The sequence below is a fragment of the Bacillus niameyensis genome (genome assembly GCF_001375535.1).
Lineage (GTDB): Bacteria > Bacillota > Bacilli > Bacillales > Bacillaceae_C > Lederbergia > Lederbergia niameyensis.
This window is the reverse complement of the sequence record NZ_LN831197.1, coordinates 2,447,582-2,505,252: the sequence shown is the minus strand read 5'-3', so window position 1 is coordinate 2,505,252 and position 57,671 is coordinate 2,447,582. Positions and strand designations below refer to the sequence as shown.

The 57,671-nt window shown below is 39.7% G+C and carries 50 protein-coding genes and 2 other annotated features (2 of these 52 running past the window's edge); of the genes, 32 read left to right on the top strand and 18 right to left on the bottom strand.

Translation table 11 applies throughout. The features are described 5' to 3' along the window. The 6 genes from BN1243_RS11770 to BN1243_RS11745 form a co-directional block, all read right to left on the bottom strand. Positions 1–174 carry the beginning of a Ger(x)C family spore germination protein gene (locus BN1243_RS11770; protein ID WP_062107033.1) on the bottom strand. Its footprint begins 1,059 nt before the window's first position, so 174 of the gene's 1,233 nt are visible here — the first part of the coding sequence; the start codon lies at positions 172–174; the stop codon falls past the left edge of the window. After that, entirely contained in the window at positions 161–1,258 is a 1,098-nt protein-coding gene (locus BN1243_RS11765) for a GerAB/ArcD/ProY family transporter (RefSeq protein WP_062107031.1), read from the bottom strand. The genes BN1243_RS11770 and BN1243_RS11765 overlap by 14 nt, the downstream gene beginning before the upstream one ends. Beyond that, positions 1,255–2,808 carry a spore germination protein gene (locus tag BN1243_RS11760; protein WP_062107029.1) on the bottom strand — a complete coding sequence of 518 codons (1,554 nt, stop codon included), beginning with the start codon at positions 2,806–2,808 and terminating at the stop codon, positions 1,255–1,257. The genes BN1243_RS11765 and BN1243_RS11760 overlap by 4 nt, the downstream gene beginning before the upstream one ends. Positions 2,809–2,922: 114 nt before the next feature. Beyond that, positions 2,923–4,464, bottom strand: a complete 1,542-nt coding sequence (locus BN1243_RS11755; protein ID WP_062107027.1) for a glycine betaine uptake BCCT transporter — start codon at positions 4,462–4,464, stop codon at positions 2,923–2,925. A 107-nt stretch (positions 4,465–4,571) separates the two neighbouring features. Then, positions 4,572–5,180 (bottom strand): nucleotidyltransferase family protein, encoded by a 609-nt coding sequence (locus BN1243_RS11750; protein WP_062107025.1) that lies wholly within the window; start codon positions 5,178–5,180, stop codon positions 4,572–4,574. After that, a complete protein-coding gene (locus tag BN1243_RS11745) occupies positions 5,177–6,163 on the bottom strand; it encodes an XdhC family protein (protein ID WP_062107023.1) in 987 nt (328 codons plus the stop codon). The genes BN1243_RS11750 and BN1243_RS11745 overlap by 4 nt, the downstream gene beginning before the upstream one ends. Before the next feature lie 124 nt (positions 6,164–6,287). Here BN1243_RS11745 and BN1243_RS11740 point away from each other — a divergent pair, with 124 nt between their 5' ends. Genes BN1243_RS11740 through BN1243_RS11730 form a run of 3 tightly spaced genes read left to right on the top strand, consistent with a single transcriptional unit; the run spans position 6,288 to position 9,947 of the window. Continuing rightward, a complete protein-coding gene (locus BN1243_RS11740) occupies positions 6,288–8,642 on the top strand; it encodes a xanthine dehydrogenase family protein molybdopterin-binding subunit (protein WP_062107021.1) in 2,355 nt (784 codons plus the stop codon). Beyond that, positions 8,629–9,462: an FAD binding domain-containing protein gene (locus BN1243_RS11735; protein ID WP_062107018.1), complete on the top strand. Its 834-nt coding sequence runs from the start codon at positions 8,629–8,631 to the stop codon at positions 9,460–9,462. Before BN1243_RS11740 ends, BN1243_RS11735 begins: the two co-directional genes overlap by 14 nt. Beyond that, a complete protein-coding gene (locus BN1243_RS11730) occupies positions 9,459–9,947 on the top strand; it encodes a (2Fe-2S)-binding protein (RefSeq protein WP_230200183.1) in 489 nt (162 codons plus the stop codon). Before BN1243_RS11735 ends, BN1243_RS11730 begins: the two co-directional genes overlap by 4 nt. A 38-nt stretch (positions 9,948–9,985) precedes the next feature. Here the strand turns inward: BN1243_RS11730 and BN1243_RS11725 are convergent, their stop codons facing one another. Then, positions 9,986–10,360: a hypothetical protein gene (locus BN1243_RS11725; RefSeq protein ID WP_062107016.1), complete on the bottom strand. Its 375-nt coding sequence runs from the start codon at positions 10,358–10,360 to the stop codon at positions 9,986–9,988. 186 nt (positions 10,361–10,546) lie between these two features. Here BN1243_RS11725 and BN1243_RS11720 point away from each other — a divergent pair, with 186 nt between their 5' ends. The 17 genes from BN1243_RS11720 to BN1243_RS11640 all read left to right on the top strand — a co-directional run bounded on the left by BN1243_RS11720 (position 10,547) and on the right by BN1243_RS11640 (position 31,590). Beyond that, positions 10,547–11,428, top strand: coding sequence for a YIEGIA family protein (locus BN1243_RS11720; RefSeq protein ID WP_062107014.1), 882 nt, complete (start codon positions 10,547–10,549; stop codon positions 11,426–11,428). Between the two features lie 23 nt (positions 11,429–11,451). Beyond that, complete coding sequence (locus BN1243_RS11715; RefSeq protein WP_062107012.1) at positions 11,452–11,646, top strand: capping complex subunit for YIEGIA; 195 nt, start codon at positions 11,452–11,454, stop codon at positions 11,644–11,646. Between the two features lie 357 nt (positions 11,647–12,003). Next, entirely contained in the window at positions 12,004–13,659 is a 1,656-nt protein-coding gene (locus BN1243_RS11710) for a glycerol-3-phosphate dehydrogenase/oxidase (RefSeq protein WP_062107011.1), read from the top strand. 38 nt (positions 13,660–13,697) lie between these two features. Next, complete coding sequence (glpK, locus tag BN1243_RS11705; protein WP_062107009.1) at positions 13,698–15,188, top strand: glycerol kinase GlpK; 1,491 nt, start codon at positions 13,698–13,700, stop codon at positions 15,186–15,188. Positions 15,189–16,047: 859 nt separating this feature from the next. Beyond that, a complete protein-coding gene (locus BN1243_RS11700) occupies positions 16,048–16,998 on the top strand; it encodes an ABC transporter permease (RefSeq protein WP_062107008.1) in 951 nt (316 codons plus the stop codon). Further along, a complete protein-coding gene (locus BN1243_RS11695; protein WP_062107007.1) occupies positions 16,991–17,947 on the top strand; it encodes an iron chelate uptake ABC transporter family permease subunit in 957 nt (318 codons plus the stop codon). The genes BN1243_RS11700 and BN1243_RS11695 overlap by 8 nt, the downstream gene beginning before the upstream one ends. Continuing rightward, complete coding sequence (locus tag BN1243_RS11690) at positions 17,944–18,705, top strand: iron ABC transporter ATP-binding protein (RefSeq protein ID WP_062107005.1); 762 nt, start codon at positions 17,944–17,946, stop codon at positions 18,703–18,705. Before BN1243_RS11695 ends, BN1243_RS11690 begins: the two co-directional genes overlap by 4 nt. A 230-nt stretch (positions 18,706–18,935) precedes the next feature. After that, positions 18,936–20,429, top strand: a complete 1,494-nt coding sequence (locus BN1243_RS11685; RefSeq protein ID WP_062107003.1) for a nitrate/nitrite transporter — start codon at positions 18,936–18,938, stop codon at positions 20,427–20,429. 109 nt (positions 20,430–20,538) lie between these two features. Continuing rightward, complete coding sequence (locus tag BN1243_RS11680) at positions 20,539–24,219, top strand: nitrate reductase subunit alpha (RefSeq protein ID WP_407638889.1); 3,681 nt, start codon at positions 20,539–20,541, stop codon at positions 24,217–24,219. Next, positions 24,209–25,771: a nitrate reductase subunit beta gene (gene narH, locus BN1243_RS11675; protein ID WP_062107000.1), complete on the top strand. Its 1,563-nt coding sequence runs from the start codon at positions 24,209–24,211 to the stop codon at positions 25,769–25,771. Before BN1243_RS11680 ends, narH begins: the two co-directional genes overlap by 11 nt. Further along, positions 25,746–26,276, top strand: coding sequence for a nitrate reductase molybdenum cofactor assembly chaperone (narJ, locus tag BN1243_RS11670; protein ID WP_062106998.1), 531 nt, complete (start codon positions 25,746–25,748; stop codon positions 26,274–26,276). The genes narH and narJ overlap by 26 nt, the downstream gene beginning before the upstream one ends. Positions 26,277–26,297: 21 nt before the next feature. Further along, the gene (narI, locus tag BN1243_RS11665) at positions 26,298–27,005 is read left to right on the top strand and encodes a respiratory nitrate reductase subunit gamma (protein WP_062106997.1); all 708 of its coding nucleotides are present in this window, start codon (positions 26,298–26,300) and stop codon (positions 27,003–27,005) included. A gap of 38 nt (positions 27,006–27,043) precedes the next feature. Further along, entirely contained in the window at positions 27,044–27,475 is a 432-nt protein-coding gene (locus tag BN1243_RS11660) for a hemerythrin domain-containing protein (protein ID WP_062106996.1), read from the top strand. Between the two features lie 145 nt (positions 27,476–27,620). Continuing rightward, positions 27,621–28,082 (top strand): flavodoxin, encoded by a 462-nt coding sequence (locus BN1243_RS11655; RefSeq protein ID WP_062106994.1) that lies wholly within the window; start codon positions 27,621–27,623, stop codon positions 28,080–28,082. A 411-nt stretch (positions 28,083–28,493) separates the two neighbouring features. Next, the gene (locus tag BN1243_RS11650; protein ID WP_062106992.1) at positions 28,494–29,510 is read left to right on the top strand and encodes an NAD-dependent epimerase/dehydratase family protein; all 1,017 of its coding nucleotides are present in this window, start codon (positions 28,494–28,496) and stop codon (positions 29,508–29,510) included. Between the two features lie 3 nt (positions 29,511–29,513). Further along, positions 29,514–30,566: a dihydrodipicolinate synthase family protein gene (locus BN1243_RS11645; RefSeq protein WP_062106990.1), complete on the top strand. Its 1,053-nt coding sequence runs from the start codon at positions 29,514–29,516 to the stop codon at positions 30,564–30,566. Positions 30,567–30,870: 304 nt separating this feature from the next. Then, positions 30,871–31,590: a glycerophosphodiester phosphodiesterase gene (locus BN1243_RS11640; RefSeq protein WP_062106988.1), complete on the top strand. Its 720-nt coding sequence runs from the start codon at positions 30,871–30,873 to the stop codon at positions 31,588–31,590. A gap of 65 nt (positions 31,591–31,655) precedes the next feature. Here the strand turns inward: BN1243_RS11640 and BN1243_RS11635 are convergent, their stop codons facing one another. Then, on the bottom strand, positions 31,656–33,653 hold the full coding sequence (locus tag BN1243_RS11635) for a penicillin-binding transpeptidase domain-containing protein (RefSeq protein ID WP_062106986.1): 1,998 nt from the start codon (positions 33,651–33,653) through the stop codon (positions 31,656–31,658). 130 nt (positions 33,654–33,783) lie between these two features. Between BN1243_RS11635 and BN1243_RS11630 the strand changes: the two genes are divergently transcribed. From BN1243_RS11630 to BN1243_RS11620, 3 genes are all read left to right on the top strand, one after another. After that, the gene (locus BN1243_RS11630; RefSeq protein WP_062106985.1) at positions 33,784–34,710 is read left to right on the top strand and encodes a manganese-dependent inorganic pyrophosphatase; all 927 of its coding nucleotides are present in this window, start codon (positions 33,784–33,786) and stop codon (positions 34,708–34,710) included. A gap of 323 nt (positions 34,711–35,033) precedes the next feature. Next, positions 35,034–35,858: a prephenate dehydratase gene (gene pheA, locus BN1243_RS11625; RefSeq protein ID WP_062106983.1), complete on the top strand. Its 825-nt coding sequence runs from the start codon at positions 35,034–35,036 to the stop codon at positions 35,856–35,858. 15 nt (positions 35,859–35,873) lie between these two features. Further along, positions 35,874–36,599, top strand: a complete 726-nt coding sequence (locus tag BN1243_RS11620; RefSeq protein ID WP_062106981.1) for a DsbA family oxidoreductase — start codon at positions 35,874–35,876, stop codon at positions 36,597–36,599. A gap of 421 nt (positions 36,600–37,020) precedes the next feature. On the opposite strand, the gene BN1243_RS22660 is transcribed toward BN1243_RS11620, so the two are convergent. The 3 genes from BN1243_RS22660 to BN1243_RS11610 form a co-directional block, all read right to left on the bottom strand. Next, a complete protein-coding gene (locus BN1243_RS22660) occupies positions 37,021–37,233 on the bottom strand; it encodes a hypothetical protein (protein WP_230200182.1) in 213 nt (70 codons plus the stop codon). 96 nt (positions 37,234–37,329) lie between these two features. Further along, complete coding sequence (locus BN1243_RS11615) at positions 37,330–38,463, bottom strand: 5-methyltetrahydropteroyltriglutamate--homocysteine S-methyltransferase (RefSeq protein WP_062106980.1); 1,134 nt, start codon at positions 38,461–38,463, stop codon at positions 37,330–37,332. A gap of 96 nt (positions 38,464–38,559) precedes the next feature. Then, positions 38,560–39,477, bottom strand: a complete 918-nt coding sequence (locus tag BN1243_RS11610; protein ID WP_062106978.1) for a LysR family transcriptional regulator — start codon at positions 39,475–39,477, stop codon at positions 38,560–38,562. A 192-nt stretch (positions 39,478–39,669) separates the two neighbouring features. On the opposite strand from BN1243_RS11610, the gene BN1243_RS11605 reads away from it, so the two are divergent. From BN1243_RS11605 to BN1243_RS11595, 3 genes are read left to right on the top strand one after another with little or no spacing between them, the layout of a single operon-like run. Continuing rightward, a complete protein-coding gene (locus BN1243_RS11605) occupies positions 39,670–40,830 on the top strand; it encodes a DUF418 domain-containing protein (protein ID WP_062106977.1) in 1,161 nt (386 codons plus the stop codon). Next, complete coding sequence (locus tag BN1243_RS11600) at positions 40,820–41,932, top strand: sensor histidine kinase (RefSeq protein WP_062106975.1); 1,113 nt, start codon at positions 40,820–40,822, stop codon at positions 41,930–41,932. The genes BN1243_RS11605 and BN1243_RS11600 overlap by 11 nt, the downstream gene beginning before the upstream one ends. Positions 41,933–41,938: 6 nt before the next feature. Beyond that, the gene (locus tag BN1243_RS11595) at positions 41,939–42,544 is read left to right on the top strand and encodes a response regulator transcription factor (RefSeq protein ID WP_062106974.1); all 606 of its coding nucleotides are present in this window, start codon (positions 41,939–41,941) and stop codon (positions 42,542–42,544) included. A 10-nt stretch (positions 42,545–42,554) separates the two neighbouring features. On the opposite strand, the gene corA is transcribed toward BN1243_RS11595, so the two are convergent. Continuing rightward, positions 42,555–43,511 carry a magnesium/cobalt transporter CorA gene (gene corA / locus BN1243_RS11590; RefSeq protein WP_062106972.1) on the bottom strand — a complete coding sequence of 319 codons (957 nt, stop codon included), beginning with the start codon at positions 43,509–43,511 and terminating at the stop codon, positions 42,555–42,557. Between the two features lie 175 nt (positions 43,512–43,686). Here corA and BN1243_RS11585 point away from each other — a divergent pair, with 175 nt between their 5' ends. Continuing rightward, positions 43,687–43,830 (top strand): hypothetical protein, encoded by a 144-nt coding sequence (locus BN1243_RS11585; protein WP_230200181.1) that lies wholly within the window; start codon positions 43,687–43,689, stop codon positions 43,828–43,830. Positions 43,831–44,564: 734 nt separating this feature from the next. Here BN1243_RS11585 and BN1243_RS11580 read toward each other — a convergent pair. From BN1243_RS11580 to BN1243_RS11560, 5 genes are read right to left on the bottom strand one after another with little or no spacing between them, the layout of a single operon-like run. Further along, on the bottom strand, positions 44,565–45,527 hold the full coding sequence (locus tag BN1243_RS11580) for a nuclease-related domain-containing protein (protein ID WP_062106969.1): 963 nt from the start codon (positions 45,525–45,527) through the stop codon (positions 44,565–44,567). Positions 45,528–45,575: 48 nt separating this feature from the next. Next, on the bottom strand, positions 45,576–46,028 hold the full coding sequence (locus BN1243_RS11575) for a threonine/serine exporter family protein (RefSeq protein WP_062106968.1): 453 nt from the start codon (positions 46,026–46,028) through the stop codon (positions 45,576–45,578). A 13-nt stretch (positions 46,029–46,041) separates the two neighbouring features. Further along, entirely contained in the window at positions 46,042–46,809 is a 768-nt protein-coding gene (locus BN1243_RS11570) for a threonine/serine exporter family protein (protein WP_062106966.1), read from the bottom strand. A 3-nt stretch (positions 46,810–46,812) separates the two neighbouring features. Continuing rightward, complete coding sequence (locus BN1243_RS11565) at positions 46,813–47,736, bottom strand: sensor histidine kinase (protein ID WP_062106964.1); 924 nt, start codon at positions 47,734–47,736, stop codon at positions 46,813–46,815. Positions 47,737–47,745: 9 nt separating this feature from the next. After that, on the bottom strand, positions 47,746–48,444 hold the full coding sequence (locus BN1243_RS11560) for a LytR/AlgR family response regulator transcription factor (protein ID WP_062106963.1): 699 nt from the start codon (positions 48,442–48,444) through the stop codon (positions 47,746–47,748). A 214-nt stretch (positions 48,445–48,658) separates the two neighbouring features. Between BN1243_RS11560 and BN1243_RS11555 the strand changes: the two genes are divergently transcribed. From BN1243_RS11555 to trpE, 3 genes are all read left to right on the top strand, one after another. Further along, a complete protein-coding gene (locus BN1243_RS11555) occupies positions 48,659–49,405 on the top strand; it encodes an ATP-binding cassette domain-containing protein (RefSeq protein WP_062106961.1) in 747 nt (248 codons plus the stop codon). Beyond that, on the top strand, positions 49,398–50,561 hold the full coding sequence (locus BN1243_RS11550) for an ABC transporter permease (RefSeq protein WP_062106959.1): 1,164 nt from the start codon (positions 49,398–49,400) through the stop codon (positions 50,559–50,561). The genes BN1243_RS11555 and BN1243_RS11550 overlap by 8 nt, the downstream gene beginning before the upstream one ends. A 51-nt stretch (positions 50,562–50,612) precedes the next feature. Then, positions 50,613–50,854 (top strand) — a binding site (T-box leader). A gap of 133 nt (positions 50,855–50,987) precedes the next feature. Then, positions 50,988–51,223: a binding site (T-box leader), on the top strand. Positions 51,224–51,286: 63 nt separating this feature from the next. Continuing rightward, the gene (trpE, locus tag BN1243_RS11540) at positions 51,287–52,678 is read left to right on the top strand and encodes an anthranilate synthase component I (protein WP_062106956.1); all 1,392 of its coding nucleotides are present in this window, start codon (positions 51,287–51,289) and stop codon (positions 52,676–52,678) included. Positions 52,679–52,833: 155 nt separating this feature from the next. On the opposite strand, the gene BN1243_RS11535 is transcribed toward trpE, so the two are convergent. Then, the gene (locus tag BN1243_RS11535) at positions 52,834–54,327 is read right to left on the bottom strand and encodes a peptide MFS transporter (RefSeq protein WP_062106947.1); all 1,494 of its coding nucleotides are present in this window, start codon (positions 54,325–54,327) and stop codon (positions 52,834–52,836) included. A gap of 466 nt (positions 54,328–54,793) precedes the next feature. On the opposite strand from BN1243_RS11535, the gene BN1243_RS11530 reads away from it, so the two are divergent. Continuing rightward, positions 54,794–56,554 carry an ABC transporter ATP-binding protein gene (locus tag BN1243_RS11530; protein ID WP_062106945.1) on the top strand — a complete coding sequence of 587 codons (1,761 nt, stop codon included), beginning with the start codon at positions 54,794–54,796 and terminating at the stop codon, positions 56,552–56,554. Further along, a protein-coding gene (locus BN1243_RS11525) for an ABC transporter ATP-binding protein (RefSeq protein WP_326569834.1) crosses the window boundary here: on the top strand, positions 56,551–57,671 show its 5' portion. It continues 901 nt past the right edge of the window; only the first 1,121 of its 2,022 coding nucleotides appear in the window; the start codon lies at positions 56,551–56,553; its stop codon lies beyond the right edge, outside the window. Before BN1243_RS11530 ends, BN1243_RS11525 begins: the two co-directional genes overlap by 4 nt.

The following is a 57,671-nucleotide window of genomic DNA, read 5'->3' as shown; positions in this document are numbered from 1 at the left end:
AGTAGCTCTTTGCGGATTGGCAATTTGAAAAGTAACATCAATTAAATTATCTTCGCTTTTATCGAGTCCGAGAACAACAACATAGGCACGCTCCTCGATTTCCTCTTGATCCCAACAGCCAGAAAGAATAAAAAGAGGGAAGATACAATAAAAGACGAACTTAAGAGTTTTCACGACTACCACGCTCCTTCAACCAATCCACCAACCAAATTAAGATGGGTATGAAAACAACTAAGCTAGATTCAAGTGTTAGAAGGAATTCGCGAAATGAGCCGCTTTGATAAGCATTCTCGGGTAATAGGCCAAAAAAGAAGGCAAAACCTGAAAGTGGTAAAATAAGCGGTTCAAATTCCTTTAATTGCAAAACACCTGCGAGCAGATAAGCAGATAAATATAAATAAATCGAAAAATGAATGATTGAGCCAAGTAACCAAAGTGCTAAGAAAATTGCTTCCATATGGGTGAAAACTTGACCAACTGAGGCAATTCTCTGTAGCTGTTGATGGAGATATGCTAAATTTTCAACAGAAGGCATATCAAATACTACGACATAGAATATAAGATACACTGTCATTGTTACACAAGTTACCGTGATCCCTATTAGGGATGCTGTACGAAATTCTTTGTAAGAGCGAATGAAAGAAAAGAAAGAGGCGAGTATTAGGACTTCTCCAAAAATGGAAGTATGTGTAAGACTCTCTTTCAAAATTATTTTAAGTCCAGGTCCTCCAATTGGGAATAGATGCTCCCAAAATAAGCGATCATACGTTAACACGAGAAGGAGAACGGCCGCAAACCCAATAGCAGGCAAAAGAAACCAAGCAGTGCGTCCAATTGTTTCTAAACCGCGATTAGCAATGAGAAAACTCGCTGCTAATAGTAAAAATAAAACAACAGGAACAGGAGTATTCGGATAAAACATTGTATCGACAATATCCGCATAACTTCGACCATTGATTACGGTACCTAAAAACATGTATAGAAAGAAACAAAGTATGATAATACCTCCGATGTATTTCCCAGTGACATGATTCACGAGCTCTACAAGGCCAACTTGGTGTTTCTTTATTAAAGATAAAATTAGTAATAGACATGCACATACTATTACGAAAGAGAATAATGGGATCATCCAAGCTGCATTTTTCCCTGCTTTAAACAAAAAACTTGGTGTAGTATCTGTATACTTTGTTCCAATCGTAAGAAATATTATAGATGCATACTCCCGCATTCCTATTTTTCCATCGGAAATTTTAATCATTTGCGTCTGTCCCCTTTTGGCTGTTCAGCCCGCGCTTTATCCTCTGGAGAAGTAGAAAAAGGGCGTAACCACTGTCTCCAAAAAACTGGACGTGAATACAAATCTTTTGATGATGGAAGATGGGGTGAATATGGTGCAAAGAATGGGACACCAAAGGATTTGACTGATAAAAGATAGGCGATTATGAAAGTGGTGCATAAGGCAAGTCCGAAAAAGCCCATAAAGTTAGCGGCTAAAATAAAAATAAAGCTAATTAATCTGACTGCCACATTTAAACTTACATCTGGAATCGCAAAAGAGGCTAGGCCTGTAATCGCTACAATGACAACTAGAATAGGACTGACTAAATTCGCTTGAACAGCCGCTTGGCCAAGAATAAGGGCACCAACAATTCCGATTGTAGGGCCAATTTGCGTCGGAATACGAGTCCCTGCTTCTCGTAAAATTTCAAATGTAATTTGCATAAATAACAATTCAACGATTACAGGAACAGGAACCCTTTCTCTCGTTCCAGCAATAGCCAACATTAAGTCTGTAGGAAGCATTTCTGGGTGATAGGAACTGATTGCAATATAAAGAGCTGGTATGAACAAAGCGAGCAAGAGAGAGATTAAACGAATATGACGAGTTAAGTTTCCGTATGCCCAACGGAAATATTGATCCTCTGCTGTCTGAAATAAAGACCAAAATGTAATAGGAGCTATGAGAGCAAGGGGGGATCCTTCCAATAATAGGACAACATGGCCTTCCTGTAAGAAAAAGCAAGCACGATCTGGGCGCTCTGTTGTCATCGTCGACGGAATTAAAGAGTATGGTCTTTCCTCAATACATTGTTCTAAAAGCGTAAGTTCAAGAATGCCGTCTCGCTCGATATCAGACAGACGTTTTTTCATAGCTTCAATTAAATCCTTATCAGCAATTCCTTCTAAATACATGACAGAGACTTGTTGTGGTGTTCGCTCCCCGACCGTAATGAGTTCACAGATTAATTGAGGATCTTTAATATACTTCCGGATTAGGGAACGATTAACTGCCGCTGATTCGTTAAAGGCAACTTTTGGCCCTTTAATAACGGGCTCAGTCGTAGGATCAGACAAAGAGCGATTTTCGAATCCAGCCGTATCAACTGATACTGCTTGTTCTTCCTTATCGATCAAAATGATTGTATTCCCGTTGATCATATCTTTTATAGCATCTTCAAAAGAGTTAATTGTCTTTGCATTCGAGGTAGTTAAAATACTATTTACAACCTCCGAAGTAAAATTATCATTTGGAATAGGAGGCTTGGACTCATGTAACAGTGGTGTGATAATATGTTCATCAATCATATTCGTATCTACTGTACCTTCGATATATAAAACAGTTGCCTTTTTATGATCTAAAGAAGGAAGTTGCAGTTCACGAATAATTAATGCGCTATTTCTTGGATATTGAAAAGCTAGCTTCAATCGGTAAACATTGTAAATGATATCGGCTTTCAAGTATTCCGGTTGTTGCTTTTTTGGCTCTGGCATAGAATCTTTTGAGTTCCTCTTTTTAAAGAAGTCCATATGGAAAAACCTCCAAAAAACGGATTCTAGGTTAGTATTGGCGGTCGTAACAGAAATATTCGTTTGAAGTAAGGCAATGGGTAGGGACTACTAAAAAAAACGGAATCTAAAAGATTAGATTTCCGTTTTTTTATGATGGTGCTTTGTTTTTGGCTCTCTTGGCCGATGCCCCAAACCTAGTTCCTTTTTATCCCGAGCCAATGCTTTATATAACGATAACATCATTAAAATCATAATAAACGAAAAAGGGAAGGCTGCAATAATTAATGCGTTTTGTAATGCTTGCAAACCACCGCTATACAAAAGAATAGCTGCTATCGCTGCTAGCATTACTCCCCATGTAAGTTTCACCTTATTATCTGGATTTAAGGAACCGTATGTTGTTTGCATTCCGAGCACAAAAGTCGCAGAATCAGCGGATGTGATAAAAAAGATTCCGATTAAAATAATGGAAAGAATGGATGTAATCCATGATAAAGGTAATTCACTAAGTACAGCAAACAAAATTTCTTCCGTTGCAAACTGAGTGAGGTCAATATTTCCGATATGCTGAACATTAATGGCTGTTGATCCAAAAACAGCAAACCAGATAAAGCTGACAATTGTTGGCGCGAGTAAGACACCGATGATAAATTCTCGAATCGTTCTTCCACGTGATATTCTCGCTATAAAGATTCCAACAAAAGGTGACCAGGAGATCCACCATGCCCAATAAAAAATCGTCCAATCGTTAATCCAATCTCGGTGCTCAGATTTTAAAGGGGCAATTCTAAAACTCATTTGAATGATATTTTGAAAGTAAGTACCTAACGTATCTGTAAATAAATTTAAAGTAAATAAACTTGGGCCAACAATAAATACAACGATCATTAAGAGAGCTGCTAAAATCATATTTGTATTACTTAAGTATTTTATACCTTTACTTAGACCAGACCAAGCAGACATGATGAATAATATTGTTACAATTACAATGATGATCACTTGGACTGTGAAGTTATTAGGAGTATTGAACAGATAAGCAAGTCCGCCGTTAATTTGAGCTGCACCAAATCCTAATGTTGTTGCAACCCCAATAACTGTTGCGACGACAGCAATAATATCGATTATTGTCCCAAAGCGCCCTTTTGAATACTTTCCTAAAATCGGGCTAAGAGTAGCACTTACTAATCCAGGTTGATCTTTGCGAAAATTAAAGTAGGCAAGGCATAAGGCAACAAGCGCATAAATTGCCCACGCATGAATTCCCCAATGGAAAAAGGTATATCTCATCGATTCTTTAACGGCTGCATCTGTGCCTGGATCGGCTAGTGGAGGTTGCACAGCGTAGTGGTTCAGTGGTTCGGCAGCCCCCCAAAAGACGAGGCCAATTCCCATTCCAGCACTGAAAAGCATGGCAAACCAAGATAGATTTGAATATTCTGGTCTTTCATCTTGCTTTCCGAGTCTAATCGCACCGACAGGGCTAAAAATGAGGAATAAACAAAAAATAACAATAATTGTTACTAAAATTAAATAATACCACCCAAAACTGGTAGTGATGAAACTTTCGATATTGGCGGTAACTCTTTCCAAACTATTTGGTGAGATGACCCCAAAAATGACAGCGACAAATAAAAAAGCTGCCGAGATCCAAAAAACTTTAGATATTTTCTTCATTTGTATTCCATTCCTTTGTGGGATTAAGATAGTTGTCAATATGTACATATTGACAAGTCACATTTTTTAACCATAACAATGATTTAGCCTTTTTTCAAATGAAGGGGTTATGGAACATTACGAAGTACTCTTTGATAATCTGCCTCCTTATCGATATCCAAGAAAGTTTGCTTATTAGGGAAGGCTAAAAATTTCCCTGTATTCGCGTATTCCTTATTCAAAAGGGCTTTTGCACCTTTATCTCCTTTTAATGTCAAAAGAGCAGGAAACATGGGTGAAGAGAATAAGACTGGTGGTGTTACTTGGTCATGGCAAATACTAGCGACAAATAAATAGTGAGGATTCTCTTCCATAGTATTTATTAATTTTCCAATCACTGTATCTGTTATAAACGGTTGATCAGCAAGTAACACCATTACGGAATCTATATTTTCTACTTGTGCGGAGCGAATACCGCACTTTAGCGATTCAGCTTGTCCGAGGTGAGCGGAATGGCAAGGTACAATGGAACATTTAGAATGAGTTTTCAGACTAGAGGAGATCCAATATGGGTCGACACCCGCCCTAGTAACGACAAATACTTTCTCAAGTTTCGACTTTAATGCTGCCCGTAGCCCCTTTTCACCGAGTGTTGTCGACTGAAAGGGAAGAGCTAGTTTATTTTTACCCATTCGTGAGCTATTACCTGCTGCTAAATAAATACCAGCTGTCTTCATGTTAATTTCCCCCGTCGAGCAGCGATTAATTCCCCCATTATGCTAATAGCAATTTCCTTTGGCCCTTCTGCCCCAATCCCTAGGCCAATCGGCGAATGAAGCCAGTTCGGGATTGAACTGTTTAATAAGCGTTCCGTTCTTTTTCTAGAACCTAATATGCCAACGTATAATAATGTTTTCTCTTGCAATATTTGTAATACCCGACGATCCCGCTGGAAATCATGGGTCATAATAATAACGGAATCAAAAGAGCTAAGGGGAATCGTTTCTATCAGTTCATCAGGTTCACCAACTATGAAGAAAGAGGCCTCGGGAAAACGTTCATTGCAACAAAAGGTTGAACGCCAGTCAATCATATGCACAACATAATCAGTATCTGAAGCAAACTGAACGAGCGGTTTCGCGTCCAATCCTGCGCCGATAATATATAAATGGGGTTTTGGCCAGATCAGTTGATAATAATAGCAACCATCATTTTTGTGTAAAAACCCGACTTTATGAGAAAAGGCACAAGATTTGGCTAAAATAGTTGCAAAATAATAGGATGGATCATCTTCTTTATGGTAAAAGGCAAACTTATCATAGTGGGTTAGTGATTGAATGTATAAAACAGGTTTCCCATTTGTTAGATGTAATTGTGCTTCAGCAAGTGCTTTGCGCAATGCTACATCAACATCGCGTAATAAAACTGTGATTTTACCATTGCAACCAGCTCCTTGCCCCCAACCTAAATCATCTTCAGAGCTTAAATCATATTCAAGCTTCCTCATTTTTTGGGTGGAAAAGATTGTTTTCGCATGTTCTGCAACATCTTGTTCAAGACACCCACCACTTAATAAACCAATCGGAGATCGTTCTTTCCGTGAAAGCATCCAAGCTCCTTGTTTTCTGTAGGAGGACCCTTCAACATTTATAATCATAGCTAATGCAGCTGGAGTGTTGTTACTCGTAATTTGATTGATAATCTCATGGATAAATTCCATATCCTTTCCTCCGTATATAATCTTTCTTTACTTTTCCCCATTACCAATATTTCATCCTGATTACATATTTTTCATAGAGCTGGTTACGATACCTTTCATATATAGATCAGGAGGCGGTGTTGAAGTGGAACATCTTCCTTGGTATACAGTAGGAAAAGCAGAACAAAGGATTGATACCGTTGAAAAAGCAGCGGGGACTGTTCGCTATGTAGGTGACTTTTCGACCCCGGGTATGTTACATGCCAAGCTTGTCACAAGTTCTTATGCTCATGCAAAAATCAAAGCGATCAATACGAAGGAAGCTTGGAATGTTCCAGGAGTTCGAGCTATCGTAACCGGGGATTCCTTTCCCTTTCATATTGGTCCGATTTTAGCTGATCGACCACCGCTTGCTTTTGAAAAAGTACGTTATTTTGGGGAACCTATGGCGATTATCGTGGCAGATTTAGAATATCAAGCAAAACAAGCGGCTTTAAAGGTAAAAGTAGAATACGAACCATTGCCTGTCGTAAATTCTGTTAAACAAGCATTTGAAAAAAATGCTCCATTAGTTCACGAGAATTCAGGCCAATATAAGAAAATCATTAGCAATGTCTATCCTAAGCAAGGAACAAATATTGGCAGCCATATAAAGATTCGAAAAGGCGATTTCATAACAGCATGGGAATACTGCGAGGAAAAAATTTCTGCAAATTATTCATTTAATCTGTCAGACCATGCGGCAATCGAAACTAGAAGTGCGCGAGTAGAGATTAATCCAGTTGGAAAAGTTGTTGTCCATTCATGTACCCAATCACCTTTTACAATTAAAAAGGTACTGAATCAATTTTTCAATATAGAAGTCGGTAATGTTATTGTTCATGCTCCAATGGTAGGAGGAGCTTTTGGCGGTAAAGGCACGGTTCAATTGGAGCCGCTCGCCTATTTAGCGTCAAAAGCTGTCGGTGGAAAACTCGTAAAACTCGATTATGAGCGGGAGGAAGATATGATTACAGCTCCCGGACATATTGGTTTTGACGCTACTGTGAAGTTAGGGGCAACGAAAGAGGGCAAACTTGTCTGCGGCCAATATACATATTTAATTGACTCCGGCGCTTATACAGATCAAGCAACAGGGATAACTCGCGCAGCCGCACTTGACTGTACAGGACCTTACCATATTGAACATGTATGGTGCGATTCGTATTGTATGTATACGAATCATCCGTATGGAACTTCCTTTAGAGGCTATGGGCATCCAGAGCTTACTTTTGCTGTTGAACGTACGATCGATCAATTAGCGAAGAAGCTAAAGATCGACCCTATTGAGTTCAGGTTGAAAAATATTATTAAACCTGGTCATACTTCGCCAACCCAAGCGGTATTAACAGCTAGTAATATTGGAGATGCAGAAAAATGCTTGCTACGTGCTAAGGATTTAATTAGTTGGAATGAAGGAGAGCGGATTGAAGAAGGCGGGAAAATTCGCTCAAAAGGATTATCGCTTTTCTGGAAAACATCAACTACAGCAACGAACGCCCAATCTGGAGCGATTTTAACGTTTGAAGCTGACGGTACTGTCAATCTTAACTGTGCAGCGATTGAGCTTGGGCAAGGTACGAAAACAGTGCTCGCCCAAATTTTAGCGGAAAAACTAAAAATAGGCCTTGATAAAATCCATGTCACGATGGAATTGAACACCCAGTATGATCCTCATCAATGGCGAACTGTTGCAAGTAGTTCAACATTCTTGGCTGGGCGGGCGGTTATGAATGCAGCGGATAATGCCATTACCCAATTGAAAAAAACGGCATCGATTGTTTTGCAATGTTCTATAGATGATTTAGAGGTAGGGGGAGGAAGAGTATATTTAATCGAAAACCCAGAATATGGAGTGGAGATTAAGGATATCGCCCTCGGTTATAAATACCCGAATGGTCATGCGATTGAAGGGCAAGTGATTGGTGCTGGAAAGCATATTCAAAGACATCTCACACCAATGGACAAGGAAACGGGATTTGGAAAACCTGGTCCGTGGTGGTCACTTGGGGTGCAGGCAGTCGAAGTGGAGTGGAATCCTAAGGATTATAGTTATCAAGTATTAAAAGCTGTTACAGTATTGGATGGCGGAACGATTATTAATCGAGGGACTGCTATTCAACAAATGCGAGGCGGGATGTATTTGGGACTTAGCTTTGCCAGCAGTGAAGGTTTCATTTTTAATAATGAAGGAATCGTCCAAAATCCACAGCTTCGAACATATCAAATGTTACGTTTTGGAGAGCAACCTCTGAATTATTTAGTTGACTTTATCGAAACGCCATCAAAGGACGGGCCATATGGTGCTCGTGGAATTGGTGAGTATGGGGTAATTGGCATGCCTGCTGCACTTGCAAATAGTCTTTCTTCGGCAACTGGTGTTGACCTAAATAAGTTGCCGCTTATTCCGGAATATATCTGGAGGGTAAAGGAGGGGATTCAGGACGATGATACCTTTTGATTTTGAATATTATCAGCCTGATTCCATCGAGGAAGCACTGGACGTCTTCCAAAAGTCGACGGAAAGTGGAGAGAAGGCATTATTTATCTCAGGTGGAACAGAATTTATTACCTTTGCCAGAATCAATCAGCTACAAGCAGATGCAATCATTGATGTGAAAGGAATCCCTGAATGTCATTCTCTTCTAAAAGATGGGGAGCGGATTAGAATAGGAGCCGCGGTTAGTTTAAATCTAATTACGGATTCTTGTATTTTCCCTTTAATGGGTGAAAAGGTAAGGAGAATTGCAGACCGTACTTCTCGTAACAAAATTACAATTGGTGGGAACGTGAATAGCCAGTTGATTTACCGAGAAGGAGTACTTCCGCTTTTACTTGCGGATGCAAAGGTTAGCATTGCTGGGCATGAACAAAAGATTGCTTCAATCGAAAGTGTTTTTGAACAAAAGTTTCGATTAGAGCCAGGTCAATTTTTAGTCGACTTTCAACTAGATGCATCCTTTACGGAATGTCCTTTTTTCAGTCTGAAAAAAACGAAGCAGTCACGGGTCGGTTATCCGATCGTATCATTAGCCGCTCTCGTTAAAGATGGTTCACTTCGGGTCGCATTAAGCGGTGTGTGTGAATATCCTTTTCGCTCTAAAGAGCTAGAAGCTGTTTTAAATGATTTGACTCTATCTGCTGGTGAAAGAGTAGTAAAAGCAAGTACGCTTCTTCCAGCTCCTATCATAGATGATCTTCAAGCATCGAAAGATTATCGGCATTTTTTATTAAAACAATGTTTGGAAGAAACGATCGAAGCATTGGAGTTGGTCATATGAAGATTGCAAACGGAAAATCCAAAATGGTGCTGCCCCTTCATGTCAATGGAGAAACGAAGGAGGCGGTGATTCGGTCTGCAGACACTTTATTGTACACTTTACGAGAAGGATTCGGTTTGACTGGAGCTAAGCGGGCCTGTTCAAATGGAGATTGCGGGGCTTGTACAGTGCTAATTGATGGGGAACCGAATCACTCATGCTTATACTTAACAATTGAAAATAAAGATAAAATGATTACAACAATTGAAGGTCTGAAAAATTCACTTGTGCAAAAAGCATTTATTGAAAAATGGGCGATTCAATGTGGTTATTGCACGCCTGGTTTCATTTTAAACTGTCAAGCATTGGTCGAAAGCAAACCTAATGCTGACGATTCAACTATTCAGGAATGGCTAGAGTCCAATCTATGTAGATGCACAGGGTATGCTGAAATCGAAGAAGCAGTTAAAGCTGTTTTACAAGAGGTAAGATCAATAGAAAAATAACCGGGCACATGATCGCCCGGTTTTGAAATAGTGGAGATCTACCCTTTTTTAAAGCTTTGATTTCCACTATTTAAAGATTGAATCAATTGAAGAGTTTGGGATGCTTGCTCAATTTGTTGTTGAACTTGTTCTAACTGTTGTTGTTTTGCAGTTGTCGCTTGTTGTGCGGCAAGCCCCTGCATAAGATTTAATTGTTGAGTAGCTTGCTGAAGTTGCTGCTGCGCCTGTTGCATTGCTTGCATATCCACCAATTTGGCATTTTGCTGAATCGTTTGGCTTGCTTGTTGCATGGCTTGCATTGTTTGTTGCTTATAATTCTGAAATTGCTGATCAAGTTGCATTTTATTTTGTTGCAATTCGTGTTGTTTTTGCTCGAAATCAAGAATTTCTCGCGGTTCTAATTCATTTGCCAATGGAAATCCCCCCTAATAATATCCTTCATCTTTATTCTTCTGTTAATTGCAATTTATATTCGATCTTGTTCTGATGGCCATAGGTGTTTCCGTGCAAGGCTAGTTTGACTGTATGTATGATTTACATAAAAGTTCAAATAATGGTGATGCTAACACCATATAATTTTAAAAGGGGTCGGACGATGTATGGGGCATCATTATTTACTTTCGGTCATCATCGGGGTTACCTTTGGATGCATATCGCGATCAATATTGCTACGAACAGATTTTAGACAATACCCTACCTACCCGCAGGGACGGATTATTCATATGTCTCTAGGTTTTGTTGCTGCCTTTATTGGCGCGGTTTCTGTACCAGCTGTATTAGAAAAAAATTGGACCGCGGTTACATTTTTAGGTCTGGCTGCTACCCAATTTCGTGAAGTGCGTAAGATGGAGAGAGACACGCTTGCGAATATTGATGAATTGGAGTTAGTCAAACGTGGAACACCTTTTATCGAAGGAATGGCCCAAGCCTTTGAAAGTAGAAATTATTTAGTGATGTTCACAGCATTAGTGACGACATTGTTTTCTACTTTTTTTATTTGGTCAGGTCCTATTGCTGGAGTAATAATGCTCTTCGTTGTAAAGAAAAATATGTCTGGGAAATTAATATCATCAGTTGCAGATGTAGCTGAAGCTAAAATCCACTTTAAAGGGCCCAATTTATTTGTTGGGGACATACATATTAAAAATGTTGGGCTGGAATCAGATCGAGAAGTAATCTTGGAACGGGGAGTAGGTGCTATTATCACTCCAAAAACGGACAGTGCAGCAGTGACATTATCCTATCTTGGACAAAGGCAGGCTATGCTTCATCATGTAGCCAATATTCTTGGCGTCTATTTAGACTCAGGTGAGCCGGCGATTGTTCCTCTCACTAAAAGAAAGCTGGAGGATGGAAGAATCGGTTTATTTTTAATGCCACAGGAAAGGGAATTTTCTCAAGTAAAGACTGTGTTAGAAAATGTCCCTATATTAGATAGTGCTATTCGATTGCCAAAGGAAGCGGATAAGGGGAAAAAGTAGTGTGGTTAAACGGAGGATGAATTATGGCTGATGAAAAACAAACAGCGATTATTGCCATTGTGACTACGAAGGCAGGGCATATACAAGGGGGAGGATCTCCGGTTTTTATAGTGGATAATAATGAGACTGCTCAAAAAATGGGGAAAAGGCTAGAAAGGATTATGGACTCGAGTGCGCATGAATTAGATGAAAATACGATTATTATTGTTTCACGTTAAAGTAATCCAGTGAAAAGGAATATTTATAATGCGAAAAAGTTTTACTTGTGTTAATATAGAGAAAAGTTCATTTATTGGTTGGAGAATTGGAGAGACCATACGACACTAATGTTTTTTCACTAGTGTTCGTTTTGCGTCTCTTTTTTTTATAATTTGGATCTAGCTCCAGCGACTAGCAAACTTTCAGCTTCTTCCTACGATAAGTCAACAGGACGTTGGTCAGAACGGCGCTTCTTTAGCCGTTCATCCTTATTAAAAAGTTTGTACGTCGCTAACGAGCGCTTACGCTTTTCTTATGTATTTCCAAATAACAAGAGGCGAAAAACATATTTATAGATATGAAGGGGGATACATCTAATGGGAGAGTTTTCAAGTTTAAAGAGGAACGATATTTTAAATAAAATGGAACAGAACGAATTTGACATTCTTATTATTGGCGGAGGGATTACAGGTGCTGGGATTGCTCTAGATGCTACAACTAGAGCAATGAAAGTAGCGTTAGTGGAGATGTGTGATTTCGCATCCGGAACTTCAAGCCGTTCAACGAAACTTGTTCATGGCGGGTTACGTTATTTAAAGCAATTTGAAATAAAGGAAGTAGCAGATCTCGGAAAAGAACGGGCGATTGTGTATGAAAATGGACCACATGTTACAACGCCTGAATGGATGTTGCTCCCATTCCATACAGGTGGGACTTTTGGAAAGTTTACGACATCCATTGGTCTAAAGGTTTACGATTATTTAGCAGGTGTAAAAAAGTCAGAAAGAAGAAAAATGCTGTCAGTGAGTGAAACACTAGAAAGGGTTCCATTTATTAAAAAAACAGGACTAAAGGGAAGCGGCTTTTATGTCGAGTATCGTACGGATGATGCTCGTTTAACGATTGAAGTGATGAAAGCAGCTGTTGAAAAGGGGGCCACTGCCCTTAATTATATGAAGGTGGAAAACTTCTGCTATGACGAACATGGAAATGCAATTGGGGCTGAAGCGACAGATACCTTAACCGGAGAAAGTATTAAAATTCGAGCAAAGAAGATTGTTAACGCGACAGGCCCTTGGGTGGACCAGTTACGTGAAATAGACGGATCAAAGAGTGGCAAGCATTTACGTTTATCCAAAGGTGTTCATATTGTCTTTGATGAATCGGTTTTCCCTTTGCACCAGGCTGTCTATTTCGACACAGCCGATGGAAGGATGGTCTTTGCGATCCCACGATCGGGTAAAACCTATGTGGGGACGACTGATACCTTTTATGATGGGGATCCTGCTGAGATGTATGCGACAAAGGCAGATCGTGATTATATTTTAAAAGCGATTCTTTACATGTTTCCTGAACTGAATGTATCTGAAGCGAATATTGAATCAAGTTGGGCTGGAGTAAGACCTTTGATCCATGAAGAAGGTAAAGCTCCTTCTGAAATTTCAAGAAAAGATGAGATTTGGGAATCTAAGAGTGGCTTGATCACAATTGCAGGCGGCAAACTTACAGGATATCGAAAAATGGCGGAAACAGTTGTAAATTTAGTAGCAAAAAAATTAAGCGATTCGGATAATCATCATTTTGGTAAATCTATTACGAGAAAATTACCCATTTCTGGTGGCGATATCGGCGGTTCGCATAACTTAGAGGCGTTTCTTCAGAACAAGCAAAAATTGGCAGAAAGCGTAGGGTTATCGCAGGAAGAAGGGAGAAGGTTAGCGAAGTTATATGGTACGAATATCGATAAAGTACTCGAGTTGCTACCAGAAGAAAATAGGAGCATTCCACGAGCGGTTTATGCACAATTGTTGTATGGTATTCAACATGAAATGGTAGTGAAACCTGTAGATTTCTTTATTCGCAGAACGGGCGAGCTTCTTTTTGATATAGACGCTGTTGAAATGTGGAAAAGAGATGTTTTAACCTTTATGAGCGAAATTTTCCAATGGACAGAAATAGAGAAGCAGCAACTGGAAGCGGAACTTAATGAGGAATTAGCCCAAGCAGCTGGCCGTGCTGCAGTTACCGTTTGATATCAGTATTTCAAAAGTGAGGGGGAGAGGAATCACGGATGGAGCAATATATACTAGCTTTAGATCAAGGTACAACAAGTACGAGGGCTATTTTATTTGACCATAGAGGGAATATCTATCACAAGTCACAGCTTGAATTTAAACAGTATTTCCCTAAACCGGGATGGGTTGAGCATAATGCCAATGAAATTTGGAGTTCAGTTTTAGCTGTTATTGCGGGTGTCTTATCGGAAAAAAATATAAAAGCGGAGCAGATCGTCGGGATTGGGATTACGAACCAACGAGAAACGACTATTGTGTGGGATAAACATACAGGCAGACCTATTTACAATGCTATCGTTTGGCAATCAAGGCAAACAGCTTCGATCTGTGAAGAGCTAAAAGTACAAGGGTATGGGGAGCTTTTTCGGAATAAGACAGGATTATTAATTGACCCATATTTTTCGGGAACGAAAGTAAAATGGATATTGGACAATGTGGAAGGTGCAAAAGAAAAGGCAGAAAAAGGTGACCTTTTGTTTGGGACAGTGGACTCGTGGCTTGTCTGGAAACTTTCTGGCGGGCAAGCCCATGTTACCGACTATTCAAATGCTTCTCGAACCTTAATGTATAATATTTATGATTTGAAATGGGATCAGGAACTACTTGAAATTCTTAATGTTCCAGATGTGATGCTTCCTGAAGTTCGCCCTTCGTCTGAGATTTATGCCCATACGACGAATGATCATTTTTTTGGTCAGTCCGTTCCGATTGCGGGAATCGCGGGCGACCAACAGGCAGCTCTATTTGGGCAAGCATGTTTTCAAAGTGGAATGGGTAAAAACACGTATGGAACAGGCTGTTTTATGCTTTTAAATACAGGGGAAAAAGCTGTCCAATCTAAGCATGGTTTATTAACAACGATAGCTTGGGGATTGAATGGAAAAGTAGAATATGCCTTGGAAGGCAGCATTTTTGTAGCAGGTTCAGCAATTCAATGGTTACGCGATGGTATGAGAATGTTCCGTAGTGCCGAGGAAAGTGAAAAATTTGCGGGAAAGGTAGACTCTACTGAGGGAGTATATGTTGTTCCAGCATTTGTTGGGTTAGGTACACCGTATTGGGATAGTGATGTAAAAGGAGCTGTATTCGGTTTAACTCGCGGAACTACGAAAGAACATTTTATTCGGGCCACTTTAGAGGCGCTCGCTTATCAAACGAAAGATGTACTAAATGCGATGGAAGCTGATTCGGGAATACCTTTAACCACTTTACGTGTAGACGGTGGCGCAGTAAAAAACAACTTTTTAATGAAGTTCCAGAGTGACATTTTGAATGTTCCTGTGGAACGCCCCGTCATTGAAGAGACAACCGCCTTAGGTGCGGCTTACTTAGCTGGGATTGCTACAGGCTTTTGGAAGGATCAGGAGGAAATAGCCAATTACTGGGATATTGAACAAACATTCACTCCGAAAATGGAAGAGAGTACACGAAACAGGCTTTATCAGGGATGGAAAAAAGCAGTGGAAGCAACGATCGTTTTTAAATAATCTTTTTAGAAAATCAGACGCAAGTAAATTGTGTCTGATTTTTGCCGTATATACGGGGATTTTTCGGAAGTGGCTCCCAATCTATCAAACTTTCAGCCTCACCGTGTTTCTATATCTCAGGCCAACAGGACGTTGGTCAGAACGGCGTTGCGCCAGGACGGCGCGCCTTTAGCCGTTCATCCTTATTAAAAGTTTGTACAGCGCTAAACGGATGCCTTCCGCTTTTCATTGTCTAGCTACAGGCATCCAGTGCCTATCAAACTTTCAGCCTCTTCCTACGATAAGTCAACATCGGTTCGTCTTGCAGACTCACCGTGTAATCTAGCTCCAAGCGGCAGGGACTCGGGGTCAAATAACCTTTCCACTGAAGGCAAAGAACGCCTTTTTAGTGGAAAGAACATTTGCCTGTCGTCCCTAATCGGCCGCCTTCCGCTTTTTATTTTCCTATATCTCAGGCCAACAGGACGTTGGTCAGAACGGCGCGCCTTTAGCCGTTCATCCTTATTAAAAGTTTGTACAGCGCTAAACGGATGCCTGCCGCTTTTCATTGTCTAGCTACAGGCATCCAGCGCCTATCAAACTTTCAGCCTCTTCCTACGATAAGTCAACATCGGTTCGTCTTGCAGACTCACCGTGTTTCCTATATCTCGTCAGAGGCTTAAAAAGTTTGTACGTCGCTAAACGGATGCCTTCCGCTTTTCTTATTCGTTCGAAAATTATACATAAACTGAAAATAACTGATAATGATTATCAATGTTTTATTGACTTACATTACGCCGATGTTATAATGAGTTTAATAGAGTGATAATGATTTTCAATTAAGGTATAGAAATATAAAAAAGTATAATTGGGGTTTCAAATGAAAACTTGGTACTTGATTGCCGCTCTAATCGTGGCATCTATAATATCGTTATTCGTCGGGGTAAGTAACATTACCCCGTTAGATTTGCTTGACTTCCAGTCGGAAGAAACACAAATATTTTTAATTAGCCGGGTGCCTCGACTTATGGCAATTTTACTTGCCGGAGCTGGGATGAGTATTGCTGGTTTAATTATGCAGCAACTTAGCCGGAATAAGTTTGTTTCGCCAACGACGGCGGGGACTTTGGACGCTACTCGACTAGGTATTCTTGTTTCAATGCTATTGTTTGCTAATGCGTCAATGCTGGAAAAGATGGCTGTCGCGTTTGCTTTTGCTCTTGCAGGAACATTCTTGTTTATGCAAATTTTAGATCGCATTAAATTTAAGGATGCCATTTTCATCCCATTGGTTGGACTTATGTTCGGGAATATTTTGTCATCTGTTACGACATTTTTTGCTTATCGGGCCGATATCATCCAGAACATGTCAGCTTGGCTCCAAGGGGACTTTTCCATGATTATGAAAGGTCGCTATGAGCTTCTATATATTAGTATTCCAGTACTTATATTGGCTTACTTGTTTGCGAATCGTTTTACTGTTGCTGGAATGGGAGAAGACTTTGCGAAAAACTTAGGGTTAGCATATAAAAGGATTGTCAATATTGGTTTAATCCTTGTTGCTTTAGTAACCGTTACCGTTGTCTTAACTGTCGGAACAATTCCGTTTCTCGGATTAATCATACCGAATATAGTTTCGATTATGAAAGGTGACCATTTGAAGAAAACATTGCCGCATACAGCCTTGCTGGGAGCGACCTTCCTACTTGTATGCGATATACTAGGACGTGTACTTATATACCCATATGAAATTTCTATCAGCTTGATGGTAGGAGTTATTGGCAGCGGCATTTTCCTATATTTATTGTTCCGGAGGAAAGCCTATGCGTAATTCCAATACTATGAAACTCGGTATTCTTGCATTGGTCGCTGCAGGATGCTGTGGGATTTATTTATTTCATCAATTAAATGGCAGTTTTGATTATGCTCTTCCTAGGCGAGGAATTAAAATACTCGCAATGATTTTAACGGGTGTAGCAATCTCTTACTCAACGGTTATTTTTCAAACGATTACTCATAACCGAATTTTAACACCAAGTATAATGGGGCTTGACTCCCTTTATTTATTGATTCAGACGTTAGCTATATTCTTTCTTGGTTCTGATCATATTACGATAGTGAATAAACAGGTTAACTTTATCTTATCTGTTATTGCTATGATCATATTTGCCCTTATGCTTTATCAATTTTTGTTTAAAAAAGGTCAACGATCCGTCTACTTTTTATTGTTAGTTGGGATCATTGTTGGAACGTTTTTCGGAAGTATCACAACCTTTTTACAAGTGTTGATTGATCCAAATGAATTCCAAATTGTTCAAGATCGAATGTTTGCTAGTTTCAATAACGTCAATAGTGATCTTGTTTGGTTGGCTCTCGCTTTCATCGGTATTCTTATTGTGATTGGCTGGAAATCATTAAGATATTTGGATGTTTTATCCTTAGGAAGGGATATTGCCATCAACTTAGGAGTTTCTTACGATAAAATCGTCAAGCGCATGTTGATTATGGTCTCCATTCTCATTGCTGTTTCAACAGCATTGGTAGGACCGATTACCTTCTTTGGGCTAATTGTTGCGAACTTATCTTATCAATTTTTCAAATCCTACAAGCACAGTATTTTGATCACTGGAGCATCATTGATGAGTGTTATAGCTCTTGTCGGCGGGCAGTGGGTTGTTGAACGAGTTTTTACATTTTCGACAACATTAAGCGTGATTATTAACTTTATTGGTGGCGTTTATTTCATTTATTTATTGTTGAAGGAGAGTAGATCGGCATGATTCAAGTATTAAACTTAACGAAGATGTATGGAAAAAAGAGTGTCGTGGAAGATGTGTCGGTTAATATTCAACGCGGCCAGATTACCTCTTTTATCGGACCGAATGGTGCTGGAAAATCTACTTTGCTTTCCATGGTCAGCCGCTTACTTGATGCAGATACTGGAGAGGTCCTAGTTGATAAGGCCAATGTCCGTGGGATGAAATCTGGAGAGTTTTCAAAGAAAGTCTCAATTCTTAAACAATCGAATTATATGAATGTGCGTTTAACCGTTCGGGAACTAGTCTCGTTTGGAAGATTCCCTTACTCGAAGGGAAGGCTGACTGACATTGATAAAAAGAAAATCGATGAAGCACTTGAATATATGGCATTAATGGATATGCAAGATACGTATCTCGAAGAATTATCTGGAGGTCAACGTCAACGCGCCTTCATTGCGATGGTAATCGCTCAAGACACTGATTATATTCTATTAGATGAACCATTGAATAATTTGGACATGAAGCACTCCGTTCAAATTATGAAGATATTACGAAGATTAGTAAATGAATTAGGAAAGACTGTTGTAATCGTCCTTCACGATATTAACTTTGCTTCTGTATATTCTGACAGAATTGTTGCGCTGAAAAATGGGCGTGTCGTCAAAGATGGACCAACAGAGGATATTATTCAATCTGATTCATTGAGAGAAATCTATGATATGGATATCCCAATTAAACAATTAAATAACTGCAGAATTTGTGTGTATTTTAATTCATAACAAATTTTTAAAGTAAGAACCCCCTGCTAATGTGGAAAATATTAGCAGGGGGTTCTTTTTTTCCTCATAGCCTCGTTAATGCGAATAAATTAAAAATAACGCAAACAACTGACAATCACTAAAAATTTTCTCTTCACAATCCAAGTAAAGTCGATCCTTAATTCTCATCCCGAAAATAAATGTTTTATCCATTCAACAAATGGCAAACATAAGACAAGGAGGGTGATTATATGAATCGTGGCGGAGCGCAGCTTACACTTCAAACGAGTAGTTTAATCGCAGGTTTTATGGTCTGGGTAATTCTCTCGTCATTGATCCCGTATATTCGTGAGGATATCCCGTTAACACCGGGGCAATCGACTTGGGTAACAGCAGTACCAGTAATATTAGGGTCCATTCTAAGGATTCCGATCGGATTTTGGACGAATCGATTTGGAGCAAGGATGCTATTCTTTATTAGTTTTCTTATCCTTTTACTGCCAATTTATTACATTAGTATTGCGAACTCCCTACTAGATTTGCTAATTGGCGGTCTCTTTATCGGTATAGGTGGAGCGGTCTTCTCCGTTGGGGTCACCTCATTGCCAAAATACTACCCAAAGGAAAAACACGGTTTTATAAACGGGGTTTATGGAATGGGGAATGTCGGAACAGCCATCTCAACTTTTGCTGCTCCTGTACTGGCTAATCACTTTGGTTGGCGTCATACTGTTTTATTTTACATTATTTTAATGGCCCTATTTGCTTTGCTTAACTTTGTATTTGGAGATCGGAAGGAGCCGAGAATCAAAGTTTCTGTCATTCAACAGATAGAAAGTGTTTATAAAAACTCAAAGCTCTGGTTTTTAAGCTTGTTTTATTTTATTACTTTCGGATCTTTCGTAGCTTTTACCATTTATTTGCCAAATTTTTTAGTGAATCACTTCGAATTAGATAAAGTTGATGCAGGATTGAGAACAGCCGGATTTATTGTGCTCGCTACGTTATTACGTCCTGTTGGCGGTTGGTTAGGAGATAAATTCAACTCATTTTATATTTTGGCGATTGTTTTTGGGGGATTAACATTTGCAGGATTCTTGCTTTCATTCACTCCCAACCTCGCTGTTTATACAATTGGTTGTCTTGGTGTTGCAATATGTGCTGGGATTGGTAATGGAACGATATTTAAGCTAGTGCCTCTCTATTTTTCCAAACAAGCCGGTGTTGTTAACGGGATTGTAGCCGCGATGGGGGGACTTGGAGGATTCTTTCCACCTTTAATTTTAACAACATTATTTAATTGGACAGGCCATTATGCGATCGGCTTTATGGCTTTATCTGAATTTTCCTTAGCTAGTCTAATTTTAGTTTTATGGATGTATCACCGAGACAAACTGTTTGTGGCAAATAATATTCTCGACCATACCGCATCAGGTGTCATGATTACAGACATTGATGGAACAATTATTAGAGTGAACGAAGCTTTTACAAAGGTTACCGGTTACTCAGTTGAAGAGGCTATTGGCCAATCACCGAAAATGCTTCATTCAGGTAAAAATAGCCCGGCCTTCTATGAAAAGATGTGGAAAGATGTGGAGGAACAAGGGTTTTGGAAAGGAGAAATTTGGAATAAGCGAAAAAATGGAGAAATTTATAAGGAATCGCTGTCGATCACCCCTGTAAAAAACGAAGTAGGAGAAGTTCAATATTACGCTGGAATGTTTAACGAACTAACGAATGAGTAATAGTAAGGTATGTGGTGCCAAGTATGCCCCCGGGTAGAAGGTGCCTGGCACGCCCCGAAATTTGTCGAATGAATTTTGCTTGTCAGAAAGGGAGTAGAAAATGTCTAACATATCCAGAACATCTAACCCACTTTGGAAGAAACTAAAGTTTTTTGGAAAAACGTATGAAAATACGGATCATACAGCTGTCCAGCCCTATGATCGTGGTTCGGAAAGGATTTATCGAAGACGTTGGCAACATGATAAAGTTGTTCGAACAACTCATGGGGTCAATTGCACAGGATCTTGTAGTTGGAAAGTTCATGTAAAGGACGGAATTATTACATGGGAGACACAACAAACGGACTACCCTTCGAATGGACCTGATATGCCTGAATTTGAACCGCGCGGCTGTCAGCGGGGAGCTTCCTTTTCTTGGTATACATATAGTCCCCTGCGAATTCGTTATCCATATGTTCGAGAATCATTATTAAAGTTATGGAGACAAGCTTTACAAGAGAAGAAGGATCCTGTTGAAGCATGGAAGAGTATTGCAGAAGATCCGATCAGAGCAAAGGAATTTAAAGCGTCAAGAGGTAAGGGTGGATTTGTTAGAGGTAAATGGGACGAACTCAACACCCTCATTTGTGCTGCCCTCATACACTCCATTCAAGAATACGGACCAGATCGAATATTTGGTTTTTCACCAATTCCGGCCATGTCGATGGTTAGTTATGCAGCAGGTGGAAGATTCCTAAGCCTATTGGGAGGATCTCTTCTCAGCTTTTACGACTGGTATGCTGACTTGCCAAACTCGTCGCCACAAATTTGGGGTGATCAGACAGATGTTCCAGAAAGTTCGGATTGGTTCAATTCTAGTTATATTATCGTTTGGGGATCGAATATTCCACAGACAAGAACACCTGATGCCCATTTTTATGCAGAAGTACGTTACCGCGGGACGAAAACAGTGGCGGTTGCACCAGACTATGCTGAATATGTGAAGTTCTCTGATAAGTGGTTGCCAGTTAAAGTTGGGATGGACAGCGCTTTAGCGATGGCAATGACACATGTGATATTAAAAGAATTTTACGTTGATCAGGAGGTTGAATTTTTTAATAATTATGTAAAAACATATACGGATATGCCCTTTCTTATCACGCTGAAGGAAAAGGATGGTCACTATATTGGTGACAAGTTCCTCAGGGCGCAGGATCTCGGAATGGATGTAGAAAAGGCGGAGTGGAAGCCAGTTCTTCTAGATAAAAAGACAGGTCAATTTGCGATTCCGAATGGAACGGTTGGTCATCGTTGGGATGAAAAAGCAAATTGGAACTTGGATTTGGAAGACCGGGATAATGGGCTTGGAGAAATTGATCCAGAACTCACCTTTTTAGGTCAAGAAGATGAAGTCGTTATGGGGTTATTTCCATATTTCGGAGAGGAGCAAGAAGGAGTTCTCAAACGTGGCCTCCCTGTTAAAAAGGTATCCGTAAACGGAGAGGATATCTATGTTACGACTGTTTTTGATTTAATGATGGCTAATAGTGCAGTAGGACGCGGGCTTCCAGGTGATTATCCGACAAGCTATGAAGATGATGTCCCTTACACTCCAGCGTGGCAAGAAAAGTTAACTGGGGTTGATCGTCATCAAGCCGCTCAAATTGCCAGAGAATTCGCCCAAAACGCGATTGATTCTGAAGGAAGATCAATGATTATTATGGGGGCAGGGATTAACCACTGGTATCATGCAGATCCAATCTATCGCTCTATTCTCAATCTTGTACTTTTGACAGGGTGTGAAGGGCGGAATGGCGGTGGATGGGCCCATTATGTTGGTCAGGAAAAAGTTCGGCCAATTGAAGGTTGGGGAGCAATCGCGATGGCACGCGACTGGAGCAATCCCCCTCGACTTATGAATGGGACAAGCTTTTTCTACTTCGCAACAGAGCAATGGCGTTATGAAGATCAACGGATGGAAAACTTAAAATCGCCACTTGTTGAAAAGAGTAAATATAACCATCCAGGTGATTATAATGTGCTCGCAGCAAGATTAGGCTGGTTACCTAGTTATCCGCAATTTGACAAAAGCACCCTAAGTTTAGGTGCTGCCAGTCAAGGCTCGATTGAGACGTTAAAAAAGCAAGTAACGGAGCAAATGAAAAATGGTAAATTGAATTTTGCGGTTGAAAGTCCAGATAAGCCTAGCAATTTTCCGAAGGTGTTATTTGTTTGGCGTGCCAATTTAATTGGCAGTTCCGCAAAGGGGCATGAGTATTTCCTTAAGCATTTACTTGGTACCCATGAAGGTACATTAAGTATGGAGAATGAGGAAGAAGAGTCAGAAGAAATAAAATGGGTCGCTGAAATCCCGGAAGGTAAGCTTGATCTTCTTGTAAGTATGGATTTTAGAATGTGTAGTACGACACTTTATTCGGATATTATTCTTCCAGCTGCAACTTGGTATGAAAAATACGATTTATCCAGTACAGATATGCACCCATTTGTGCATCCTTTTAATCCAGCGATTACTCCTCCATGGGAGGCCAAATCAGATTGGGAAACTTTTAGAAATATAGCCGAACGTTTTTCTGCCATGGCCCAACACTACTTCCCAGAGCCTGTTCAAGATGTGGTAGCGACACCGCTTGGGAAAGATTCACCTGGCGAGATTAGTCAAAGCTATGGACGGATTCCAGATTGGAAGAATGGAGAACATGAACTAACTCCAGGGGTTAACTTCCCAAATCTCCATATCGTTGAGAGAGATTATACAAAAGTGTTTGATAAATATATTACTCTCGGACCAAATGTCAAAAAAAGTGTCGGTGCTCACGGAATTACCTTTAATGCGGAAGAAGAGTATGAAAAATTATTAAAGATGCTTGGACCATCTAATCATTCTAAACATTACAAAGACCAGCCAAGCCTTTATACAGATCGAAATGCTGCAGAAGCCATGTTAACGTTGTCTAGTGCAACGAACGGTCAGCTCGCGATGAAGGCATGGGATGTCGTGGAAAAAGAAACAGGTAAACAGTTAAAAGATTTATCGAGTGATCGAGCGGGAGAGCATATAACATTCCATGACATTACAACTCAACCGCGGAAAGTCATTACAACACCTGTATTTACTGGAATTAATAAGGGGAACCGCAGATATTCTTCTTTCACACAAAATATCGAAAGAAAAATTCCGTTCCGAACATTAACAGGACGTCAACATTTTTATCTAGATCATGATATTATGCAAGAATTTGGCGAAGAGATGCCTATTTTTAAAGCGCCACTAAAAAAGATGGCCTTTTATGATAAGGACCGGCGACCTGTCATGGGGGGACAAGAAATTACTTTGAAATATTTGACCCCCCATTTTAAGTGGTCTTATCACAGCACTTATGGGGATACATTGCCAATGCTGACGTTGTTCAGAGGCGGACCTCATATTTGGTTGAACAATGAAGATGCAGCGACTGTTGGCATTACTGATAATGACTGGCTCGAGATTTATAATCGTAACGGTGTGGTTGTGGCTAGAGCTGTCGTCAGTCACAGAATTCCAAGAGGAGTCTCTTTCATGTACCACGTTCAGGAACGCCATATTAATGTTCCTGGTTCTCCCATTACAAAACAACGCGGGGGAACTTTTAATAGCCCAACACGCATCCATTTGAAGCCGACACAAATGATTGGCGGCTATGCCCAATTATGTTATGGATTCAATTATTATGGACCAACAGGAAATCAACGGGATGAACAAGTTGTCATCCGTAAAATGGAGAGGGATGAGGTGGATTGGCTTGAGAATTAAAGCACAGTATGGAATGGTCATGAACTTGGATAAATGTATCGGCTGTCACACTTGTAGTGTCACTTGTAAAACGACATGGACAAATAGACAAGGGGCCGAATACATGTATTGGAATAACGTGGAAACAAAACCTGGTGTCGGTTATCCGAAACGTTGGGAGGATCAAGAGGAGCGTAAAGGCGGTTGGGAATTAAGGAATGGTAAGCTTGAACTAAGAGCAGGCGGCAGAGTTAGCAAGCTGTTGAATATTTTCTACAATCCGAATTTAGTGGAGATCGATGATTACTTTGAACCTTGGGATTACGACTATGAAAATTTAATCAATAGCCCGGCTGGAGATTACCAGCCGGTCGCTAGGCCTAAATCACAATTAACTGGTGAATATATGGATATTAAGTGGGGGCCGAACTGGGATGATGACTTAGCAGGCGCTTATATAACGGCTAAAGATGATCCCAACATGAAAGGGTTAGAAGAGCAAATCAAGTTTGAGTTTGAAGAGACTTTTATGATGTATTTGCCGCGGATTTGTGAGCACTGTATTAATCCATCATGTCTTGCCTCTTGTCCTTCAGGAGCCATTTACAAGCGGGATGAAGACGGAATCGTTTTGGTAGACCAAGATGCATGCCGAAGCTGGCGTTTTTGCATGTCGGGTTGTCCATACAAGAAAGTTTATTTCAACTGGAAGACGAATAAGGCAGAAAAATGTACTTTCTGTTTCCCGAGAATTGAAACAGGACAACCAACAATCTGCTCCGAAACCTGTGTTGGTCGTCTGCGCTATATCGGTCTTGTTTTATATGATGCGGATAAAATTGAGAAAGCAGCATCAGTACCGGATGACAAAGATGTCTATGAAGCCCAATTAGATATGTTCTTAGATCCCCATGATCCAGAAGTTATTGCAGAGGCACGCAAACAAGGAATCCCTGATGATTGGATTTCTGCTGCCCAGGAATCACCTGTTTATAAGATGGCAGTTGAACAAAAAATTGCGTTGCCATTACATCCGGAGTATCGGACATTGCCAATGGTTTGGTATGTTCCACCATTAAGTCCCTTTATGAATGCATTTGGCGGCTCAGGGGATTCTATCGATCCGAGAGTTGTATTTCCGACCATTGAACAAATGAGAATTCCAATTGAATATTTGGCGAATTTATTTACTGCAGGAGACACACAGGTAATTAAAAATGTTTTAAGGAAATTAGTTGCGATGAGAACGTATATGCGTAATGTCAACTTAGAGAAGCCTGTTGATACAAGTATTCTTCAAGCTGCAGACATGACTGAGAAAATGGCAAAGGAAATGTATGAATTACAGGCAATTGCTAAATATCATGATCGTTATGTCATTCCACCATCCCACAAGGAATTGTCTGGTGACATGTTCACAGAAAGGGGAATGGCTGGCTTTGAAGAGTTTGGCACAGGAAATCAAAGTTGTGAAACTTGCGCAGTCGGCATGCATCCACCAGAAGCTCCTCTGGAATATTATGGAGAACAATATTGGAGGGAACAAAATGAATCCAAAGCAAAAGGTTTTTAGTCTTGTTTCCACTCTCCTTGAATATCCAGAGCCTGAATGGAAAGAATGGGCAGAAGAGTTAGATTTAGCAAAGGAATTTCCAGATGAAACGACTCAATCCTTATTACAGCCTTTCTTTGCCTATATGGAAAAAACTCCTTTTGAGGATATCTGTAAGGATTATGTGTACACTTTCGACTTTTATGATCGTACGACTTTATATTTGACCTTTGCTGTCTTCAAAGATAATCGTGATCGCGGATCGGTACTAGTCCAATTGCGCCAACAAATGATGAAACTAGGAATGGAGTTCACGACAGAAGAGTTGCCTGATTATTTGCCGCTTGTTTTGGAATTTGCTTCAATCGTTCCGGAAAAGGACTCCGCTCCTATCTTAAATCTCCATCTTCGCTCCATCCAAAACTTAGGGATGGAGTTGCAAGGAGTCGATAGTCCATATCGCCATTTGATCTCTGCTTGCCTTCACTGTATCGGAGTAGCAAAAGAAAATGAAAGGGTTTCCTAGTGGAACGGAAGGGAGAAAAACATGAGTTTCTGGGATTATTTTCTTTGGGCTGTCTTTCCATACTTATGTCTAACGATCTTTGTTGTCGGCCATATTTATCGTTATAATACCGATCAATTTGGCTGGTCTGCTCAATCAAGTGAATTCTTAGAAAAAAGGCAATTAAAATGGGGAAGCCTCTTGTTTCACTGGGGAATAGTATTTGTTTTCTTTGGTCATGTTGCGGGCATACTGGTGCCTAAAGTAGTCTATGATACAATGGGAATAACACCACATATGTATCATATGGTTGCGTTTTCGGCTGGAGGAGTTGCGGGACTAGCTACTGTAATTGGCGGCTTTCTATTCTTCTTACGGAGAAGTGGAACAAAACGAATCCGAAATACCGGAAATATGAATGCTCTTTTTACATTAGTCATATTAGGTGCAGTCGTGTTGGTTGGGTTCTCAGCGACCGTTGGATACACAGCAACAGGTGGGGATTTTGATTATCGTGCCTCGATTGGACCTTGGTTTCGCAGTCTGTTGTATTTAAGTCCCAAGCCTGGCTTAATGGTAGGTGTACCATTTGGATTTCAATTGCATGTCTTTTTAGCCTTTTTGCTTTTTGCGATTTGGCCATTCACAAGACTTGTCCATGTTTGGAGCCTGCCGCTTGAATACTTAAGAAGAAAATATATTATTTATAGAAAAATGAACCCAGACCAAGTTCGGAAAGAAGCAGAATAAAAAGGTTCGTTTTTGGGAGAGGAGAAGTTGGATTAATTATGTCGGGACCATCATTACGTAAATTAGATGCCCATCGCGCGATCCACGATGGGGCATTTATGGAAGCTCAGAGTTTGACAGAAATGTTGAACCAATTGGTAGAGGAGAAGAAGGAAAAAGAGGCCCTCCAAGTGGCAGATGCACTCATTGAGCATTGGGAAAAACGCGTCATTACTCATGCGGATTCAGAAGAAGAAGGCCTGTATAAAGAAGTAGTTGAAAAAGAACCAGAAATGCAAGATAAGATTAACATGTTAACACGTGATCATGATCTATTACGAATTATTGCAAAGAAGATTAGAGAAAGTCTAGAAAAGGACAGCGTGTCGAAAGAAGTATTGGATTTCTTTGCGAGTATGCTAGTCGTAAATGAAATTCATAGCCGCAATGAAGAGAGTTGGTTGTTGGATTACGATCATCATCATGATTAAACGACATAAAAATGGACCAGTTACAGATTCAGTGTAACTGGTCTTTTTAATTTATTGAGGAAAAATTGATTTCTATCAAGGAAAGAACACTTCGATAAAGCTATCCTAAAAGTATCGAAATAATATACTAGGGGTGGCATATAAAATGGAGAATATCTTGATTCTTTATGCAAGTTTAACCGGAAATACGGAAGAAATTGCTGAGATACTCCATGAAGAGCTGCAAAAACATGGATGTGTCGTAAGGAAAAAATCATTTGATCAAGGCTTTATAGATGCCAAAGAACTTGCCGAATACGATGGGATTTTATTTGGAACCTATACGTATGATGAAGGGAGTTTGCCTTTTGAAGTGGAAGACTTCTATGAAGACTTAGACAGTGTGGATCTTAAAGGAAAAGTCGTTTCAGTGTTTGGATCAGGCGATACCTTTTATGCACATTTTGCATTAGCGGTCGATACGATGGCAGAAAAATTTGCAGATCTGGGTGCTAAAGTTGTCGGAGAGAGATTGAAGATTGAATTAGATCCAGATGAAAAAGATAGGAAGAAATGCCGCGAAATAGTGGATGAATTTTGCAACACTCTCCAGTGTCAACAAGTTTAACTTGAGCTTGGGATGAAAGACAAAGGAGGGCGGAAATAAAGCCGGACTGTCTATCATGAAGGTTATGAAGGACAAAGGAGCGGAATCAATCTGGACTGTCCTTTATCGAGATGATAAAACAATGGGTTCGGGAAACCAGGTCGAAATGTTTTGCGACATTATCTTTGCAAATCCGCCATGAGAGCATTTCTCGTGCCCGTTTTTTACATGTTTTTCCTTTGAAAGCAACTTGGGATACAAGCTAAATTGTGAGAACTTCATCTTGTAAATTGCGTATATGATTTAAAGACAAATTAAAGACATGTCAGCTAATTAAAAGTAGATTATTATAAAGTATAGGAAGCGCTATTTTGAATGATTTCAAAAGGTAGTCAAGCTAGACATTAATTAGCGTAAAAAGGGGAGAGACGATTGAATACAATTGAGCAGTTAGAACAAATTATGACAGCGCCTTCAGAGTCCTTAATTGCGGATGTAAGCAAGTTAGAAGGTAACTTAGTGATCCTCGGAGTCGGTGGGAAAATGGGACCAACTTTGGCAAAATTAGCTAAACGCGCCTTTGATGCGGCTGGATTGGATAAAAAGGTTATTGGCGTTTCCCGGTTTTCCAGCGGTAATTTACAAGAAGAGTTAGAAGCAGCGGGTGTTGAGACGATTGCTTGTGATCTTATGAATGAAGAAGAACTAGCAAAATTACCAAAGGAAAAGAATGTCATTTACATGGCAGGAAATAAGTTTGGTACGACTGGAAATGAACATTTTACTTGGGCAATGAATACATATTTGCCAGGTAGAGTAGCGGAACATTACAAGGGTTCTAATATCGTTGCTTTTTCAACAGGAAATGTTTATCCGCTTGTACCTATTTCCCAAGGGGGATGTGATGAATCTCATTATGTTGAACCAGTTGGGGAGTATGGACAATCATCATTAGGCAGGGAACGAATTTTTACCTATTTTGCTCATCGTGACCAAACTCCGCTTACGATATTCCGTCTTAATTACGCGATTGACATGCGTTATGGCGTTTTACTTGAAATCGCTCGAGCAGTATACGAAGGAAGAGAAATTGATTTATCAATGGGACACGTCAATGTGATCTGGCAGGGGGATGCGAATGAATATGCGATTCGTTCATTATTGATCGCTAATGTACCGCCAGCCATTTTAAATGTGACAGGTCCAGAAACGCTTTCCGTTCGTTGGGTTGCCAATCAGTTTGGCAAACTATTAAACAAGGAACCTATATTTGTTGGTACAGAACAACCAACGGCTCTTTTAAATAATTCAAGTAAAGCACATCGTTTGTTTGGCTATCCGAAAGTATCTGTTCAGCAAATGATAGAGTGGACCGCCGGCTGGTTAGAAAACGATGGAGCCATAAGTGATAAACCAACCCACTTCCAAGAAAGAAAGGGGCAGTTTTAAAAGATGCTATCAACTGAACTAAATAAATTTTTGCATGAGGGGACAGTGATTCCAGCACATCCACTGGCTCTTAATGGAAATAAGCAATTAGATGAGGCTGCTCAAAGAAGATTAACGCAATATTATATGGCCGCGGGAGCCGGGGGAATTGCGGTAGGAGTTCATACGACTCAATTTGAGATTCGTGATCCTGAGCATAATCTATTGGAGTCGGTTTTAAGGATGGCTGCGGAGGAAGTGGAAAAAGCCCAGTTAGATCGACCTTTTTTAAAAATTGCTGGAGTTTGCGGACCTACAGAACAAGCTGTACGAGAAACTGAATTAGCACGGAGCCTTGGATACGACCTTGCATTGCTAAGCAACGGCGGCTTAAGTGATTATACAGAAGAGGAATTGCTCGAGCGGACGAGAAAAGTGGCTAAAATTATGCCGGTATTTGGCTTCTATTTACAGCCATCTGTAGGCGGTCGTGTATTTACTTTTGATTTTTGGAAAAAGTTTGCGGAGATTCCGAATGTAGTCGCGATTAAAATGGCGCCTTTTAATCGTTATCAAACGCTTGATGTCGTCCGGGCTGTTTGTGAATCGGCAAGAAGGGATGAGATCGCTCTTTATACGGGGAATGATGATAATATTGTCCTCGATCTATTAACTACTTATTCTTTTAACATTGGTGGAGAAATCGTATCAAAACCAATTGTCGGTGGTCTATTAGGACATTGGGCTGTCTGGACAAGAAAAGCGGTCGAGTTATTTGAAGAATTGAAGGAAGTTAGGAATAGCGGTGTTGTTGAAGAAAACTGGTTGACACTTGCCCAAAGTGTGACAGATACGAATGCAGCTTTCTTTGACACGGCTAATCAATTTAAAGGGTGCATTGCCGGAATCAATGAAGTATTGGCACGACAAGGCTTGTTAAAGGGGAATTGGTGCTTGTCAGACCATGAAGTACTTTCTCCAGGACAGAGTGACGAAATTGACCGAGTGTATCGGATGTATCCAGAACTTCATGATGATGAGTTTGTAAAAATCTTTTTAGCTGAAACAAGTAGATAAGTAAATGCTTTATATGAAATCAATTTAGAGAGATATCGTAAAGGAAATAAAGGCTGGATAGTTGGTTAAGGAAAAATAAACATTACTGGACTTGGTTTCTACAATTAGAACTAAGTCCCCTTTTTTGCGAAAATCAAAGTAACGCTGACTAATGGAAAGAAAAATGCTGTATATATAATATAAAACGAAGAAAGAGCCACAACGGGACTGAAAACAAATAGTTTTCCGAATAGACAATCTATTATAGGGTTGTTAAGATTAATACGATTAATTTTAAAAATTATAATACAAAGTGGGGAAAAAGATGACGATTAGAGCACAGGCCCATCGTGGTTATCCAGTCAAATATCCTGAGAATACACTAGCTGCCTATCAAGCTGCTTATGATCTTGGCTACGAATATTTGGAATTGGACGTACAGTTGTCAAAGGATGGGGTTCCGATTTTGATGCACGATATTACAGTAAATCGGATGACAGATGCGAAAGGATTCATCAATGATTTTACTTTTGAACAATTAAGGCAATTAAAAGTCGGTGGCACAGAAAGGATCCCAACACTGGAGGAAGCTCTCCAATTCGCAAATGGGAAGATGAAAGTGGCTGTAGAGTTGAAACAGCATGGGAATATGTATCCAGGTTTGGAGGAAAAGTCGCTAGAAGTGATCGAAGAAACAGGAATGAAAGATCAAGTCTATGTGAATTCGTTTGATCATTATTCAATCGTAAGGATGCGAGAGCTATCGAAAGATATAGAGCTAGGGATTATTCAATCCGGAGCTTCTCCTGCTGTATTTCCGTTTATGAAAGAAATTGAGGCAAAGTATTTATCAGTGAAAGTTGAATTTCTAACTGATTATTATGTAAGAGCTTGTGAAGAAGCTGGAATACAATTGGTTGCTTGGCCGGTTGATAAACAATGGCAGTTTGATATTGTCAAACATTACCCCTCTGTTCTTAGCACGACTAATCAATTGGAAGAGTTTAAAAAAATGATCGAGCAAGAGGTAACAAAGGTTTTATAAGTAAAGATTTGGATAAAATGAGGCAGCCATTAGTTAGTTTTACTTGACTAATTGCTGCCTCATTCTTACTTACGAACTTGAATAAAGATATCTTTCACAGTATTAACAGCTGCTCCCGAACTATCACCCTCCAGCATTAAAGCAATAAGCAGTTCCGGATTTTCTGGGTTATAGGCGACAAACCAGCCGTTTTCTTTACCTTTTTTACCTTGCTCTGCTTTCCCGTATTCGGCTGTACCAGTTTTTCCTGCAAGCGGATAGCCTTCCATTTTAGCGCCACGAGCTGTACCATGCGGATCGGTTACTACTTTTCGAAGGGATGCAGCCATTTTATTGAGATCTTCTTCGGAAAGAAGTTTTTCTTTCCAAATTTGTTTTTGCTCTTCGTTTATTTCTAAGATCGGTTTTATCATATTCCCTTGATTGATGAATGGCGTATAGGCACTTGCCAGATGTAATACTGTCATTTGCACTTGCCCTTGTCCATAGCTTGAGTCAGCTAAAGCAATTTCAGAATCAATCTTTCCAAAACTGGATGTGTGCATTGGATAAAGATAGGCCATTTCTTCTTCAAAGCCAAATTCCTTCAAGCCAGCTTCAAACTTGTCTTTACCAAGTTCCAGTGAGGTCTGGGCAAAGTAAATATTGTCTGAATAAATGAGCGCCTTTTCTAGATCGACCGGAACGCCATGGTCGCTAACTCTTTTTACTTCATAGTTTCCCCATGATTCATCCTTTTTCCAACCTAATCCATCTATCGTTAAAGCCTTGTCCCAAGTAATGGCTCCAGCTTTTAACTCAACGGCTGCTGTGATCGGTTTTAATACGGAACCTGGTGCGAATGTCGTGTTAAAACGGTTCAACATTGGATTGTCAGGATGATCCTGCAGAGCAGCCCACTCATCATTAGTTGCACCTAACGCCAATACATTCGGGTCGTAAGCTGGGCTACTTACAAGCGCAATTGTTTCACCTGTAACAGGATCGATCGCAGCGGCTGTACCTGGTTTTCCTTTTAGCTCATCAAAAATCGTTACTTGTAGGGCGCTATCAATTGTTAATTGGACGTCTTCTCCATCTTTGACTTCCTTTTCAGCAAGCACGACTTCGCTTCCATCTGCCTTATTTATCGTAATTTTTATACCAGGTTCGCCTCGAAGTCGATCTTCTAGAACTAACTCTAACCCTCGTCTTCCAATCATGTCTGTATTGGAGTAGCCTTTATCTGGGTATTTTTCAAGATCTTCAGCTGTGATCGGTGCAATATTTCCAGTAAGGTGTGCAGCTCTCTCACCTAATGGATAGACTCGTGCATTCACATTTTTTCCTTGAACGCCAGGAAGTTTCCCTAATTTTTCTCTCAGGGACATTGCGTTCTCAGGAATTGTTTTAATTGGGACAAAATGTTCCGGTTTTACCCAATCTTGCCCTAACAGCTTTTCAATTTGTTCGGTACTCATTCCCAATAAATCAGCAACCTGTTGAATGACTTGCTTATCCTGTCCCTCCATATCTTTTGGCTTAATCCCTATTTGTCTTGCAACACCATTTTCTGCAAGAGCAATACCATTCCGATCCACAATCGATCCCCGAACAGGGGCAGTTGTTGGAACAGAGATTTTATCTCCTTCTTCTAAGTCTGGGAAAATAAAGGCTGTATCCCAGTTCATAAGCCATGCTGTTGTATCATCCTTTTCTTCCTTAACCCACTCTGCTTGGTGGTCAAAGGTGATATCGCCAGCTAAACTTTTCATTTTGACGTGAAATGGAAAGTTTGCTTGTTCTGCCTTTTTATCTGTTTCTTCTTCTGGTTTTTTAAACTGAACAGAAGGTTCAATTTCTAGATCCTTGTAAATTTTTGTGTAACGTTCGACGAAGTCTTCTTTTGATACCGTTTCTTTTGTTTCAGATGATAAAAATTCATACATCTTGTCAAACTTTTGATCATTCCACAACTTTACATATTCCGCAAATTGATCCTCTGGTTTTTGTACTTTATCACTACAACCTACTAAAGATATTAAAAGTATGATAAAGATTGAGATAAGTCCATACTTTTTCATAACGCACCTCCTGATCAACATTATTTTAACATGAAAAGTTCAAATACTAAGGGAAATAGTAAAGATTCTTACAAATGCTCCCTCTTATGTTAAAATAAAAAAAACATTACATAAAGCAAGGAGAATTAAAATGGAAAAGATTTTGATTTTTGGACATAAAAACCCAGATACTGATACGATTTGTTCTGCGATTGTTTATGCGGATATTAAATCAAAATTAGGGATAGAAGTTGAGCCAATTCGTTTAGGCGAAGTGAATGGTGAAACCCAATTTGCTTTGGAACACTTTCAAGTAAAAGCTCCCCGCTTGGTAGAGTCAGTTTCTGCTGAGGCAAAAGAAGTTATTTTGGTTGACCATAATGAACGTCAACAAAGTGCGAACGATATTGATCAAGTAAAAGTTGTTGAAGTGATCGATCATCACCGAATTGCTAACTTTGAGACAAGTGATCCACTATATTTCCGTGCTGAGCCTGTTGGTTGTACGGCAACCATTTTAAATAAAATTTATAAAGAAAAAGGTCTAGAAATTGATTCGAAAATGGCTGGGCTCATGCTATCTGCAATTATTTCAGACTCGCTCTTGTTTAAATCACCTACATGTACAGATGAAGATATTGCTGCTGCTAAAGAATTGGCTGAAATTGCTGGTGTCGACGCAGACAGCTATGGACTAGATATGCTAAAAGCTGGAGCAGATATTAGCGACAAAACGGTAGAAGAGCTAATTTCCATAGACGCCAAAGAATTTACGATGGGCAATGCAAAAGTAGAAATTGCTCAAGTGAATGCAGTTGGTGTAGAAGATGTATTAGCACGCAAATCGGAAATTGAAACTGTGCTAAATAGAGTCATTGAAGAAAAAGGGTTAGATCTATTCCTATTCGTAGTAACGGATATTCTAACAAACGATTCTACTGCGATTGCTGTGGGACAAGCTGCTGCAGCTGTTGAACAAGCATTCAACGTTAAACTGGACGCGAATAAAGCAGTTTTAAAAGGAGTCGTCTCCCGTAAAAAACAAATCGTTCCACCACTAACAGAAGCACTCAACTAGGTGTCTAGCTCTAGCGCTTTTCTCTGTCTAGCTTCAGGCGGCAGCGACTAGCGAACTTTCAGCTTCTTCCTACGATAAGTCAACATCGGCTTATGCTTCGCCGTGTTTCCTTTATCTCAGGCCAACAGGACGTTGGTCAGAAGGGCGTTGCGCCAGGACGGCGCGTTTTTAGCCGTTCATCCTTTTCTAAAGTTCGTACGTCGCTAAGCGCCGCCTTCCGCTTTTCTTAGTGCCTGGCACGCCCCGAATTTTGTCGAAATTAATTCGGGTGCTACCAGGTTTCTTTTTAAATATCTGAACATTTAAAAAAGGGGTATATACATTTGAACGTAGCATATTTAGGGCCTAAAGGGACTTTTTCAGAAGAAGCAGCTATTCGTTATTTTAATGAAGATAATATTGAACCGATTATGTTTAGTACGATTTTTGATGTACTTGAAGCAGTTGATGAAGGAAAGGTAGATAAAGGAATTGTGCCTATTGAGAATGCGATCGAAGGTACCATTACGATGACTACAGATGGCTTGCTTCAACATCAGTTATGGATTGATGGGGAGGTCGTCCTTCCTGTTAAGCTTCACTTATTGACGAATCACGGGGCAAAGTTAGAAGAGATTCAGGAAGTATGGTCGATTCCACCCGCTCTTGCCCAGTGCCGGATTTTTACGAAGAAATTAGGGGCTGTGACGAAACAACATAGCAGTACTGCAGGGGCGGCTGAAGCTTTGCGGAATTCCGGAAGACTTGATGCAGGTGCAGTAGCATCAGAATGGGCAGCAAAGACATTCGGCCTTGATATTTGTGCAGGGGATATACATGACAATGATTGTAATTCGACCCGCTTTGTAATCGTAACAAAAAAGCCAAATCAGGAATTTCATGATGGTGATAAATCGATGTTGTTGATTACACCAACAGAAGATCGTCCCGGATTACTAGCGATTATTTTAAACGTTTTTTCCTCATTGGGGATTAACCTTACTTGGATTGAATCACGTCCGACGAAGAAAAAAATGGGGACTTATCGATTCTTCATTGAGACAGCGAAAGGAACGAGTAGAGCGAATTTAGAGAAAGCGATCACCATTTTAGAAACGTATGGATATGATATCCGGCTATTAGGAAGTTATAAAACGAAACAGTTATAGATAGGAGTGGGAAGAATGCAAGTTGAAGTATGGTCAGATTTCGTTTGTCCTTTTTGTTATATAGGAAAGCGCTGTTTGGAGCAGGCTTTGGAAAAATTTCCGCAACGGGACAAGGTGGATGTAGTATTCCGGAGTTATGAGCTTGATCCGAATTCACCGCAAGACCAAGATAGGACTATTCACGAGGCATTGGCTACTAAATACGGGATGAGTGTTGAGGAAGCTAAGCGAATGAATGAAGGGGTCGGCCAACAAGCCGCAAGCGTCGGTTTGCAGTTTAATTTTGACAGGATGGTTCCAACGAATACATTTGATGCGCATAGACTTGCTCATTTTGCAAAAACGAAGGGGAAAGATCAAGCCCTAACGGAAACGTTACTCCATGGATATTTTACAGATGGGAAAAAGATGAGTGACCATGATACACTTGCTGAACTTGCTGTAAGTGTTGGTTTAGATCGTGAGGAAGTAGTAAGCGTGTTAAAAAATGAGACAGCTTTTGCCGATGATGTCCGTTACGATGAAAATACGGCACAACAAATTGGAGTGCGCGGTGTTCCGTTTTTTGTCATTAATCAAAAATATGCCATTTCGGGAGCGCAGCCTGTTGAAACTTTCAGTGGTGCTCTTGAGAAAGTATGGCAAGAAGAGAATGATGCGCCAGTTTTGCAAGATTTATCGGGTGGTGCCGATGATGCAAGCTGTGTCGATGGAAATTGTGTAATTCCGGATAATAAATAATAAGAAGCGATACAGAAATTTTAAAACGGTCATTGTTCTAAAGCGAACAGTGACCGTTTGACTTGAAAGCACCTCATGGCGGTAACGATTCAGAGCGAATTGTGCCCGCTAGATTTGAAAGTCTTGTATGATGGTAACGATTCGAAGCGATACGTGCCCATTAGCCTTGAAAGCACCTCATGGCGGTAACGATTCGAAGTGAATCGTGCCCGTTTAGCTTGGGAGCATCGTATGACGGTAACGATTCGAAGTGAATCGTGCCCGTTAGCCTTGAAAGCGTCGCATGGCGGTAACGATTCGAAGTGAATCGTGCCCGTTAGCCTTGAAAGCGTCGCATGATGGTAACGATTCGAAGTGAATCGTGCCCATTAGCCTTGAAAGCGTCGCATGATGGTAACGATTCGAAGTGAATCGTGCCCGTTTAGCTTGGGAGCATCGTATGACGGTAACGATTCGAAGTGAATCGTGCCCGTTTAGCTTGGGAGCATCGTATGACGGTAACGATTCGAAGTGAATCGTGCCCGTTAGGCTTGAAAGCGTCGCATGACAGTAACGATTCGTAGCCAATCGTTACCGTTTGTCCTAAGAACATTCCATTTTGGGCGTTGTTCCGCACAAACAGTGACCGTTTCATGTATCCAAAAGAAATTCATTAAAGAACGGTCATTGATAAGGGTATCAATGACCGTAAAATGATAGAGTCGGAAATATATAACATTCCTTTAAAATTTTATCCCCAAACTTCCTCCGCCACTTCTTTAATTAAGCGCAGTTTGTTCCATTGTTGTTCTTCTGTTAAAATATTACCTTCTTCTGTAGATGCGAAACCACATTGTGGGCTGATGCAAAGTCGCTCGATGTCCACGTATTTTGCAGCTTCTTCAATACGGGCTTTAATCGCATCTTTGTCTTCTAATTCACCTAATTTGGATGAGAAAAGACCTAGGACAACCAGTTTTTCTTCTCCTACATGTTGTAATGGGGCAAAATCTCCGGAACGGTCTGTATCATACTCTAAATAAAAGCCAGCTACGTTTTCCTTTGCAAATAAAGTATTCGCGATTGGGTCATATCCACCAGATGAGAACCAAGTAGAATTGTAGTTTCCGCGACAAACATGTGTTGTGACAATTAAATCTTCTGGAGCATTTTTAATAGCTAAATTATTGAGGCGAACATACAATTCGCCAATTTCTTCTACTGATGATCCTTTAGTACGTGAATTCCATCGGTCCTTGTCTACTAAAGATCCCCAAGTACAATCATCCAACTGAATACTTCTGCATCCTGCCTTATATAAATCAGCAATTACTGTTTGATAAGCCTTTGCGATGTCTGCAACTAGCTCTTCACGATCAGGATAAATTGCTTCTGTGCCTTCGATATTTTGCGGACGGTTCAATTCAGACAAAAATTGCGCAGGGGCGGGAAGTGTTTGCCTTGCAATAACTTCATCAGTAGCGTATTGCTGAATAAAAGCAAAATGCTTAACAAATGGATGATTTTCCCCGCTAATTTTTCCAGTTAATCTAGCTGTTTCCGCTCGTGTTTCTTGTCCTTGAAAAACATAACCTTGGTCAATTGAATTCTTTTCTACACCATTCAAACCCCACATAAAGTCTAAATGCCACCAAGACCGGCGGAATTCCCCGTCTGTAATGGCTTGAAGGCCGACTTCTTTTTGCTTTTGAATGACTTCAACGATACACTCATCTTCAATTTTCGTTAGTTCATTTTCAGAGAGGTTTCCATCAGCATAAGCTGCACGTGCTTTTTTCAATTTTTCCGGGCGTAAGAAACTTCCGACATTATCAAACCGAAACGGTGTAACAGATCTTTTGCCTGCTTTGATTTCTACTGTCATCTTAATCTCTCCTTTTCCATTCATTTAGCGTAAGTTTAGCATGGAAAAGTAGATATAGCGTAACACATAAATTCTATCTTCGGCTATAGGGTTAGGCTATAGCACGAGTAGTTCCTCTGCGATCGTTTCTTTTAAATATTCAATATAAATCTTAGCTAATGGACTAATTGTGATATTTTTATGAGTAATATATCCAACCGTCATCCGTTCATCTACCTTTAGAGGAACAGCAACAATGTCTCGATCATTTAATTCATGACTAATGACACCTGTCGAAATCGTATATCCATTTAACCCAATTAGGAGATTAAATATGGTCGCCCGGTCACTGACTCGAATATTTTTTGGCCTAGAGAGGGTACTTAAAATTTCCTCGGAAAAATAAAAAGAATTATAAGCTCCTTGTTCAAAAGAGAGATACGGATAAGGGTGCAAATCGGATAATGTCACATAGTCCTGCTTCGCAAGCGGATTCCTTGAGCTAATAAAAACGTGCGGTGTTGCTTCAAATAGCTCATTGAATAGCAAGTCTCCTTCTCTAAGAAACTTTTGAATCACTTTTTTATTAAAATCATTTACATATAAAATACCTATTTCACTGCGTAAATTTTTCACATCATCAATGATTTCGTATGTCTTCGTTTCTCGTAAAGCAAACTCATACTCATCACGATCATAATCTTCGAGCAATCGGACAAAGGCACTGACCGCAAACGCATAATGCTGGGTCGATACAGCGAAATGCTGTTGAGGTGATTGGCGATCTGCATAGCGATTTTCAAGCAACTCCGCCTGTTCAACCACTTGCCTGGCATAGCCTAAAAATTCCGATCCTTCAGGAGTAATCACAATCCCTTTGTTCGTTCGCGAAAATATCGTAATCCCCATTTCTTGCTCTAACTCCTTTAAAGCGTTTGAAAGGCTGGGCTGACTAATAAACAATTTTTGCGCAGCTTTACTAATCGAACGACTTCTTGCTACTTCAATCACGTATTTTAATTGTTGTAGTGTCATCTTATAATCCTTTACTTTATGTTATTTACTATTCTGAATTATACACGTTTTATCTGATCGTTTCTATATGCTTGCATGTCACGAATGACTTATGACACCTGTCATAAACATTTCCTTACAGCTATGAATGTTGCTTCACTTTCTTCGCAGATACAATAAATGTATCAAAGTAACTAGAAGTGAGTGAAAAATATGGAAAAACGTAAAGTGAGAATTCGCCTGCTTGATATTTTGCGAGGCTTTGCCATTTTAGGAACACTTGGGACGAATATCTGGATTTTTGCCCATTTAGGGGATTTGGCTTATATTACGACAGCTGATTATTCTGGCTGGTGGACGTTGGATGATTTTATTCGAATGATTGTGTTATTTCTAGTGAATGGGAAACTGCTTGGCTTGTTGACGATTATGTTTGGGGTTGGGTTAGAGCTAAAATACCAACAGGCTGTTCGAAAAGGGAATACGTGGCCTGGTGTATATATTTGGACTTCCGCATTTCTTATTCTGGAAGGCTTGCTTCATTTTATCTTCGTGATGGAATATGACATCTTAATGAGTTACGGTGTGACAGCTATTGTTGTGGCCTTTATCGTAAAAGGCGGCGATCGATCGATCCGCAAAACGATGAAGATTATTGGAAGCGTTCATGCCACGATTATTTTCGCTGCTTTACTATTAGGATTGCTTGGTGCGAATATGTCATTAGGCAGCTTTCATGACGTTGTCGTGCTTTATCAAGATGGAAATTGGTTCCAGCAACTCCAGTATCGGCTTGCCAATTTCCTTCTCCTTCGAAGTGAAGCGATTTTTGTTATCCCAATGAATATTTTTCTATTTTTACTTGGTGTCCGTTTTATGCGTTCAGGTGTTTTTTCTCCTGATGAGAATGGAAAACAGAAGCGGAATAGGCTTTTCAAGATGGGGATGTGGATTGGGTTACCATTAAATTTGCTCATCTTTATTCCGGGAGGTGTGTTTGACCTGCCTGTCCGCTATTTATTTGCTCCATTCATGTCACTTTGGTATATAGCTGTGATTGGAAGAATGATAGAATATAAGAAATGGAATGGGCTGTGGGTCCGTTTAGAAAATCTCGGAAAAATGTCTTTAAGCTGCTATGTTTTGCAAAATATCCTATCATCGGTCATTTTTTATGGCTGGGGTTTAGCACTAGGAGGGAAGTTAAATTCCATAAGCATTATTGCTGTCTGGGTTTGTATTTCCTTATTTCAACTGATGTTTGCCTCCTTATGGCTCAACATCTTTAACTTAGGGCCAATGGAGTTCATTCGCAAGCAAGCAACAGGTTTATTCGGATTCAGTCGTCGAAGGGAAGGCTATTATGAAAAATAAGATTTACCCAAGAGAGCAAATGAAACATTATTTGATTATCGATGTAGTTTCGGTCGTTTTCCTTTTTTATCTCGTTATACCTGCCGAGACGGTTTATGGTCTCTTGGGGAATTTTTTGTTTTTGCTCGTCTTTCTGGGGGCGTTTTATTGCGGGCTTTGGTTCAGAGATTGGCGCTTACTTGCGGCGGTTTTGACTGGAATTGGAACACTTATTTTGCTTGGCCTGGAGATCGGTTCTCCCATTCTCCTATTTGGCTTTATTTTTGCCGATTTGCTTGGTAGAGCAAGGTCAAAGTGGCATATTGGTATCGGAATTGCTTCGATTGCTCTCATGTTCATGCTTGTCCCATGGAAAAGCACTTATGGACTTTTAAATATAGAGTTTACAAATCTTCTGCCATTGATGATTCTTGAAATGATATTTCCGATTTTAATCTATATTCAAGAAAAAGCGAAAAGCTTACAAGGCGAATTGAATGAAGCCAATCAACAAATCGAAAAGTATATCCAACAAGAGGAAAGGCAACGTATTGCGAGGGATCTTCATGATACATTGGGGCAAACGCTGACAATGATTAAAATGAAAAGTGAACTGACAACAAGATTAATGGACAGAGACCCCGTGCAAGCGAAAGCAGAGTTAAATGATATTCTTGCAACATCAAGAACTGCCTTGAAACAGGTAAGAGAGCTTGTTTCTGATATGAAGTTTATTTCTTTTAAAAATGAGCTTGAGCATTCAAAGAAAATGTTGCAATCAGCAGGCGTGAAGATGGCAGTTGTCGAGAGAGGAGCAATGCCCCTCTTATCGAGTGTAGAGGAGACGATGATCGCACTTTCGGTGAAAGAGGCGATGACGAATATTATTAAACATAGCGAGGCGAAGCAGTGTACAGTAATTTTAGAAACGATTAATGATGTTTATTTTGTGAAAATCATGGACGACGGAATTGGATTGCTTAAGCAGGATGTTGGAAATGGGATACAGTCGATCAAGGAGCGAATGCAGACTTTGCAAGGAAAGGCAATCGTAGAGAATTCATCTAGCGGAGGCACGACAGTTATTTTACAACTTCCGCTCAGGCCTGGGAAAGGGGAATGAAGTTACATGATTAAAGTAGTCATTGCAGAAGATCAGCAAATGCTGCGTGGCGCATTAACCTCATTATTGAAATTAGAAATGGATATAGAAGTAGTGGCGGAAGTTTCAGATGGCGAAAAAGCATGGGAAGCGATTCAGATGTTTAAGCCTGACGTATGCCTGCTTGATATTGAAATCCCCTTCCTAAGTGGTTTGGAAGTTGCGGAGAAAATAAGAGTGGCTAACATGTCTTGTAAAATAATCATTGTAACGACTTTTGCCCGTCCTGGTTATTTGCAAAAATCAATCGATACTCAAGTGGATGGCTACTTATTGAAGGATGAACCAATTGAATATTTGATAGAATCGATCCGCAAAGTGATGAACGGAGAGCGAGTTGTTAGTACCGATCTGGCCGCAACTCTTTTTTTGAAAGAGCAAAATCCATTGAGTGAACGGGAAATAGAGGTATTACGACTTGCTAAAGAGGGAATGACAACGAGTACGATTAGTAAGACCCTTTTTTTGACGAAAGGGACGGTGCGCAATTATCTTTCCTCTGCTATTCAGAAACTAGAAGCGGAGTCGAGGCAGCAAGCCGTTAATATTGCCGTGGAAAAAGGCTGGATATAAGTAATGTTTATTATTTAAACCAGCCCTTCTTCTTAAACCAAATATACATGGATACGCCTATTAACCCCATTAATCCAAGAATAAGAAAATAACCGTAATTCCACTTTAATTCAGGCATATTTTCAAAGTTCATCCCATATATCCCCGCAATTAAAGTTAAAGGGGCAAAAATTGAAGTAATAATTGTAAGAACTTTCATCACATTATTCGTTTGGTGGGAATTCAGTGAGAGGTAGCTATCTCGGATGTCTGCAGTCACCTCTCTGTTGGACATGACCATTTCCGATAGTTTTAAAAGGTGGTCATAAATGTCAGAAAAGTATTCTCTCCTCTCTTTTATACCATCCAAATGATGTGAGTTTAACATACGGTAAAGTAAATCGCGCATTGGGTTTACCGTATGTCTTAGAGCTAATAACATATTTCTCATTTCGAATAATTCGGTCATTAGGAGGTTCATTGATTTATTTTGTGTGTTATCTTCTATTTTATCTAAATCATCTTCAATTTTATAAATAAGGGGAAAGTAATTATCAACAATCTTGTCCAAAATTTCATAAAACACGTAAAAGGGATCCCATTTTGTAATATTCTTTTCGGATAACAGTCTTTCCCGTACATGAGTAATTTCTTTTGCGGGTGTATGGTGGAACGTAACGACGAAGTTTTCCCCAACAAAAAAATCTAACTCATCTTTTATAATTTCCTTTTCTTCCTCGCGAACAATATGTGTAACATAAAAACTATGGTCCTCATAATAATCTAATTTTGGTCGTTGAAGTCTTTGTACACAGTCTTCAATAGCAAGCGGATGAAATTGAAAGGTATCAGCTAAATGTTGGATCTCTTCATCCGTAGGTTCATTAAAATCAACCCAAATCCACTTATACTTAGATAAATAGGCTTTATGTATAGAAATATCTTTTTCCAAATGATTTTCATGAGTAATTCCAATGAAATGGATCATAGTATTTACACCTCTTTATAGTGACATCCATTGCGGTGAAAAAACCTGCTTTAATAAAGATTTGTTTTTGTTATAATGAAAGCATTCGATACAGAAAGGACAAGTTTAAGTGAAAACATATTTTATTATACGAATTCTCGTCGTTTTTTTATACATTGGTGTTTTATGGTATGGGGTGAGTACCCGGACAAAGATGGGGTATGCGGTTATTGTGGTAGGTATGCTTGTAGGTTTAATCATTAATTATTTCAACTATAGGATTAATCTTAAGGGGAAAATGGGACAGCAAGGGAATGTTGAAAGTAAGCAGGGGAAATAATGATTTCTTAGATTCAGGGGGAAGTTAGGCTATATGAGCGGGATCTGAGAAATAAGAGCGAGATCTGTGTTATAAGAGCGGGATCTGTGTTATAAGAGCGAGATCTGTGATATATGAGCGAGTTCTGGGAAATAAGAGCGAGATCTGTGATATATGAGCGAGATCTGTGATATATGAGCGAGATCTGTGATATATGAGCAAGATCTGTGATATATGAGCGGGATCTGTGATATATGAGCGGGATCTGGGAAATATGAGCGAGATTTGGGAAATATGAGCGAGATCTGTGATATATGAGCGGGATCTGTGTTATAAGAGCGAGATCTGTGTTATAAGAGCGGGATCTGTGTTATAAGAGCGGGATCTGTGATATATGAGCAAGTTCTGTGATATATGAGCGAGATCTGAGAAATATGAGCGGGATCTGTGTTATAAGAGCGGGATCTGTGAAATATGAGCGAGATCTGAGAAATATGAGCGGGATCTGTGTTATAAGAGCGAGATCTGTGAAATATGAGCGAGATCTGTGATATATGAGCGGGATCTGGGAAATATGAGCGAGATCTAGGATATATGAGCAAGATCTGTGAAATATGAGCGAGATCTAGGATATAAGAGCAAGATCTGAGAAATATGAGCGAGATCTGTGAAATAAGAGCAAGATCTAGGATATATGAGCAACATCTGAGCTAAAGGAGCGGGATCACTTAAAAAGATCCCGCTCCTTTACTTATTTAGAAGGGAAGTGTGTAGATTCGCCCTTTATTTACCCCTTTATAAGGTAAATTCATCGATAAGAAGATATGTTTGGCAGTATGTCTGGATGGCAGCATTAAAAAATTGCGAAGTTGTTTGTTCGTAATTTGTTGACCATACAAAAGGGAATATTCCCGAAGGGCTGTAATGTGAGCATCTTTAGATTCAACCCCGCATTTTGGGCAACGCCATCTTCCGTATAACTTTTCCATCGGCAAGTTAGAGCATTCAGGGCAACGGACTCCTTTTAATAACTCGTCAGGAGAAAGATTAAAAGTTCGGAAGAGGTCGAATTCAGCCGGTGTATGCAATTGGATCAATAATCTTGCAAGTTCTAATAGCTTCTCTTTCTCAAATAACCTTGTCCCTTGTTTCATCCGGAAATCTGAGATTTTAGGCATGATTCCAATGCTCTGAATGACATTTTTAAAAAGTGGGGAATCACCGATCGTTTCAATAACGGTATCGGGATTACTCATGACAATTAATGGAAGGATGGGAGGGATTTCATAGTCATGTACTTGCAATAACTCTTTTAGTTGATAAAGGTGGCGTCTCATTTGTGAGATGGGGTCTTGGATGGCTATCTTTTTTCCATTAATCGTTTGAATTGCTTGGTTGGAATCCTGGTCAAGAGTAATCATTTGTCGATAATTTTTCGCATCTAATAGTGTAAAGAAGTAAGACGAGAGAACGAGAGTATCAATTTGAAAGTAGAAACCACGGGGGTTACGAAGGCGTAAATCATGGAGGATGTAGTACTCATTTTCTGGTAAAAAGCTAAGATGATAATCAACCGTTTTTTCACCGTGATACCCAGCGCGTTCCCTGTATAGTTCTTCCTCAATCAGCTTGCGCTGGTGATGATGTTTTGAAATTCTTATTTCAGCTGCCTCCAAAATCCGTAATTTCTTTGGTACTTTTCTCTTCTTCAATTCCATTTATTCACCCCCTTGTAAAATGCTTAATTGTCTATTTCTACTCTAACCTCAAAACTCCTTCTTTTTTCTGCGCGTTATTCTTATCACAAACTGTACCAACACTTCCGCGAACACGAGTCCTAGCGCGATTGAACTGGCTACAATAAAAGCTTTTGTTGCTAGCGGGATTGCTTGGCCGTAATCATTGCTGACAACATGGCGCATCGCATCATATGCGGTACCGCCTGGAACAAGGGGGATAATCCCCGCTACAATAAAAACGATGATCGGCGTTTTGTAATATTTTGCCATCATATGCCCGATAATTCCGACAACAAATGCGCCAAAAAAGGCAGCTTGAATAATATCAATCCCAGAATCGGTCATCCCAAGATAAATCATCCAGCCCCCCATACCAACAAGCCCGCAATGGATAAGAGCTTTTCTAGGAGCGTTAAAAATAATTCCAAATCCAACAGAGGAAATGACACTTAGGACGACATGCGAAAAGTAATAAGTCATTGTTAAGTCTCCTTTATAACAATATCGAGTAAACAACCGCGACCCCGGCACCGATGGCGAGTGCGGTCAAAACAGCTTCGGCTCCCTTTGACAATCCGGAAACGAAGTGACCTGCCATTAGATCACGAATCGCATTCGTAATGAGCAATCCCGGAACAAGCGGCATGACGGAAGCAATGACGATTAAATCAAGCTTCTTGCCCCAACCATATTTGACTAAATAAACGGAAAGCAGCCCAATGACGAAGGATGCTGTGAATTCAGCAAAAAACTTTACTTTCGTTTGATTATGAACTAATAAAAGTACGGCAAATCCGAGCCCGCCAACGATCATGGCAGGAAGATAATCTGCCCATACACCTTTAAACATAATTAAAAAGCTGCCACTAGAAAGTGTAGCTGCTGCAAGCTGTACCCAAATCGGGAAAGATAGATTCGCTTTTTCCAGCTCTTTTAAAGCGCGAAAGGCATCGACAGGGCTTAACTCACCTTCCACCATTTTACGAGATATACTGTTAACACGCGCAATTTTTTCTAAATCTGTCCCGCGTTCACTAATCCTTACAAATTGAGAAGGATCAGATCCTTCAAGTGAAAAAATAATTCCAGTAGGTGTGACGAAACTTTGGCTTTCCATAAAGCCATATGCTGCCGCCATTCTCATCATCGTATCTTCCACCCGATAAGTTTCCGCTCCACTTTGCATTAAAATTTTCCCTGCTAACAAGCAAGCATCTACGAGTGTTATTTCATCAGACGGTTTCAGTGCCGCCACCCCCATTCTTCAAACTGAGTCTTGCCGAACATCCGGAATTTTAATTTTTAAAGTAAATTGTTGATCAATCACAGAAAAATCAAGAGTTCCTTTATAGTGCTTAACGATGCGCCTGATTTCTTGAGTGCCTAATCCTTCATGGTGGTCACCTTTAGTTGATTTCGATTTACTCGTATACAACCTGTCTATAATATCATTCCCTAAAGGCAGAGTGTCATTTTGACATGAAATGATCCATATTCCGCTCTGTTTCCTGCTAATCAATGAAACCGTACCTTGCCCAAATGCAGCTGCAGCATCTATCGCGTTTTCCAATATATTACCGATAAATGCAATCAACTCATAGTCGCTAAGGGGTGTACTTGAAAGGGTTTGTTGAAGGTGATAGTCGAGTTTCACACCTCTTTTCAGAGCCTCGACATAGTGAGCATATAAAGCTCCTGCAACAACATTAGACTCGCTTCGGGCTACTTGGTCAATTTGTGTAAAACGTGATTGGATCTCGTTTCTATATTGTGCGGTTTGATCGGACGAATTATCTGCATGAAGGAGTGCTGCCATATGTTTTTGTAAATCATGGCGCTGTTTTCTTAATTCATAAAGCAGAGTAGTTTGATGCTCATAGTTTTTGGATAGCTCGGCTATTTTCCTTTTTTCATTCCGAAGAGCTAAGTTGAAAAAGGGTAAGGTGATTCCTTGTATAATTAATCCTATTGTTAAAACGGGATTCCCTGTGAAGATAGCAGCTGCTAGCCAACATAATTGAACGATTATCGTTATTCTTTTCCAGGCAACTGGAAAACTATCCTTTTTTATTAAGAAAAGCTGATAGATCGCTCCCAAAAGCACAATGATTGATATGATCATACTTTTCATCCAAAGGGTCCAGCCAACCGCTAATATCCATGGAATCCATAAGAGAAACCATTCCATATTTTCACCTCAAAAATAATATTTTTGAAGATAGTCCATTTTTTCCTTCGTCAACATCGCAATTTTTTTCGTACCTTCAAAAGTTACACTGTATGATTTTTTTGTATAAATAGAAAAGCTTTTTACGTAATGTAAATTGATAATAAAAGAGCGATGGGAACGGAGAAAATTATTTTCACGAAGACTGCCCTCCAGTTCGTTCATCGTTAAATACGTTTCGTATGTATCGTTGATTGTATAGATCGATGTGGAACGTCCTGTTCGTTCAACAAAAATGATGTCTTTCTTCGGAATCATTTCAATATGCCCCTTTTGCTTTAAGACAAGCCGTCCTGTCAGATTCCCAGCATGTTGTTTTTCCCGATACTTAGCAAGTGCTTGCAAAAGGCGTTCCTTTTTATAAGGCTTTAAAATATAGTCGTGTACGTTTAGTTCAAAGGCATGGACTGCATAGCCACTTTTGGCCGTCACGAAAATAACCGTAGTCAGTAGGCCATAGGTCTGGATAAAGTCCGCTAATTCATAGCCTGAAATTCCAGGCATTTCGATATCGGCTATTAATAAATCAATCTTGTTTTTTTGGATCTCTTGATAAGCTATTTCAGGATCGGTCGTTGCAAAAACAAGTTCAACATCCTCTTCGCCTTTAAGAATAAATGTCAATTTGTCTAGATCTATTTGTCGGTCATCAACAATTCCTACTTTCATTGAGAAAACCCCTTTGAAAAGACTATGTATTATTATAAAGCATTTTTGGGTTTCTGTTCAGATTGTCGTATGAAAATTTGAGATACATAGATTTCAAGGAGAGAATTAACCCCATTCACGACAGATAACACCCCCTTCGCGACAGGATAGGAGACGGGAACGGCTTTACGCCTTACAATACGAGTAACAGATAACGAAAAAGGAGATGAACAAAATGATTGTCGTCGATCAAGTGTCGAAGCAATTTAAAGATAAAAAGCAAATAGTCAAAGCAGTGGACTATATTTCTCTAACCGTTCAAAAAGGTCATGTCGTCGGATTAATTGGGGAAAATGGGGCGGGGAAAACGACGCTGCTCCGCATGCTCTGCACATTGATTGAGCCGGATGAAGGAGCGATTACCTTTGACGACGAGGATATTTTTAAAAATAAGGAAAAGATACGACATCGCCTTGGAGTGTTGTTTGGATCGGAAACTGGCCTTTATAACAGATTAACAGCACGTGAGAATCTAGAATACTTCGGAAGTTTATATGGAATGTCCCAACATGATATAAAGAATCAGATTGAAATATTAGCGAAACGCTTTGGGATGCGAAAGTACCTTGATCGAAAAGTAGATGGCTTTTCAAAGGGGATGAAGCAGAAAGTAGCAATCGCTCGGACACTCATCCACAATCCTGACATTATCTTATTTGATGAACCAACAACAGGCCTTGATATAACTTCATCTAATATATTTCGAGAGTTTATCTATCAGTATAAAAGTGAAGGAAAGACAATTATATTTTCTACCCACATTATGGATGAAATAGCTCAACTATGTGAGGATGTCATTATGATGCACAAGGGGCAAATCGTATATGAAGGCAATTTGGAAAAACTATATGAACAAGAAAATAGCCAGGATCTGAATTATTTGTTCACATCTAAAGTTGTCAGGGGGGATCTCTATGTTTAAAACGATTTTTTTAAAGGAAATGAAAGATGTTTTACGAGATAAAAGAAGTATCACTTTGCTAATCTTATTTCCTATAGTGATGATGGCAGCTCTCACATTCTTTTACGATAAACTTTTAACAACGAATCGAGACCAATCCTTTGTCATTGCGATAGACAAAGGAACGGATTCGGAATTTGTGACAAAGCTAGAATCTTATCTGCCAGATGTTAAAATTGAAACATATGAGGATGTTCAACAAGCGGTTGAGGATAAGAAAACACAGATCGGGATCAAAATAGCAGCCGATTGGAAGGAGCTGCTAGAACAGCAAAAGAGTATACCTGTCAATGTCTATTTTGATCCGGGAAGTCAGGAGTCTTCCGGTGCATGGGGTCTATTGCAGTCTGTGTTCTCGGCTTGGCAAAATGAAACGGTTCAACTACGCCTTGCAGATCAAAATATTGATTCCAGCGTTTTGGAAGTTTTTCAAGTTGAAACGAAGACAACAAAGGATGAGAATGATGCAATAGCTTCCTTTATGTTGGCGCTCCTGCTCCCACTATTAATCCCCATTGCAGTTGCTAATGGTTCGTATCCATCTGCAACTGAACTATTCGCAGGGGAGAAGGAGAAGAAAACGATTGAAGCATTGCTGATTACCCCGGTGAAACCAATCAAAATACTATTAGCTAAATGGTTGACAATTTCATTGCTCGGTATTTTTACGGGTATTCTCTGTGTTGGTCTTCTAAGTGGATTAATGAACTTTACATCAGAGCTTAAAAAAGGTATGAGCGCTATTCAAGATCCGGTACTATTTATTTCAATGAGTGTTGGTCTGATTGTATTGTACGCAATCTTTATCGCTGAATTGGAAATGATCTTAAGCATGCTCGCCAATTCCGTGAAAGAAGCGGGATACTACATTACACCAGTAATGGGTATTATTATGGTGCCGATGTTATTCATGTTTTTTGCCGGAGAATCATTGAATCTTCCACTCTATGTGATTCCTGTCATGAACTTGTTTTTATTTGTACGCGACTCTTTTAATGGTCAATTATCGGTTGAGGCTTTTATGCTTGCAGTGGGAGGGTATGTAGTTCTGATAGGAATTTTATTCCCGATCGCGAACAAGTTATTTCATAACCACCGTTTAATGCTCGGAAAATAATTATTGACATTTGGAAAAATTTCCACTATGATCAGAAGCAACAAATTGAAAATATTAGCTATGATGAAGAGTAGTAACAAAGTAATGGCACAAAAGAGAGCCAGTGGTTGGTGGAAACTGGTGTGCTCATGCATTGTGAATGGACTTCTGAGCTTCCAAACCGAACTCGTTTTCAAGAAAGTAGGCTTTGGCGAAAACCCGTCGTTACAAGGGGGAAACACATGGAATTCTCGTGTGGAAAAGTGAGCTGAAGTCAGCTAATTAAGGTGGTACCACGGTCCTTCGTCCTTTGGATGAGGGGCCTTTTTGCGTTTTTATATGTGTATTGTTGATTAGCTGTAGCTAAAGTTTTATTAGCAATTGAGGCAGCTTTACTCGTCATTGCCCAAAAAATGGGTGCACAAGACTTCATCAAAATTAAATAGCATTAAAACGTAGAGCAAGAAGAGTATGCGAAAGATTTTTCGTTTCAGAGAGCCGGCGGTGGTGTGAACCCGGTACGAGAGATTTCGCAGAATGGGCTTGCGAGTGGTTTCCTGAACAATTAAGTAGGGGAACACGATATTCCGTCGTTACATGGATAGGGTATGGTAGTACCCGAAAAAGATGGGGAAATTTAATCTTCAATCTGAGGTGGCACCGCGATCAAGATCGCCCTCAGCTAAGCGCAGTTTTGTGTTTAGCTGAGGGCTTTTTTATTTTTAAATGATGGAAGGGGAAGGAATATGAAGACGAAACAAGCAGAATACAAATTAAAAAAGCTGAATGGAGATGTGTTAACACCAATTAATGTTTTTTTGCGATTAGAAGGTGTGAAAAAGTTTTTACTGGAAAGTTCGCTAAAGCATAGTGAACAAGGACGCTATTCCTTTATTGGAGTGAACCCGGTTTTTGAATTTATTGGTGAAGGCAATCAATCTAAATTAAAAGCGGCTAATGGTACATTAATTGCCGAGGAAACAGGTCGGCCACTAGACCATATTCAAAAATTGCTTCCACATCTCGATTTAGAGTTGCCGTTTCCTTTTTATGGCGGGGCTGTTGGCTATGTCGGTTATGATGCCATTCGTCAATATGTCGATATTGGTGATATCCCTGAAGATGAAATTAATATGCCGGATATTCATTTTATGGTTTATGAGGATGTCGTTGTTTTTGATCACTTGGCACAGACCATTTATTTATTAGCGATTGATTTGCAAGGAAATCGCTCGAGTGAGGAATTAGAGGAACGTCTCCTAGAGCTAGAAAAACAAATATCACAGCGTGAAACGGACGAAACTCTATCAAATTGTGCGATTTCATTTCAACCGAAACTTGAAAAAGAAGAATTTATGAGCAAGGTAGAAAAAGCTATTGCGCATATTAAAGCTGGTGAAGTACAGCAAGTTGTTGTATCACAAAGAATGGTCGGTGCAGTAGAGACAGATCCATTCCATTTTTATCGTGTACTTCGGAATTCGAATCCATCGCCTTATATGTTTTATGTGGATTTTACGGATTACATTGTCCTTGGTGCCTCTCCAGAGAGTTTCATCAAAACAAGTGGAAGGGTATTAGCAACAAACCCGATTGCTGGAACACGGCGCAGGGGTGAAACAGAGGAAGAGGACCGGCTACTTGCCACTGAATTAATGGCAGATGAAAAAGAACTCTCTGAACACCGGATGCTCGTTGATTTAAGTTGCAGGGATTTTCAGGAATTGTGCACGCCTGAAACGATTGAGGTTAAAAATTATATGAAGCTTGAATATTATCGTCATGTGATGCACATTGTTTCGGAAGTAGAAGGGACTTTAAAAGAAGGAATCTCAGGAATTGATGCGCTTATTTCTAGCCTTCCTGCTGGGACAGTGTCTGGTGATCCAAAGCCTCGGGCGATGCAGATCATCAATGATTTGGAAGGAATAAAACGCGGTGTTTATGCAGGTGCCCTTGGCTATATTAACGTCAATGGAGACGTAGACTTTGCGATTGCAATCCGTTCACTCGTTATAAAAGACCAAAAGGCTTATCTACAAGCTGGTGCAGGGATAGTGGCGGATTCGATTCCAGCCAATGAATATCAGGAGACTATTAATAAGGCAAAGGCTCTGCTTAGTCCGAAGCCATATTAATTCAAGTTAGGCACTTCAAAGTGAAGAAATTTTTACCTATTCATTGCTAGATCAAGCTTCTAGGTCTGTACATTTAAAGTTATTTTATGGGAAATGAATGAACATTAAAAAAAATGGAGGCACTCCAATTTGTGAGTACCTCCATTTTGAGTTCATTACCTTATACCTCTCATATACCTCTGAATCATCGGTGAAACGACAAAAAGAAGAATACCTAGCAAGATCGCAATACCACCAATCACACCAAAATAAACAATTTCCGTTTCAGGTTTGTACAATTTTACTACTTGAGCATTAATCGCCTGTGCAGATGAATTCGATAGGAACCAGAGACTCATCGTTTGTGCTGAAAACGCGGCTGGAGCAAGCTTTGTTGTCGCTGATAAACCAACTGGAGATAAGCAAAGCTCTCCAAGTACAACGATCAAAAAGCTGAGTACAAGCCAGATAGGACTAACAAGTACGTCTGGTCCTCCAGTATAGGCTGGAATAATCATAATGAGAAAAGACAACCCTGCAAGGAGTAGCCCTAGCGAGAATTTCCTCGGTGTAGACGGTTGGCGGTTTCCTAGTTTAACCCATAGGCCAGCGAAAATTGGAGCAAGGATAACGATAAATAATGGGTTTAATGATTGGAACCAGGATGCTTCTAATTTCAATCCACCCAATTGTAATTGAGTACGCTTATCCGCATATTCTGCAAGAATAACCGCCCCTTGTTCTTGAATGGCCCAAAACATCATAGCTGCAATGAACAACGGAATATAAGCTGTTAAGTTAGAGCGTTCATCTGCGGTTGTCTTTTTACTACGAAACATGACAGTAAAGTAAATAATTGGAATGACGATACCGAGAATACTCACAGTCATTGTAAAACGATTAATCGTTAAAATCCCAGCAGATATGAGAATAGCACCTAAAACAACAATGCCTAATGCACTAAGACCAATAGTGAGAAACACCTTTTTCTTTTCTTCAGATGAAAGTGGATTTGGTACATATGATCCTGCAAGCCCTAAGTTCTTCTTTCTAGTGGCTAGGAAAATAATTAACCCAAGCAACATTCCAACTCCAGCAACACCAAAGCCAAGGTGAAAGTTATACTTTTGACCGAGTGTTCCGACAATAAAAGGTGAAATTAAAGCACCAAGGTTAATACCCATGTAAAAGATACTAAATCCAGAATCACGACGGTTATCGTCTTTACTATAGATATCGCCAACAATATTGGAAACGTTAGGTTTTAAAAGCCCAGTCCCGATGACGATGAGTCCCATCGACAAGAATAATGCGGTAACGCCGCCAGGAAATGCAAGAGCGATATGACCAACCATGATGAAAATACCACCATAAAAGACGGTCTTTCTAGTTCCGAATAATCGGTCAGCAATCCAGCCTCCGATAATCCCCGACATATAAACGAGTGAACCGTAAACAGCCATAATCGATCGTGCGGTTGTTTCATCAAAACCTAATCCACCTTTGGAAACAGCGTAATACATATAATAAATAAGGATAGCCCTCATTCCATAATATGAGAATCGCTCCCAAAATTCAGTGAAAAATAACGTAAACAAACCTTTAGGATGCCCGAAAAAACCTTTCTGTGGGACACTCGCAACGATCTGTTGTGAATTCTTAGTTGTCATTTTGCAGTCCCCTTTTTCAAAAAATTATATTAAGATAATATCACTTGAAATCTTGTATGTAAATTGTCTAAATAATACCAAAGTAGTAAAATTTAAATTTATATTTTTGATTAAATCAAAGAAAACGTTGACATTGGAAAAATATGCATGATACGATATGAACATTCATAAACTAAATTTTAGAAAAGGAGGCTGATGAAGATGAAAAAGTGGAATGTTCTTGTAGATCAATTGAATAGGGAATCAGCCTGCCTTCTGCTGTTGAATTGAGGAATCAATCAATTGTTAGATGTAGGCTGTAGAAGGCCTGTGTCTATTTTATGTGAAGCATAGTTCGCGCACATGAGGGGCGCACTATGCTTTTTTTGTGTGTTTTTTAAGGTTGGGGAGATGGGGATTTTGTTAAAAATATATTAGTTATTAATGGATCTGATTCAAAAGGCTAAGAGGTTAAGGGGGTTTGCATATGTTTAGTGTACTTAAGAAATTAGGCTGGTTTTTCAAACAGCACTGGAGACGATATACAATAGCGATTGTTTTATTAACATTTGCTAATATTTTTGAGGTTATTCCTCCCTTTATTCTAGGCGAGGCGATTGACCATATTTTTCTCGGGTCATTGACCTTAAAATGGTTGTTGATCTATGTTGCCATCCTAGGTGGAGGCGCATTGCTCAATTACGGAATTACATTTATTTGGCAATATCAATTATTCGGAGGAGCCTTTATTATCGAGAAAATGCTCCGTTCAAGATTTTTGAATCATTTATTAAAAATGACACCGACGTTCTTTGAAAAAAATCGAACAGGTGACTTAATGGCACGGGGAACGAATGATTTAAGGGCAGTGTCAATGACAGCTGGTTTTGGCATCTTAACCTTATTCGATTCTACTATGTATATGGTGACAATCCTTTTAACAATGGGATTTCTCGTATCATGGAAGCTTACTTTTGCAGCCATTTTACCATTGCCGATATTAGCGTGTATTATCACTTTTTTAGGAAAGAAGATTCATACTCGTTTTATTGACGCCCAAGATGCGTTTGGAAAAATGAATGATCGGGTCCTTGAATCAGTGGCTGGTGTTCGGGTTACACGTGCCTATGTCCAAGAAAAGGCTAGTGAAGCGGACTTCCAGAAAATGACAGAAGAAGTATATCAAAAAAATATGCATGTTGTACGAATTGATGCTTTATTTCACCCTGCAACACAAATCATTACGGGTATTAGTTATGTAATCGGGTTGTCCTATGGAACTTATCTAGTGTTTCATCAGGAAATTTCTTTAGGACATTTAGTCTCTTTTAACGTGTACCTTGGAATGCTGATTTGGCCAATGTTTGCGATTGGTGAGTTAATCAATGTTATGCAACGCGGGAATGCGTCACTGGATCGTGTCCAAGAAACTTTGAACTATGAAGAGGATGTCAAAGACCCGTCTGAACCAAATGTTGTGAAACAACCAGAGGAAGTAGAATTTAAAGATGTAACCTTTCGTTATCCATCTTCGAAGACAACAAACCTTACAAGTGTTCATTTAAACATTCATCGCGGTGCAACAATCGGGATTACAGGGAAAACTGGGAGCGGGAAAACAACCCTCATTAAACAGTTTCTACGTGAATATCCACTTGGTGAAGGGAATATATTCATTTCGGGTGTCAACATGAAAGAACAAACGAAGGATCAAGTTCGGAGTTGGATCGGTTATGTACCGCAAGACCATGTTTTATTTTCTAGAAGCATTCGAGAAAATATCCTTTTTGGAAATGAAACAGCAACAGAGACTGAACTGCTCGAAGCGATTCGCCTTGCTTACTTTGAGAAAGATTTAGAAATGTTGCCAGATGGTGTGGAGACGCTTGTTGGTGAACAAGGTGTCGCCTTATCGGGTGGTCAGAAACAAAGAATTTCGATAGCGAGGGCACTCGTTAAAAATCCAGAATTACTTATTTTGGATGATTCTCTATCTGCAGTCGATGCCAAAACAGAGGCGCAAATTATAAAAAATATTCGCGAAGAACGTAATGGAAAGACAACTCTCATTACAACACATCGATTATCCGCGATTGAACACGCAGATTGGATTATCGTCCTAGATGATGGAGAAATCATTGAAGAAGGTACACATCAAGAGTTACTAGAGGAGAATGGATGGTATAAAGAGCAATATGACAGACAACAGTTAGAGGACTCTATAAGTGGGGAGGTGTATGTATCATGACTGGAAAAAGACTAGTGAAATATGCGTTATATTTTAAAGGGTTTATTATTGCGGCCCTTGTCCTATTGACGATGGCGGTTGCTGCAGAAGTACTTGTTCCGTTTGTAGCTAAAAAGGTGATTGATGACCATATTTTAGGGATTGAAGATTATTGGTTTGAGACGACTGAGAGCTCATCTCCAGTGGAGTATGACGGGAAACATTACGTGAAAGCGAGCAGTGCTGATCAACAAGCGGAAGATGATGCCTTGAGTGTCGCAACGATTTTGCAAATTGGCAGACATTTTTACCTAGTACCTGAAAAGGTGACCTTCACAGGGAACCGTTCATTTCAGGGTGATCAAATTTGGATAGACAATCAAGGGGAGGTTAGTCAATACCCCGCTAAGAAGTTAAGTGTCAATGAGACACTCATCTTTTATAAACCAGCGATTCCTTCTATTATAAAGTTGCTCATAACGTATATGGGCTTAATTATATTAGCGGCTATCTTTTTCTATGGACAATATTTATTTTTACAAAAAGCAGCAAATCGGATTATTCAAAAGATGCGTGCTGATGTATTCGCACATGTTCAACGTCTGCCCATTCGCTATTTTGATAATTTGCCAGCTGGAAAAGTAGTTGCGCGAATTACGAATGATACAGAAGCGATCAGAGAATTATATGTGGCTGTTTTATCAAATTTCTTTACAGGATTTATTTATATAATCGGAATTTATATTGCAATGTTCATCCTTGATGTGAAACTGGCGCTACTATGTTTACTGCTATTACCAGTTTTATATGGTTGGATGATTGTTTATCGAAAATATGCATCGAAGTATAATCATGCGATCCGTTCTAAGGTGAGCGAATTGAATGCGATGATTAATGAATCGATCCAGGGAATGACGATTATTCAAGCTTTCCGTCGTGAAAAGCAAGTTAGTGAGGAGTTTGAAAATTTAAATGAAAACCATTTTCGTAATCAAAATAAGCTTTTAACGCTAGACTCTTTATCTTCTCATAACTTCGTTGGCGTATTAAGGAACCTAGTATTTGTCGGGTTCATGTGGTATTTTGGCGGCGATGCGCTTGGTGCCCATTCTGTTATGACGATTGGTGTTCTTTATGC

Coding starts and splice junctions, on each gene's coding strand:
- corA (WP_062106972.1), bottom strand. CDS start 43,511: ATGATCCATTTCATTGGAATTACTCATGAAAATCATTTGGAAAAAGAT.
- BN1243_RS11745 (WP_062107023.1), bottom strand. CDS start 6,163: ATGGAATTTATCCATGAGATTATCAATCAAATTACGAGTAACAACACT.
- BN1243_RS11735 (WP_062107018.1), top strand. CDS start 8,629: ATGATACCTTTTGATTTTGAATATTATCAGCCTGATTCCATCGAGGAA.
- BN1243_RS11660 (WP_062106996.1), top strand. CDS start 27,044: ATGTCGGGACCATCATTACGTAAATTAGATGCCCATCGCGCGATCCAC.
- BN1243_RS11600 (WP_062106975.1), top strand. CDS start 40,820: ATGAAAAATAAGATTTACCCAAGAGAGCAAATGAAACATTATTTGATT.
- BN1243_RS11560 (WP_062106963.1), bottom strand. CDS start 48,444: ATGAAAGTAGGAATTGTTGATGACCGACAAATAGATCTAGACAAATTG.
- BN1243_RS11715 (WP_062107012.1), top strand. CDS start 11,452: ATGGCTGATGAAAAACAAACAGCGATTATTGCCATTGTGACTACGAAG.
- narI (WP_062106997.1), top strand. CDS start 26,298: ATGAGTTTCTGGGATTATTTTCTTTGGGCTGTCTTTCCATACTTATGT.
- BN1243_RS11750 (WP_062107025.1), bottom strand. CDS start 5,180: ATGAAGACAGCTGGTATTTATTTAGCAGCAGGTAATAGCTCACGAATG.
- BN1243_RS22660 (WP_230200182.1), bottom strand. CDS start 37,233: ATGAAACGGTCACTGTTTGTGCGGAACAACGCCCAAAATGGAATGTTC.
- BN1243_RS11565 (WP_062106964.1), bottom strand. CDS start 47,736: ATGGAATGGTTTCTCTTATGGATTCCATGGATATTAGCGGTTGGCTGG.
- BN1243_RS11620 (WP_062106981.1), top strand. CDS start 35,874: ATGCAAGTTGAAGTATGGTCAGATTTCGTTTGTCCTTTTTGTTATATA.
- BN1243_RS11700 (WP_062107008.1), top strand. CDS start 16,048: ATGAAAACTTGGTACTTGATTGCCGCTCTAATCGTGGCATCTATAATA.
- BN1243_RS11530 (WP_062106945.1), top strand. CDS start 54,794: ATGTTTAGTGTACTTAAGAAATTAGGCTGGTTTTTCAAACAGCACTGG.
- BN1243_RS11760 (WP_062107029.1), bottom strand. CDS start 2,808: ATGGACTTCTTTAAAAAGAGGAACTCAAAAGATTCTATGCCAGAGCCA.
- BN1243_RS11605 (WP_062106977.1), top strand. CDS start 39,670: ATGGAAAAACGTAAAGTGAGAATTCGCCTGCTTGATATTTTGCGAGGC.
- trpE (WP_062106956.1), top strand. CDS start 51,287: ATGAAGACGAAACAAGCAGAATACAAATTAAAAAAGCTGAATGGAGAT.
- BN1243_RS11730 (WP_230200183.1), top strand. CDS start 9,459: ATGAAGATTGCAAACGGAAAATCCAAAATGGTGCTGCCCCTTCATGTC.
- BN1243_RS11645 (WP_062106990.1), top strand. CDS start 29,514: ATGCTATCAACTGAACTAAATAAATTTTTGCATGAGGGGACAGTGATT.
- BN1243_RS11575 (WP_062106968.1), bottom strand. CDS start 46,028: ATGACTTATTACTTTTCGCATGTCGTCCTAAGTGTCATTTCCTCTGTT.
- BN1243_RS11690 (WP_062107005.1), top strand. CDS start 17,944: ATGATTCAAGTATTAAACTTAACGAAGATGTATGGAAAAAAGAGTGTC.
- BN1243_RS11765 (WP_062107031.1), bottom strand. CDS start 1,258: ATGATTAAAATTTCCGATGGAAAAATAGGAATGCGGGAGTATGCATCT.
- BN1243_RS11635 (WP_062106986.1), bottom strand. CDS start 33,653: ATGAAAAAGTATGGACTTATCTCAATCTTTATCATACTTTTAATATCT.
- BN1243_RS11615 (WP_062106980.1), bottom strand. CDS start 38,463: ATGACAGTAGAAATCAAAGCAGGCAAAAGATCTGTTACACCGTTTCGG.
- BN1243_RS11720 (WP_062107014.1), top strand. CDS start 10,547: ATGGGGCATCATTATTTACTTTCGGTCATCATCGGGGTTACCTTTGGA.
- BN1243_RS11695 (WP_062107007.1), top strand. CDS start 16,991: ATGCGTAATTCCAATACTATGAAACTCGGTATTCTTGCATTGGTCGCT.
- BN1243_RS11555 (WP_062106961.1), top strand. CDS start 48,659: ATGATTGTCGTCGATCAAGTGTCGAAGCAATTTAAAGATAAAAAGCAA.
- BN1243_RS11595 (WP_062106974.1), top strand. CDS start 41,939: ATGATTAAAGTAGTCATTGCAGAAGATCAGCAAATGCTGCGTGGCGCA.
- BN1243_RS11570 (WP_062106966.1), bottom strand. CDS start 46,809: ATGGGGGTGGCGGCACTGAAACCGTCTGATGAAATAACACTCGTAGAT.
- narJ (WP_062106998.1), top strand. CDS start 25,746: ATGAATCCAAAGCAAAAGGTTTTTAGTCTTGTTTCCACTCTCCTTGAA.
- glpK (WP_062107009.1), top strand. CDS start 13,698: ATGGAGCAATATATACTAGCTTTAGATCAAGGTACAACAAGTACGAGG.
- BN1243_RS11610 (WP_062106978.1), bottom strand. CDS start 39,477: ATGACACTACAACAATTAAAATACGTGATTGAAGTAGCAAGAAGTCGT.
- BN1243_RS11580 (WP_062106969.1), bottom strand. CDS start 45,527: ATGGAATTGAAGAAGAGAAAAGTACCAAAGAAATTACGGATTTTGGAG.
- BN1243_RS11755 (WP_062107027.1), bottom strand. CDS start 4,464: ATGAAGAAAATATCTAAAGTTTTTTGGATCTCGGCAGCTTTTTTATTT.
- BN1243_RS11640 (WP_062106988.1), top strand. CDS start 30,871: ATGACGATTAGAGCACAGGCCCATCGTGGTTATCCAGTCAAATATCCT.
- BN1243_RS11535 (WP_062106947.1), bottom strand. CDS start 54,327: ATGACAACTAAGAATTCACAACAGATCGTTGCGAGTGTCCCACAGAAA.
- BN1243_RS11655 (WP_062106994.1), top strand. CDS start 27,621: ATGGAGAATATCTTGATTCTTTATGCAAGTTTAACCGGAAATACGGAA.
- BN1243_RS11685 (WP_062107003.1), top strand. CDS start 18,936: ATGAATCGTGGCGGAGCGCAGCTTACACTTCAAACGAGTAGTTTAATC.
- BN1243_RS11550 (WP_062106959.1), top strand. CDS start 49,398: ATGTTTAAAACGATTTTTTTAAAGGAAATGAAAGATGTTTTACGAGAT.
- BN1243_RS11630 (WP_062106985.1), top strand. CDS start 33,784: ATGGAAAAGATTTTGATTTTTGGACATAAAAACCCAGATACTGATACG.
- BN1243_RS11710 (WP_062107011.1), top strand. CDS start 12,004: ATGGGAGAGTTTTCAAGTTTAAAGAGGAACGATATTTTAAATAAAATG.